This window comes from Bradyrhizobium barranii subsp. barranii, assembly GCF_017565645.3.
In the GTDB taxonomy this organism is placed as follows: domain Bacteria; phylum Pseudomonadota; class Alphaproteobacteria; order Rhizobiales; family Xanthobacteraceae; genus Bradyrhizobium; species Bradyrhizobium barranii.
Window position 1 is genome coordinate 5,202,373 of record NZ_CP086136.1, and the last position, 54,533, is coordinate 5,256,905.

The following is a 54,533-nucleotide window of genomic DNA, read 5'->3' on the forward strand; positions in this document are numbered from 1 at the left end:
AAGTGCAGCCGTCTCACGTGCTGTCGGCAATGGGGTATGATGCCACCGTCGCCCAGGGAGCGGTGCGTCTCAGTCTGGGCTGGTCCACGGAACCAGATGACATCAACAGGGCGTTAGAGGCTTGGCGAAAGCTTGGTAATACCCTACTTAGAGCCTAAGCGACGAAACACGGCTTGAACGGTTCTAAGCACGTGCTTTCTGCCGAAAAACATCGTAATACTCGTCCAAGTTTGTGATCCACCGCGGTCCTTGAAACCGCGAGCGGAGGATAGAATGCCAGCCGTGCAAGAGACGGTCGAGCGCGTGAAGCGCATCGACGTCGATCAGTATCGTTATGGGTTTGAAACCCTGATCGAGTCCGACAAGGCCCCCAAGGGACTGTCGGAAGAGACCGTCAAGTTCATCTCCGAGAAGAAGAACGAACCCGCCTGGATGCTCCAGTGGCGGCTCGAGGCCTATCGGCGCTGGCTGACCATGACTGAGCCGACCTGGGCGCGCGTCGACTATCCCAAGATCGACTTCCAGGACCTCTATTATTACGCGGCGCCGAAGCCGAAGAAGACGGTCACCTCGCTCGACGAGATCGACCCCGAAATTCTGAAGACCTACGAGAAGCTCGGCATTCCCCTGCGGGAAGTCGCGATGCTCGAGGGCGTCGAGCCGAAGCCCGGCGATCAGGATCCGGCCCGGCGCAAGATCGCGGTCGACGCGGTGTTCGATTCGGTCTCGGTTGCGACGACCTTCAAGGCCGAGCTGAAGAAGGCCGGCGTGATCTTCATGCCGATCTCGGAGGCGATCCGCGAGCATCCCGAGCTGGTGCAGAAATATCTGGGATCGGTGGTTCCGACCTCGGACAATTTCTACGCGACGCTGAACTCGGCCGTGTTCTCCGATGGCTCGTTCGTCTACGTGCCGCCGGGCGTGCGCTGCCCGATGGAGCTGTCGACCTATTTCCGCATCAACGAGCGCAACACCGGCCAGTTTGAGCGCACGCTGATCATCGCCGACAAGGGCTCCTACGTCTCCTATCTCGAAGGCTGCACCGCGCCGCAGCGCGACGAGAACCAGCTGCACGCCGCCGTGGTCGAGCTCGTTGCGCACGATGATGCCGAGATCAAATACTCGACGGTGCAGAACTGGTATCCCGGCAATTCGGAAGGCAAGGGCGGCATCTACAATTTCGTCACCAAGCGTGGCGACTGCCGTGGCGATCGGTCCAAGATTTCCTGGACCCAGGTCGAGACCGGCTCCGCCATCACCTGGAAGTACCCGAGCTGCATCCTGCGTGGCGACAATTCCAGCGGTGAGTTCTACTCGATCGCGATCTCGAACGGTTTCCAGCAGGTCGATTCGGGCACCAAGATGATCCACCTCGGCAAGAACACGTCGAGCCGGATCATCTCGAAGGGCATCGCCGCCGGCAAGTCGCAGAACACCTATCGCGGGCTCGTCACCGCGCACCGGAAAGCGACCGGCGCGCGCAACTTCACGGCGTGCGATTCCCTGTTGATCGGTGACAAATGCGGCGCGCACACCGTGCCGTATATCGAGGCCAAAAACTCCTCGGCGACGTTCGAGCACGAGGCGACGACCTCGAAGATCTCCGAGGACGTGCTGTTCTATTGCATCCAGCGCGGCCTCACCCAGGAAGAAGCCGTCGGCCTCGTCGTCAACGGTTTCGTCAAGGACGTGCTTCAGCAGCTGCCGATGGAATTCGCGGTGGAAGCGCAGAAGCTGATCTCGATCTCGCTCGAAGGGTCGGTCGGCTAATCGCCGACCCTCGCGGTGCGCTACGGCGCTCCATGCATCATTTGAATAGACTGGACACCAAGATGGCTTTGCTTGAAGTGAAGGATTTGAAGGTTCGTGTCGAGGAGCGTGAGATCCTCCACGGGCTGACGCTGACCGTGAACGAGGGCGAGGTTCACGCGATCATGGGGCCGAACGGCTCCGGCAAATCGACGCTCTCCCACGTCATCGCCGGCAAGCCCGGCTACGAGGTCACCGACGGCCAGATCCTGTTCAAGGGCGAGGACCTGCTGGAGATGGATCCCAACGAGCGCGCCGCGAAGGGCGTGTTCCTGGCGTTCCAGTATCCGGTCGAGATTCCCGGCGTCGCCACCATGACCTTCCTGCGCACCGCACTGAACGCGCAGCGCAAGGCGCGCGGCGAAAGCGAATATTCGACCCCGGACTTCCTGAGGAAGGTCCGCGAGGTCTCGAAGTCGCTGAACATCCCGCAGGACATGCTCAAGCGCGGCGTCAATGTCGGCTTCTCCGGCGGTGAGAAGAAGCGCAACGAGGTGCTGCAGATGGCGCTGTTCGAGCCGAGCCTGTGCATCCTCGACGAGATGGATTCCGGCCTCGACATCGACGCGCTGCGCATTGCGGCCGACGGCGTCAACGCGCTGCGCTCGCCCAAGCGCGCGATGGTCGTCATCACCCATTATCAGCGGCTGCTGAACTACATCGTGCCCGACGTCGTGCACGTGATGTCGAAGGGCCGTGTCGTGAAGAGCGGCGGCAAGGACTTGGCGCTGGAGCTGGAAGCGTCCGGCTACGCCCAGTTCGAGGATGCCGCGTAAGGAATTTTAGGATGAACGTTGCTGTGGCAAAGACCGGAAACGGCCGCGCGGTGAGCGATCTCTTCGCCAGCGCCGAAGGCCGCCTGCCGGGTCCGCCTTCTGTGATCGCGGTACGCCGCGAGGCGTTCGAGACCTATGAGCGTCTCGGCCTGCCGCATCGCCGGATCGAGGAATGGAAATACACCGACCTGCGTGCGCTGGTCGGCGAGGTGCTGCCGCTTGCGACTAGCCCCGATGCGGCCGCGCTGAAGCGTGCCGCGGATGCCGTCAAGGCGCATGCGATCGAAGGCGCCCGCAAGCTGGTGCTGGTCGACGGCGTGTTCGCGGCCGATCTCTCCGACGTCAAGGCGCTTGCCTCTGAGGTGGGCCTCGAGACGCTGCGGGAAGCGCTGGAGAAGGACGCAGGTCTCCTGAAGACCGCGGCCACCGATGCCGTGATCGCGCTGAATGCGGCGCTGGCAACCGACGGCGTCGTGTTGTCGATCGCCGACGGTGCGCAGCTGTCCGCGCCGATCCAGATCATCCACATCGCGACCGCTTCGTCCGCGTCGGCTTTCAGCCGTTCGCGGATCGCGGTCGGGAACGGCGCTCGCGCCACCATCATCGAGAGCTTTGTTGCGGCCGGTGCCAAGGCCTACCAGGTCTACGACGCCGTCATCCTCTCGGTCGGCGACAATGCCGACGTCGCGCATATCCGCCTGTTGGACGATGCACCCGACGCAGTGAACGTGACCTCGCAGTTCGTCACGGTCGGCGCGAACACGAAGCTCAATTTCTTCAACATGACGACTGGCGCTGCCGTCAGCCGCCTCCAGGGCTTCATCACGATGGCGGGCGAGGGCAGCGACCTCTCCGTCAACGGCGTGAAACTGCTCCAGAAGACCGAGCACGGCGACACCACGCTGGTGGTCGATCATGCCGTGCCGAACTGCGTCAGCCGCGAGGTCTTCCGCGCGGTGATCGACGATCGCGCCCATTCGGTGTTCCAGGGCCGCATCATCGTCCGTCCCGACGCGCAGAAGACCGACGGCAAGATGATGACCCGCGCGCTGCTGCTTTCGGACGAAGCCGAGGCCGACAACAAGCCGGAGCTCGAGATCTTCGCCGATGACGTCTCCTGCGGCCACGGCGCCACTGCCGGCGCGCTCGACGACAGCCTGCTGTTCTACCTGAAGGCGCGCGGCCTCCCGGAGAAGCAGGCCCAGGCGCTGCTGATCCAGGCTTTCGTGGGTGAGGCGATCGAGCAGATCGCCGATGACGGTTTGCGCGAGCACGTGATCGGTATCGCCGAGCGCTGGCTGGAGCGGCGCCAATGAGCACGCATCCCGCAGTCAAGAACGGTGCCTACGACGTCGCACGCGTGCGCCAGGATTTTCCGGCGCTCGCCATGCAGGTCTACGGCAAGCCGCTGGTCTATCTCGACAACGCCGCCTCGGCGCAGAAGCCGAGCGCCGTGCTCGACCGCATGACGCAGGCCTATACGTCCGAATACGCCAACGTGCATCGCGGCCTGCATTACCTCGCCAATGCCGCCACCGAGGCCTATGAGGGCGGTCGCAGCAAGGTTGCGCAGTTCATCAACGCGCCGCGGACCGAAGAGGTCATCTTCACCCGCAACGCGACGGAGGCGATCAACCTCGTCGCGTCGTCCTGGGGCGAACCGAACATCAAAGAGGGCGACGAGATCGTCATCTCGATCATGGAGCACCACTCCAACATCGTGCCGTGGCATTTCCTCAGGGAACGCCATGGCGCCGTGATCAAGTGGGCGCCGGTCGACGACGAGGGTAACTTCCTCATCGACGAGTTCGAGAAGCTGCTGACGTCGAAGACCAAGCTGGTCGCGATCACGCAGATGTCGAACGCGCTTGGCACCATTGTGCCGATCAAGGACGTCGTGAAAATCGCCCACGCCCGCGGCATTCCCGTGCTCGTCGACGGCAGCCAGGGCGCAGTGCATCTGCCTGTCGACGTCCAGGATCTCGGCTGCGATTTCTATGTCTTTACCGGCCACAAGGTCTATGGGCCGACCGGCATCGGCATCCTCTGGGCCAAGTACGACCACCTCGTCGCGATGCGTCCCTATAACGGCGGCGGCGAGATGATCCGCGAGGTCTCGCGCGACATCGTCACCTATGGCGATCCCCCGCACAAGTTCGAGGCCGGCACGCCCGCGATCGTCGAGGCCGTGGGCCTCGGCGCGGCCATCGACTACGTCAATTCGATCGGCAAGGAGCGCATCGCCGCCCACGAGCACGATCTCACCACCTATGCCCAGGACCGGCTGCGCGAGATCAATTCGCTGCGGCTGATCGGCACCGCCCGGGGCAAGGGCCCGGTGATCTCCTTCGAGCTCAAGGGCGCACACGCCCACGACGTCGCCACCGTGATCGACCGCCAGGGCATCGCGGTGCGCGCCGGCACCCATTGCGTGATGCCGCTTTTAGAGCGGTTCAACGTGACGGCCACATGCCGGGCGTCGTTCGGCATGTATAATACGCGGGAAGAAGTCGATCATCTGGCTCAGGCGCTTTTGAAGGCGCGGGATTTGTTCTCATGAGTGACACGGCCGAAATCAAAACCAATCCGATGGAGACCCATTCGGCGTTGCCGCCGGAGGAGACCGAGCGTCTCACCACCGAGATCATCGCTGGCCTAAAAACTGTGTTCGACCCGGAAATCCCGGCCGACATCTATGAGCTCGGCCTGATCTACAATGTCGAGATCAAGGACGACCGTTCCGTCGACGTCCAGATGACGCTGACGACGCCGAACTGCCCGGCCGCCGGCGAGCTACCGACCATGGTCGAGAACGCGGTCGCCAGCGTCCCCGGCGTCGGCGTGGTCGACGTCAAGGTGATCTGGGAGCCGGCATGGACGCCGGAACGCATGAGCGACGAGGCCCGTCTCGTCCTCAATATGTGGTGACGCGTAACTCTGGCATTGAATTCGCTCAGCAACGGACCACATCACTGACATGACACAGATATCGTCCGGCCCAACACCAGCATCCACTCCGAAACCGCGGCGCCCGCGTCCGCAGGTGATGCGGCTGACCGATGCCGCCGCCCAGCGCATCAGCGAGCTGACGAGCCGCGCCGATTCCGAGATCGTGGGCCTGCGCGTCGGCGTGAAGAACGGCGGCTGTGCCGGCCAGTCCTATACGGTCGAATACGCCCATGATGTCCGCCCGACCGACGAGGTCGTCGAGGACAAGGGCGTCAAGATCCTGGTCGATCCCAAGGCCGTGCTGTTCCTGCTCGGCACCGAGATGGACTACAAGGCCGACAAGATGCAGGCCCAGTTCGTCTTCAACAACCCCAACCAGGTCTCCGCCTGCGGCTGCGGCGAATCGGTCGAGCTGCGGCCCGCGAAGATCGACGGGTAAGTCGCTGTCGTCCCCGCGAACGCGGGGACCCATACCGCGTGATCTGGAGATGACGCTCGGTATCAGTACCAAGCTTTCCTGGCTGGTAGTCTTCGCTAAACTCCTCCCTGTGGTTATGGGTCCCCGCGTTCGCGGGGACGACCGTGGGGAGACAGCTTGGCCATGGACCGCGAATTCCTGAGCGACCTGTTCGCCGATTTCGGCCCCGTCACCATCCGAAAAATGTTCTCCGGCTACGGCATCTCCGCCGACGGCATCAACTTCGCGCTCGCCTTGCGCGCGGGCCTGTTCTTCCGCGCCGACGAGGTCACCATCCCGGGCTTCGAAGCGGAAGGCTCGAAGCCGTTCCAGTACTCGACCCGCGCCAAAACCGTGCTGGTGAATTCCTATTGGGAACTGCCGGCGCGCCTGTTCGACGATTCCGAGGAGCTTGCGCAATGGGCGAGGGCAGCGCTAGCCGCCGCCCAGCGCGCCAAGGTGAAGAAGCGGCCGAAGGGGAAGAAGGCGGTGGCGCCGAAGAAGGTCGTGAAGAAGCCGCCGGCGAAGAAACAGGCAGCCAAGAAGGCGGTTCGTAGGGTGGGCAAAGCGACTCGTCCGCCGTAGCTCGTAGAGCGAAGGCGGAAGCGTGCCCACCGTTCAGGATAAAGGTGCTGGAGAGATGGTGGGCACGGCGCTTGCGCGCCTTTGCCCACCCTACGAGACCTCAGTCCACCGCCTTGGTCAGTCCGACCCTCATGTCCTTGGCCATGAAGACACCGACACCGTCGGCCAGCACGCGACCGTCGGCAATTCCGAGCACCAGCTTGCCGCGCCGGACCATGCGCATGGCGACCTCGTAGCGCACGCGTCGCGTCTCCGGTGCGACCAATCCCGTAGCCTCGACCTCGCCGACGCCGATGGCGCGGCCCTTGCCCGGTGAGCCCGACCAGCCAAGCCAGTAGCCGATCATCTGCCACATCGCATCCAGGCCGAGGCTTCCCGGCATCATCGCGTCACCGCGATAGTGGCAATCGAAGAACCAGTGGCCGGGCACAATATCGAGCTCGCCGACGATGTGGCCCTTGCCGAACTCGCCGCCGTCCAGGCTGATCTCAGTGATGCGATCCATCATGAGCATCGGCGGGGCCGGCAATTGCGCGTTGCCCGGGCCGAAATAGCCGCCGTCGCTCGATCTCAGCAGTTCATCCCTGGTGTACGACGGCTGCGGTGTGTGAAAGTCATGGGGATTGGGCAAGACGACAAGTCCTCTCGACGCTCGCAGTCGGGCGGCGGGGAAGATGTCGTTCGGCGGGTTGGAATGTCAAGCGCCGGCCGTCTCTTCGGCGCGCTGCTTCGGCGTCAGGCCACCCGGCTGTGCGACTCGATCGCGAATTCCGGATCGGCCTCGCAGATCACCGGTTGCGCCCGTTGCGCTTGGCGGCATAGAGGCAGGCATCCGCACGCTCGATCAACGCGTCGGGGTCGTCGCCCTGCTTGAGCATGGAGACGCCGACGGAGATGGTGACGCGGCCGAGGATCTCGCCGGTCGATTTTTTCTTCAATTCCTTCGCCATCACGGCGCGGCGGATGTGATCTGCAACGGTGAGGGCCTGGCGCAGCGCCGTGTTGGGCAGCAGGACCGCGAATTCCTCGCCGCCATAGCGCGCGGTGATGTCCTGTCCCTTGATGGTCTGCTTCATGGACAGGCCGACCAGCCGCAACACTTGGTCGCCGGTGAGATGGCCGTAGGAATCGTTGAACGATTTGAAATGATCGATGTCGAACAGCAGCAGCGACAGCGGCTCGCCCGAGGCGAGCGCGCTCTGCACGGCCATGCCGATCATGCGATCGAAATATTTGCGATTGCCCAACCCCGTCAGCGGATCGGTCAGGCTCTCGGCGCGGATCGCCTCCAGGCTCTGCTGGAGATTGCTGATCTCGTTCTTGGACAGGGTCAGCCGGTCTTCCAGCGCCTTGTTGGTCTCGCGCATCTCGCTGGTCGAACGCAGCAGCGTCTCGACGACCGACTTGATCTGGTCGCGGCTCTTGGCCGACGACAGTTGCTCGGTCGCGCCCGACAGGCTGGCATCGTAGGAGCCGGTCATCCCGAGCGCTTCGCTCAGCACCGTCATCACGTCGTCGATCTCGCCGATGACGCGTGCGCCGACCTTGTTGATGCGGTCGGTGGTCTTGATGTGGGAAAGATAGGTCTCGTAGATCTGCTCGAGATCGCCTTCGGTCAGCTTGCCGTGGCGCGCCAGCGTCTCGTTGATGATCTTGTTGAGCGGAGCGTTATAGCCGGTGGCGTAGACGTACCAGATCTCGTAATTGCGGGGAATTGCAGTCTGTCGAAGCGAGCGGATCTGACCGAGAGCCACTTCGGCGAACGCCATCGTGCGTTCGTGTCGTCGAGCACCTTGACCACTGAACATACCCCACAGCGGTCGGTGCGCCATCGACCGCAGCAATACTTAAATTATGTTCGCAGGCTAACGGACGATCGTGAACGCTCTGTAAACAGACGTTCGCGAATGCATCAGAATAAGTGTGAAGCGGCTCTGCTCAACCGAACCTGAATCGCGCCGGCGCGTCAAGCGCCGGCGGGAGAACGCACTGGCCGGAGCAGAAACGCCGGAAGGTGCGAGTGATCGCCGGGCTCGGTATCGGCCTCGCGCTGGCGGCGCGGCTCGGGGCGGCCGATCGACGGCACATGCGATGGATTGGCTTGCTGGCGCGATCCACCGCGCGGCTCGGATGATTGCTTCGCTTCACGCGGAGGCCTCGCCTCCCGTGCGGGCCTCGGCTCACGTGCAGGTCTCGCTTCAGGAGCGGGCTGTGTCTCTGCGGAAGGCCTCGCCTCGCCGCGCGGTTCGCGGGGCTCGTGGCTGCGCTCACGATCGCGGCCACGCTGCGGCTTGCCGCGTCCGCCGCGGGAACGTTCACGGTCGCGCCCGCGCGGTTCGCGCGAACGTGCGCTCTGCTCGCCTGCGTCCGCGGGCACTTCGAAATCGCCCTCGGCGCGCGGAATGCTCTGGCCGATCAGCTTCTCGATTGCCACCATCGACTTCTGGTCGAGCGGCGTCACGAGCGAGATCGCCATGCCGGCGCGGCCGGCGCGGCCGGTGCGGCCGACGCGGTGAACATAGTCGTCGGGGTGGTGGGGGACGTCGAAATTGAAGACGTGGCTGACCTCAGGGATGTCGAGGCCGCGGGCGGCAACATCGGAGGCGACCAGCAGCGGCAGTTCGCCCTTGCGGAACTGTTCGAGCGCCGCCGTGCGGGCCGACTGGTCCATGTCGCCATGCAGGGCGCCGACGCTGAAACCATGCTTTTGCAGTGATTTGTGAACGACGGCGACCTCGCGCTTGCGATTGCAGAAGATGATCGCGTTCTGGAGATCCTTGGCCTCGCGCAGCAGGCGTCGCAGCAATTCACGCTTCTCATGCGCCTCGCGCCCGGCCGGGACCTGACACTGCGTGACGGTCACGGCGGTGGTGGCGGGCTTGGAGACCTCGACCTTCTGCGGATTATGCAGGAAGGTCTCGGTGATGCGCCGGATTTCCGGCGGCATGGTCGCGGTGAAGAACAGGGTTTGCCGCGTGAACGGGACGAGCTTGCAGACGCGCTCGATGTCAGGAATGAAGCCCATGTCCAGCATGCGGTCGGCTTCGTCGATGACGAGCAGCTCCACGCCGGTGAGCAGGAGCCCGCCGCGCTCGGTGTGGTCGAGCAGGCGGCCGGGGGTGGCGATCAGCACGTCGACGCCGCGCGTCAGCTTGGCATCCTGGTCGCCGAAGGAAACGCCGCCGATCAGCAGGGCGACGTTGAGCTTCTGGCCGGCGCCGTAGCGGTCGAAGTTTTCCTTCACCTGCGCCGCGAGTTCGCGGGTAGGCTCCAGGATCAGCGTGCGCGGCATGCGCGCGCGGGCGCGACCCTTTTCGAGGATGGTGAGCATCGGCAGCACGAAGGCCGCGGTCTTGCCGGTGCCGGTCTGGGCGATGCCGAGCACATCCTTGCGTGCGAGGACGTGGGGGATCGCCTGTTCCTGAATGGGGGTGGGGGTGGTGTAACCGGTGGCCGCCACTGCGGCGAGGACTTTTTCGGACAGTCCGAGATTTGAAAAGGACATTGAGCCTCTGGTCGAAACCGCCGTTCGGAATCGAGGGTAATTAAGGCTGTCGCGTTCCACCCCGAAACGGCGCGCTCTCAAAGAAGCTGGGGGTGCTGACTCACGCGAACAAAGCGCAAGGCTCAAGAATCGGTCTTCGATCTGAGCCGCGTCGCCCCGGAACATAGGCGGGAATCGGCCAAAGTCAATGGAGCGGGCGCGGGAAGACCCTAAAAAACCTGAGGTTTTTGCTCAAATAGCGGGCCCGGTTGGGCTTTTCCGCCTCCACCGTTAACCGGGCGATAGCTGCCGGAGGGACGGCTAACGCCCTTCCGGGCCCCGGGCCCGGAAATCGCCGGGGGCCATTCCGTAGGCGGCGTTGAAGACCCGGTAATAGGTCGCCAGGCTCTCGAAGCCGCAGGAGGTCGCGATATCAGCGATCAGCCGGTCCGGCGCCTCGCGCATCAGGCGGCGGCTCTGTTTCAGGCGTTCGTCCGTCACGGTCTGCGAAAAGCTCTTCGCCGCGGCTTCGAACAGCATGTGCAGGTGACGCACGGACACGCCGAGCTGGTCGGCCACCATCGTCGGCGCCAGACCGGGGTCTTGCAGATGGCGCGCGATCAGGCGCCGCGCCTGCGAGAGCCGGGCGGTCCGTAGCGCGGCCTGCCCACGGCGGCTGCCGGGCCGCACGATGCCGCGCTCGATCAGCGCCAGATGGGCCAAGGCCTGGACGAGCGAGGCTTGATCCAAGGAGGCCTGATCCAAGGAGGTCTGGGCGACTGAGGTCGCATCAGTGGCGCCGTTATCGCCTGCGGCGGCCTCATCGAGGTCGGCGAAGCAGGCGCCGAGCAGGGGCGCCAGGCCGGGATCGCTGAAGGTCCGGGGCGCAAGCTCGCGCATGCGCCTGTCCTGCGTGGAGAGCCTGCTCACGGGGATCTTCAGGATGCGCAGGTGGAAGCCGCCTGCGCCGAGCGGCGCGGTGCGATAAGGCTGGTCGGTATGGCTGGTGGCAAAGCTGCCGTTGGCGATCGCAAAGTCACCGGTGCGCATGCCGCCGAACCAGCCGCCGCTGCCGAGCTGCTGATAGACGCAGATGCTGTCGCCGGGCGCGTAGGCGATGTCGGAGTTGCTGCGCTCGACCGTGTAGTGCGACGCCTTCAGCTCGACGAGGCCACCGCCGCCGAGCTGGCGCAGCGAGAATTCGCCGTAGAAGTCCGCGCGGCGTTCGCGCTCGAGTTCAGCGGTGACGCCGAACAGGCCCTTGGACCGGACCTCGCGCCAATAGTCGAACCGGTCATGCGGCTCGACCTCGTCAGTACACCATCGATACACGGCAGCCCCCGCTTGCAGCGCGCAGCTGCCTAGAAAAAGCAGATTCCGGAGGAATCTGCCATAGTCCTGATGACGGAACCCGTGGGCTCTGCGCGTTGAACCGTCGATATGGCTGGACCGACTATCATCAACGGCAGAGGGTTCCAATGAATCGCTGTTCGAGGGGGCCGGCGGAGCGCCGTTCCGCAACGGGAATTTTACGATGACGCGTCGGGTTTTCAGAATTCTGGCGGCCCTTGGCCTTGCGGTGAGCCTGAGCGGCTTCGCGCTGCCCGCACAAGCCGAGAAACGCGTTGCGCTCGTCGTCGGCAACAACGACTACAGGAACGTCCCCAAGCTCCTCAAGGCGGTCAACGACGCCCGCACCATGGGCGATACGCTGAAGCAGCTCGGCTTCTCGGTGATGGTCGCCGAGAACCAGAGCCGGCAGCAATTCTCCGAGACGCTGCTCGCCTTCGACAGGACGATCGAGCCCGGCGACACCGCATTCTTCTTCTACGCCGGCCACGGCTTCGAGATCGCGGGCCAGAACTACCTGCTGCCGACTGACGTACCGGCGGCGACCGAAGGGCAGGAAGAGCTGGTGCGCGACGCTTCCATCCTGGCCGACCGCATCGTCGAGCGCCTTCAGAACAAGAAGGCGCGGACGTCGATCCTCGTGTTCGACGCCTGCCGCAACAACCCGTTCGAGCGCAAAGGCACCCGCGCGGTCGCCGGCGGCGGCGGCCTCGCGCCGATGGTGCAGCTGCCCGAAGGCGTGTTCTCTGTGTTCTCCGCGGGTCCCCGCCAGACCGCGCTCGATCGTCTCTCCAACGACGACGCCAATCCCAATTCGGTGTTCACACGCACCTTCGCCAAGGAGCTTCTCCAGCCCGGCGAGAACCTGGTGCAGGTGGCGCAGCGGACCCGCCGTCTCGTCAGCGAGATGGCCGACACCGTCAAGCACAGACAGGTGCCGGTCTATTTCGACCAGATGGTCGACGACGTCTTCCTCAGCGGCGTTGCCAAGGACGCCACCGCCGCTGCGCGCCCGGCCGATCCGCCGCCGCAGAAGCTCGCGGCTCTCCCGCCGGTGTCGGTACCGCGCGTGCCGAAGGAAGAAACCACCAACGCGCCGATCGCCAGCTTCTCGCGGCACAATGGCGGCTGGAGCGTGGTGTTCTCCTTCGCCGACCCGACGCTCGGCATTTCCTGGCGCATGGCCGGCAATGGCGATTTCCGCGAGACCGGCTTCATCGACACGCTCGATCCGCGCACGCGCAAGCGGATGCCGAACCCGTCGATCGAATTGCCGCCGGATGCGCAGGCCGGCACCATCGAGGTCCGCTATGTCGATCAGTCCGGCGACATGCAGGGGCCATTCCCGATCAGGTTCGATCCCGAGGCCGCGCTGATCCGCGACCAGCGCAAGATTCTCGACATGACCGCGACGAGCTGGCTGTCGTTCCGCGAGTTCAACGGGCTGCTCGTCTATTACACGCACCTCGTGTCCTACCGTTGCGCCATCCGCGAGGTGCGCATCGGCATCGACACCGCCGTTCCGAACCAGGTGTTGAAGATGCCGGGCTGCGACATGCGCGATCCCAGCGCGATCAGCGCCGGCATGCCGCTCTACATGAAGCTTGCCCCGGCGACGCAGTTCGTCTCGGTGGAACTGACCTACCGCGACGGCAGCGTGTCGGAAATCAAGAGTTTTCGGGCCGCGAACCGCAACAACAACTGAGCGGTCTGCGGTTCCATTGTTGGGCGGCGAGCGCAGTTGGCGCGGGAAACTAGCCGCGACGCTTCCCGATGTAGCGCTTGATGGCGTCGATCGCTTCCATCAAGGGCGGCGCAAGCGAGAAGAACGTCCCCATGGCGATCGAGATGACGACATGGCGAAGCAGGACCTTCTCCTGTTCCTCGAACGGATAGCCGTTCTGGTCGATCCGTGCCGGCGCGAGCGTGCCCGCCTCCTGAGGATCCGGCTTCCGCGGCTTGCGCGGCGGCAGCATGATCACGACGAAAAGCACGTTGATCAGCAGCCAGATGCCAAGCACTATCAGTATGGTGCGCAACGCGGGATCTTCCTGAAATCAATCGAAATTATCAGCAACGCTACCGGCCATTCGGCATTGCGGCAAACCAATTCCGGCTTGTTGCACCGCACAGAATACTAAAGTTGTAAGCGAGGAGTTGATGACGGAATCTGATACCCCAGAGCACACCGTGCGTCACTCCGTGAGAGCCCGATGTTGCATCGTCGGCGGCGGGCCGGCCGGCATGATGCTCGGCTATCTCCTGGGACGCGCCGGCATCGATGTCGTGGTGCTGGAGAAGCATGCGGATTTCTTCCGCGACTTTCGCGGCGACACCGTGCATCCCTCGACGCTCCAGGTGATGGACGAGCTCGGCCTGATCGATGGGTTCCTGAAGCTGCCGCACCAGCGCCTGCAGATGATGGACGGCCTGTTTGGCGGGACGCCCGTGCGGATTGCCGATCTCCGCCGGCTGCGCACCAAGTACCCGTTCATTGCCTTCATGCCGCAATGGGACTTCCTGAATTTCCTGCGCGAGGCCGGCCAGCGCTTCGCCTCGCTCAAGATGATGATGAATACGGAAGCCGTCGATCTGATCCGCCGCGGCGAGACCGTCGCCGGCGTGCGTGCGATGACGCCGGATGGGCCGATCGACATCGAAGCCGATCTCACCGTTGCCTGCGATGGCCGGCATTCGACGGTGCGCGAGCGTGCGGGGCTCCGCGTCGAGGAGATCGGCGCGCCGATGGACGTGCTGTGGTTCCGCGTCGGCCGCAAGGCGGACGAGACCGAGAACCTGTTCGCGCGCGTCGAGCCCGGAAAGATGATGGTCACGTTCGACCGCGGCGACTATTGGCAGTGCGCCTATGTCATCGCGAAGGGGCAATACGAGGCGGTGAAGGTGAGGGGATTGCAGGCGCTGCTCGACGACGTCGTGCGCATGGCGCCGATCCTTCGATCCGGCATCGCCGATGTGAAGAGCTTTGACGACGTCAAGCTGCTCACCGTCGCGATCAACCGCCTGGCGCGCTGGACGCGGCCGGGCCTGCTTCTCATCGGCGATGCCGCGCATGCGATGTCGCCGGTCGGCGGCGTCGGCGTCAATCTCGCCGTGCAGGACGCAGTTGCGACCGCCAATTTGCTGGCCGACAAGCTTCGGCAGGGCTGCCCAACCGAGAATGAACTCGATGCCGTGCGCCGGCGCCGCGAATTCCCGGTGAGGATGACGCAGCGCATGCAGATGATCGTGCAGAACAACATCATCAGCGGCGCCCTGCAGGGCAGTGATCGGCCGCTGAAGGTGCCACTGGTCGTGCGCCTGATCACTGCGCTGCCATGGCTCCAGGGTCTTCCGGCGCGCCTGATTGCGCTCGGCGTGCGGCCCGAGCACGTGCAGTCTAAGGCCGCGCCTGCATCGTAGCGCAGGAGGTCGGTAGGGATAACGCGGCGTTAAATCGCGCACCGCGCGTTGCGTGCGTGCAACAGCGCAAACGGATTCACGTCGCGCCGCTTGCCAATCCGGCATCTTAACTTTCTTGATTCAAATTTGAGTAAGACCTGCGTGTGACCGTGCATCCATCAAAGGACACGGGGTGTACCATGCGTAACAAATTGATTGCCGCCTTCGCCTGCACGACCGCTCTGGTTTCGACCGGCGCTGCTTCAGCCGCCGATCTCGGTGCACGCTACATGAAGGCGCCCGCCTATGCGGAGCCGCTGTTCAACTGGACCGGTTTCTATGTCGGCGGCCATATCGGTGGCGCATGGACCAACGAGCAGTTCATCAATAACGGGACCGGCGCGCCGTTCGGCGATCTCGTTCCGGGCCAGGGCTATCGTCAGCGTGGCGCCGGCATCATGGGCGGCGCCCAGATCGGCTACAACTGGCAGGCCAACAACTACGTGTTCGGCATGGAAGGCACGATCTCCGGCCTCGACAACAAGGGTACGGTCGTCAACACCGCCTTCGGCGCCGCTGACGACATCTTCACCTGGCGTGCCAACGTGCTCGCGACCGTCGTCGGCCGCGCGGGCTTCGCCGTGCAGAACAATTTGTTCTACATCAAGGGCGGCTATGCCGGCGTGAACAACCGTCTCAACGTCAGCGACACCGTTGCGCCCTCGACGGGATCGGGCGGTCAGACCCATTGGGCCAACGGCTGGACCGTGGGCGCCGGCTGGGAATACGGCATCACCCGCAATTGGATCGTCGGCCTCGAATACAACTACGCGGCCTTCGGCAGCCAGACCTATCAGCTCGGCGGCACCTCGGGTAACTACACCTTCGATGCCAAGCCGCGCGACATCCAGTGGGCCGTCGTGCGCGCGAGCTACAAGTTCGACGCACCGGTCATCGGGCGCTACTGAGCACGTCAACGAACGACCGAAGCTAAAAAAGTACTGCCAACAACTGAAAGCCCCGGCTCCGTCCGGGGCTTTTTTCTGCCGATTCGCGTGTAGGTGCCGCCACGGGCGGGTCGGCCTGGCGGATGATCATCTCTGGAAACTGGCCGTGACGGTGCAATAGGGTGCAGTTGGTAAATAGCGCTTGCCTATTTCTGCCGCCGCGGACTCCGCGACGTATCGTTTCAGCCATGTCGTTGATGCGGTGCGCGTCGGTGTGAACTACCGCTTCGGTCCCTCGGCGGTTGTCGCAAAATAATGATCTCTTCGAACGTGAAAGCTTTCAAAGCCCCGGCATCTGCCGGGGCTTTTTCGTCGGCCACGGCCGAGCTTACGCCATCACGGAGAATCCACCGTCGACGGGGATCGCAGTGCCCGTGACGAAGTTCGAGGCGGACGAGGCGAGGAACACGGCGATGCCGGCGAAGTCGTCGATATCGCCCCAGCGTCCCGCGGGCGTGCGCGCCAGCACGCGCTCATGCAGTCCCGAGACCTGCTGCCGCGCGCCGCGCGTCAGGTCCGTGTCGATCCAACCCGGCAGGATGGCGTTGACCTGGATGTTGTCGGGCGCCCACGCATTGGCGCACGCGCGCGTGTACTGCACGATGCCGCCCTTGCTTGCCGCATAGGCGGTGGCGAAGCTCGCGCCGAAGATCGACATCATCGAGCCGATATTGATCACCTTGCCGTTGCCCGACGCCTTCAGCGCCGGATAGGCCAGCTTCGAGCACACGAAGGCGCTGGTGAGGTTGGTGTCGATCACCTTGTTCCACTCGTCGAGCTCGAGCTCGTGCGGCGGCTTGCGGATGCTCATGCCGGCATTGTTGATGAGGATGTCGATCCGGCCGAGCTCCTTGACGACGCGGTCGATCATGGCCGCGACCGCCGCCTTGTCGGTGACGTCGGTGGTGACGGCAATCGCCTTCACGCCGCGCTCTCTGAGATCGGCAACGGCAGCGGCCGACTTGGTTTCGTTACGTGCGACCACGGCGATATCGGCGCCGGCGTCGGCGAGTCCGTGGGCGAGGCCAAGACCGATGCCGCCATTGCCCCCTGTGACGATCGCGACTTTGCCGCGGAGATCGAACCGGTTGGATGTCATATTTGTATTCCCTGGTTTCTTCTATTGGTTGCTCTGCCAGATCAGGACCAGTCCGAAGCCGGCCATGGCTGCGCCATAGCCGGCCCATTGCAACTGGTTGACCATGAAGCTCGACCGCGGCCAGGCGACGGTGCCCGTTCCCTGTCCGATCCAGAGCAGCCCGACGGCGAGGGCAAACAGGCCTGCGATCAGCAGAAATCTGCGCATGCATTCCTCCCCGTTGGTTTGCTTCTGTCGTGGCCTACGGCATCAACGATCGCCGCTTGTCACGAAAACTTCCCGCCAGACTAGCCGTAGCTTCGGTTTGGATACAATGGCTGCGGATGCAGGGCCGCTGGGAGGATCCATGTCCGTGCGGAAGATGATCCTTGGTAGCACCCTTGGCATCGCTGCTGCGGCCGCACTGGTGGCGGCCTATGCCGTCATTCCGCGACCTGCGGATCTGCGGGCGTTCGATCCGGCCGAGATGGCGCGGCTCGAGACCGCGATGTGGCGCGACTATTACGACAAGCGCCATGCCGCGCTGTTCTATCATCTCTACGAATCGACGCGGACGCAGTTCGGCTTTTCGCCGCTAAGAAGCTTGCAGATCGCGCTCGGCGCCGCCGGGGCCGCCAGGACGTTCCAGCCGACGCGGTCACGCCGGGAGGCCGATGCGGCCCTGCCAGCGCTCGTTGGATACTACCGGGATTTTGCATCGGCGACGCGCACGAGGCCGCCCGTCTCGAGCTTGACTGGTGGCAGGCGCGGCGCGAGGCGGCGGACCCGCGCGACTATGGCCTCACCATCGCACGCGTGGCGGCGCTGACCTACGGCAAGAGCGCGGACGATTCTGGCATCAGGCAGTTCGGCATTGCGCGGGCGGAGGCCATGCCGTTTCGCGATGCGCGGGGCGAGGCGATCACCGAGGCCGACTGGGCGGGGATCGAGAACCGGCTTGGAGAGGCGTACCGATCTCTGAAGGCGAGCGTCAGCCGCTGACAATCCGACAACGAAAAAGCCCCGGACGATGCCGGGGGCTTTGACGTATGATATCCAGGCTGGATCAGGACTTGTTCAGGAGTTGGGGCGCTTCAGTTGAAGCGGTAGACCAGCGACGTGCTGATGGTCTGGACCCAGGGCTTGAAGGTAATTGCGGTGCCCGTCAGACCCACTGCCGGCGCGCCGAAATTATTACCCGGAGCAAACGTCGTGGGCCGGGAAATGCGGTCATAGTACGCCGAACGGTATTCGGTTTTCATGAACCAGCCGGGCGCAGCAATTCCGAAAATGTCGAGGTTGTTCTCGACGCCACCGCCAACGAAAAAGCCATCGCGGTGGAAGGAGCCAGTGGTCGTCTGCGTCGCGGTACTGGCGCCCGGTCCCACACCCAGAAACGTCTGAGACGTGCCTGACCATTCCGAACCCGAGTAACCGGCGTTGACGTAGGACAGGACATTGGGCGCAACGAGATAGCCTAACCGCGCGCCGGCCGTGTAGCTGGTGCGGAGCTTTTGGCGGCCTTCAGTTTGCCAGAAGGCGGGGTCGGTCAGCGAGCCACTGATGTCACCGAACTGTCCGTCAGCAAAGACGCCGGCCACCCAGCGGCCGTTGAATTGCCAATCGTAACCGGCGCCGACGGTTCCAAACCAGCCGCTGCCGCCCAGGCGCGTATCGCGGGTTATCGCAGTGCCAGCAGGTCCGAAGGCACCGAACCCTCCAGCAACACCAGTGCTCTGGATGTTGCTGTCAGCGGACCACAGACCGCCGCCGCCGCCGCCGAAGATGTAGAAGCCGGTCCAGCTTTGGACGGGCGCGGGCGCCAGAGCCTTCACATAGGGGCGGGCCCCAAGGTCAGCCGCCGCGGCCGAACCGGTCATCGCCGCCAATGCCGTCAGAGCGAGCAAAAACTTCTTCATGATTAAATCCCAACCTTGGTCTGTTCGGCGCGCGCGCTGAACTTCGAGTCATCGGATGACCAAGCTATAGGCGGTTCCAGCCAAAAAGCTGTTGCCGGTCAGGTACATATGAATTGGGAACGCAGAGCTTGAGGCGACGCCTCCGGACTGGCACGACCCGCTGGGGCACCGCGCACCGGAGCTCTCGATGTTCGAGCCTTGAACTCCGCAAAACAGAAGCCGCAACGAAAAAGCCCCGGACAATGCCGGGGCTTTGACGTCTGAATTTCAGATCAGATCAGTACTTCGCGACGACCGGACCGGTCCAGTTGAAGCGGTAGACCAGCGAGGTCGAGATCGTCTGGTTCCAGCTGTTGGCGCGGATGCTGTTGCCGGTCGGGAGGTTGGTGCCGTCGATCAGTTCGTCCTGGGTCTTGGCGTTGTAGAAGGCCGAACGATATTCGGTCTTCATGAACCAGCCGGGCGAAGAGATGCCGAAGATGTTCAGGCTGTTCTCGACGCCGCCGCCAACGAACCAACCATTGCGGTTGTAGCTGTTGAGGTGGGCACCAGCGGGAACGCCGGCCAGCGTCAGGAAGTTGGTCTGGCCGAAGTGAGCGCCGGAATAACCGCCGTTGACGTAGGAGAGAACGTTCGGAGCAACCAGATAGCCGAGGCGCACACCAGCGGCCCAGGAGTCTTCCAGCTTCTGCGAGCCGGTGATGCCGAAGAAGGGATCCTGAACCGTGCCACGGATGCTGCCGAACTGACCGTCAGCGAACACGCCGGCGACCCAAGTGCTGTTGAACTGCCAGTCGTAGCCGAGACCGACGGTGCCGAACCAGCCCGAGCCACCCTGGCGCTGGCCGATCGTCAGCGGAACCGCGCCGACCGTGGTCTGGACGGACTGATCGGAGTTCGAGAGGCCACCACCACCACCGCCGAAGATGTAGAAGCCGGTCCAGTTGGCGACGGGCGCCGGAAGCGGGGCCTTCACGTAGGGACGGGCAGCCAGATCGGCCGCCGACGCCGAGCCGGTCATCGCGGCAACCGCGGTGAGTGCGAGCAAAATCTTCTTCATCTTAAAATCCCCAAGCTTTGGTCTGTCCGGCAGGCGCGAGCGCACTGAAGTCCGAGTGATCTGATGCCCGGACTATAGCCGCTTTCCACCGAAATGCTGTTGCCGGACAGGCACAGTCGCCGGGAAACGCCGCTCGGCGAGGATTCCGGGCGTGATCGCCGAAATCAAAAATAGCTCTATTATTACAATGTGTTGCGTCGTTTTCCGAAGATCGAATTCCGGTAACTTCTCGTTAGCAAATCCGGCTCTGTCCGAAATGGTAGCAATCCTGCCTCAGCCTTGGCGCCGGTGAGTCGTTGGCCGAGTCGTTCCGCCCAAAGATGAGTCGGGTAGCGGACGCGGTCTGGTCGGGCGCCTCCGCGAGCAGCCGCAAACAAAAAAGCCCCGGCCGAGGCCGGGACTTTGTGCGTGACGTCGGAAGACTGCCTCAGACGTCGAGCAGCTCCTCGCTCGCAAACTCCGCCTTGTCCGAGATGAACGCGAAGCGCGCCTCGGCCTTGGTGCCCATCAGGCGCTCCACCGAATCCGCCGTGGTGTCGCGGTCGTCGGCGAGCAGCACCACCTTGAGTAGCGTCCGCTTGCGCGGATCCATGGTGGTTTCCTTGAGCTGCGCCGGCATCATCTCACCGAGACCTTTGAAGCGGTTCACCTCGACCTTGGCGTTGGCGTTGAACTCGCTCTTGAGCAGCGTCTCCTTGTGCTTGTCGTCGCGCGCGTAGACGGACTTCGAGCCATGGGTCAGCTTGTAGAGCGGCGGCACCGCGAGGAAGAGGTGGCCCTCGTCGATCAGCCGCGGCATCTGCCGGTAGAAGAAGGTGATCAGGAGCGAGGCGATGTGGGCGCCGTCGACGTCGGCGTCGGTCATGATGATGATGCGCTGATAGCGCAGATCCTCTTCGCGATATTGCAAAAGCTGGCCGCAGCCGATCGCTTGCACGAGGTCGGAGATCTGCGCGTTCGCCGTCAGCTTGTCCTTGCCGGCCGAGGCGACGTTGAGGATCTTGCCGCGCAGCGGCAGCACCGCTTGCGTCTTGCGATCACGGGCCTGCTTGGCGCTGCCGCCTGCCGAGTCACCCTCGACGATGAAGAGCTCGGAGCCCTCGGTGCCGGCATCGGTGCAGTCGGCGAGCTTGCCGGGCAGGCGCAGCTTCTTGCCGGCGGTCTTGCGTGCCGTTTCCTTTTCCTGGCGGCGGCGCAGCCGCTCCTCGGCGCGGTCGATCACGAAGTCGAGCAGTCGGTTGGCCATGTTCGGATTACCCGATAGCCAGTGGTCGAACGGATCCTTCATCGCCTGTTCGACGATGCGCTGCGCTTCGGCGGTGGCGAGACGATCCTTGGTCTGGCCCTGGAATTCAGGCTCGCGCACGAACACCGACAGCATCACGGCCGCGCCCACCATGACGTCTTCCGACGTAATGGATGACGCGCGCTTGCCCTGACCGACGCGCTCGGCGTGATCCTTCAGGCCGCGCAGCAGCGCGCTGCGCAGGCCGGATTCGTGCGTGCCGCCATCGGGCGTCGGCACGGTGTTGGTGTAGGACGACAGGAAGCCGTCGGCATCCGCGGTCCAGGCGACAGCCCATTCGCAGGCGCCATGCGCGCCGTTGCGGCCCGATTTGCCCGAGAAGATGTCGGGATGCACCAAGGTGTCGGCGTGGATCGCAGCGGCGAGGTAATCCTTGAGGCCGCCGGGGAAGTGGAAGGTCGCTTCCGCCGGCACATCCTCGACGCCCTTCAAGAGCTCGGGTGCGCAATTCCAGCGGATCTCGACGCCGCCGAACAGATACGCCTTCGAGCGCGTCATCTTGAACAGGCGCTGCGGCTTGAATGCGGCCTTGGCGCCGAAGATGTCGGTGTCGGGCTTGAAGCGCACGCGGGTGCCGCGGCGGTTGTTGATCTTGCCGAGATCCTCGAGCTTACCCTTCGGGTGCCCGCGCTCGAATGTCATGCGGTAGAGTTTCTGGCTGCGTGCGACCTCGACCTCGAGCAGCGAGGAGAGGGCGTTCACCACGGAGATGCCGACACCGTGCAGACCGCCGGAAGTCTCGTAGACCTTGGAGTCGAATTTGCCACCCGAGTGCAGCGTGCACATGATGACTTCGAGCGCCGACTTCTTCGGGAACTTCGGATGCGGATCGATCGGGATGCCGCGGCCGTTGTCGGTGACGGTCAGGAACCCGTCGGCGCTGAGCTCGACTCCGATGAAGGTCGCGTGCCCGGCCAGCGCCTCGTCCATCGAGTTGTCGATGACTTCGGCGAAGAGGTGATGCAGCGCCTTCTCGTCGGTGCCGCCGATATACATGCCGGGCCGGCGGCGCACCGGTTCCAGGCCTTCGAGCACCTCGATATCGGCCGCAGTGTAGTCGGCTTCGCCGCCGGTCCCGCGCGAGGCCGCCTTGGCGGGCGCGCGCGACTTCGGCTCATCGCCGCCGAAAAAATCGTCTTTTGCTTTTGGCTTCAACTGCTTGGACATATATTTTGATGCACTTTGATGGCCGCGATGGCGGCGAATCGGTTGGGCCGACTATGCCACGGCTGGCCTGCAAAGGTCACCGCAGGTCCGCCCGGCGGGTGTGGGTGGGAGCCAATCCCGGCGATTTTACGCCGCAGGCCCCACCAATTCCCGGCAATTTGACACCTGGGCCCGGCTCAGGCCCGGCTTTGTGACTTGATGTCACACAAGTCCTTGGCTTACCAGTCCTTTTATCTGACAGGACCGTGACGGGGCGGGAAGGCAATCTGGAATGGAGCAGTACGCGCACGCGCTGGCCGATTTCGTGCGCGCTCACCAGGCTTGGGCGGCCCCGATCGTGTTCCTGCTCGCCTTCGGGGAGTCGCTGGCCTTCATCTCGCTGCTGATCCCGGCCTGGGGGGCGCTGGTTGCGATCGGCGCGCTGATCGGGGCCAGCGGCATCAGCTTCTATCCGGTCTGGATCGCCGGCGGCATCGGTGCTGCGCTCGGCGACTGGGTCTCCTACTGGTTCGGCTATCGCTACAAGGAGCAGGTCGCGCAGATGTGGCCGCTCTCGCGCTATCCGGAGCTGCTGCCCAGGGGCGAAGCCTTCGTGCGGAGCTGGGGCGTGCCCAGCATCTTCATCGGCCGCTTCTTCGGCCCCTTGCGCGCCTCGGTGCCGCTCGCAGCCGGCATTTTCGAGATGCCCTATTGGAGTTTTCAGGCCGCCAATTTCATCTCGGCACTGGTCTGGTCCGCGGCGCTGTTGCTGTTCGGCGACGTGATCGCGAAGATCATGGAATGGATCTGGCGCGTGATCTGACCGGGCAGCTCGGCCGCCCGGTCAGCGCATACGGCAGAGCCTAGAGCGAGGCGTTCCAGATCGACGGAATCCAGCGATAGCCCGAACCATCCTTCTCCTTCTCGACGCGGACGAGACCTGGGAAGGCGGCATGGAAGGCCTGGATCGGCATCTTCTCGGCAATCGCCATGTCGTAGAGCTTGCGCCGCGTCTGTTGCGCCAGCGGTTTGTCGACGTCGGAGGCGATGTTCCATTCGGGGTGCTTCACGAACAGGAACGCTGCGCCTGCGGTGATGTCGACCTGTACAAGTACCTTTTCCGCGCCGGACGCGACGATGAAGGAGTTGTGTCCCGGCGTGTGGCCCGGGCTCGCCACCGAGGTGATGCCTGGCGCGACTTCCTTGCCGGACTCGTATTGCGTGACCTTGCGACCGAGCGCATCGAACACGCGGCGGATGTTCTTGAAGTTGCTTTCGAGGATCGGATTGCCGGTCCCCTTGCTCATCTCGCCGTCGTCCATCCAGAACTTCCATTCCACTGCCGGAACCATGATCTCGGCGTTGGGGAAGGCCGGCTTGTTCTCGGCCGCGAGCAGGCCGTTGATGTGGTCGCCGTGGAAGTGCGAGATGATGACGGCGTCGACTGCCGCGCGGTCGATGCTGGCCGCCGCAAGGTTGTTGTGGAACTGGCCGACCTTGCCCTTGGTCTGCGTGAACTGGTCGGGCCCGAGACCGGTATCGATCACGACGAGCTTCGGCCCGGTGTTGACGACGACCGGATTGAAGGTGTGGGTGACCTTGTCGGTCGGCAGATGGTTCTCGGCGAAGATCTTGTTGATGTCGTCCTTGCTGGCGCCGGCCGCGTAATTGTCCGTCAGGTTGACGGTCGCGACGCCGTCGCAGACCACGGTGATCTGGTGGGTGCCGACATTGTAGCGGTAGAAGCTCGCATTCTGGGTCGCGGCCGGGGGCGCGGCGGCGCTCGCGGGCGAGGTCTTCACGAAGGGCAGGAGCGCCGAGGCGGCGGCGCCGGCTAGCGTTGCGCGACGGGTGATCTCGGTCATGGCGATGTCCTGGGGCTGGGTTGCGAACGAAAGGCGCGGACCGGCGGGGTTGTGGCGCCTTTCTTTCTCGGGAACCCCCAAGCTTAGGAGAAATTCCGCTGCGACCCGATGACACCCGTGCGGCATCCTGCCGTCACGGGGGCGGCATCCTGCCGTCACGTGGTGCGGCAGCCGTCGCGCCCCATCGATTTGGACTTGACCCTGGAACCCGCTGGCCTTATAGCCGCGCGCCATGATCAACGCCGCGACCATCCTGTTCGCCCGTCGCCGCCGCCGCTCTTTAGCGGTTTGGGCGGTCGATCGCGTTTGAGATCATCGTCTTTGCCGCTGGATCCGATCCGCGGCATTCTCTCTCCTGTCAGCGCGATCTGATCCGGCGGCCCCCCCGAGGAGGCCCAGCAGGAGACCACGATGTACACGCCACCCTTTTTCAAGCAGGACCGCGCCGCGAGCCTGAAATTCGCCGAGGAGCGCGGCTTCGGCACGATGTGCGCCTTCGACGGCCACAAGCCGGTCGCCTCGCCGCTGCCGTTCTACCTGACTTACGCCGCTGACGGCACGCCGCAGGCCGCCTTTCATGTCGCCCGTCACAATCCGCTGCTAAAGCTGGCGGACGGCGCGACCTCCTGGCTGCTCGCGGTCAACGGCCCCGATGCCTATGTATCGCCCGACTGGTACGTCTCGCCGGATCAGGTGCCGACCTGGCTCTACCAGTCGGTGCATCTGAGCGGGCCGGTGCGCCTCTTGTCGGACGATCAGCTGGCGGTGCAGATCGACACGCTGAGCGACAAGTTCGAGAGCTGGCTGTTGCCGAAAGCGCCGTGGACATCGGCGAAGATGACGGCAGGCCGGCTGGAAGCGTTGAAGAAGGGGATCGTGGGTCTGGTCATGACGGTTGAAGAGGTCGAAGGCAGCTTCAAGCTCAACCAGCACAAATCGGACGCCGACTACACCGCGATCGCCAACGCGCTCGGTGCGCAACCCGAAGCCGACGCCAGAGAGATTGCACAATTGATGCAGGACGTGAGGCCGGAGGCCTTCGCGAACGAAACCAACATGCTCGAAAGGAGCGCGCCATGAGCCTCACCGAAACCACCAAGGCCCCGACCACCGGCGCGGCCAAGAAGCCCGCCACCGTCTTCGTCGACGGCGGCTCCGGCACCACCGGGCTCGGCATCAACGAGCGGCTGAAGCTCCAGAGCGACGTCACCGTGAAGACGATTTCCGACGACAAACGCAAGGATCCCGCGGCCAAGAAGGCGCTGATGGAGGAGGTGGATCTCGTCATCCTCTGCCTGCCTGACGATGCCGCGAAGGAAACAGTGGCGCTGGTCGACAGCATGGGCACCGCAGGGCCGAAGGTGCTGGACGCTTCCACCGCCTACCGGGTCGCGCCCGACTGGGCCTACGGCTTTCCGGAGCTGACGCCGGACCAGGCCGGCAAGATCAAGGCCGCGAAGAAGGTCTCCAATCCCGGTTGCTATCCGACCGGTGCGATCGCGCTGCTGCGGCCGATCGTCGATGCCGGTCTGTTGCCGCCCGATTATCCCGTCGCCGTCAACGCGGTGAGCGGCTATTCCGGCGGCGGCAAGTCGATGATCGCGAGCTTCGAAGACGGCAGCGCGCCGTCCTTCGAGCTCTACGGCCTCGGCTTCGAGCACAAGCATCTGCCGGAGATGCAGCTCTATTCGAAACTGACGCGGCGGCCGATCTTCATTCCCTCGGTCGCCAACTACCGGCAGGGCATGCTGGTCTCGGTGCCGCTCCAGCTCGACGCGCTGCCCGGCAAGCCCAGCGGTGCGGACCTTCAGGCCGCGCTGGCCAAGCGTTACGCCGGCTCGAAATATGTCTCGGTGATGCCGCTCCAGAACGAGGCGACCAAGGGCGGCAAGCTCGAGCCGGAGGCGCTCAACGAGACCAACACGCTCGAGCTCCACGTCTTCGCCAGCGACAAATATCACCAGGCGGTACTGGTCGCCCGGCTCGACAATCTCGGCAAGGGCGCCTCGGGTGCGGCCGTGCAGAACATGCGGCTGATGTTGGGCCTTGCCGACAATAGCTGATCGAACGTTGCTCGGGAGGCCAGCCCGGTGGACGAAGCGACGATGCGACTTTCGACCCCGGCAAGACGATCAAATGACGCCTGAAAGGTACGCGTGATGAGCTCGAAGAAGATCGGCATTCTCGGCGCCTCCGGTTACACCGGGGCCGATGCGGTGCGCCTGTTGGCCCGGCATCCGAATGCCGAGATCGTCGCGCTCACCGCCAACACCCATGCCGGCAAGTCGATGGGCGACGTGTTTCCGCATTTTTTCATGCTGGACCTGCCGAAACTCGTGGAATGGGAAAAGGTCGACTGGAGCAAGCTCGATGCGGTGTTCTGCGGACTGCCGCACGGCACCACGCAGGAAATCATCGCCGCGGTCCTCAAGGCAAATCCCAAAATCAAGGTCCTCGACATGTCCGCCGATTTCAGGCTGCGGGACAAGAGCACCTATGCGCAGTGGTACGGCCATGAGCACCGGGCGCTCGAACTGCAGGGCGAAGCGGTCTACGGTCTCACCGAATTCTATCGCGAGAAGATCACGTCGGCGCGGCTGGTCGCCTGTCCCGGCTGCTATCCCACGGCGGCGCTGCTCGCGCTGGTGCCGCTTGCGAAAGCCAAGCTGATCGACGTCGACGACATCGTCATCGACGCGAAATCGGGCGTCACCGGCGCCGGCCGCGGGCTGAAACAGAACACGTTGTTCAGCGAGGCGGGCGAGGGGCTGTCGCCCTATTCGGTCGGCACCCACCGGCACGCGCCCGAGATCGAGCAGGAGATCGGCGTCGCCGCCGGTTCCGCAGTGACGATCAACTTCACGCCGCATCTTATTCCGATGGCGCGCGGCGAACTCTGCACCTCCTACGTCAAGCTCAACGGCGCGACGCCGGACGATCTGCGAAGCGCGCTGGAGCAGGCTTATGCCAACGAGCCCTTCGTGCATGTCGCCAGGAAGGGCGTGCTGCCGCAGACCCAGAATGTGCGCGGCTCCAATTATGTGCAGATCGGCGTCGTCGCCGACCGCATCAAGAACCGGGCGATCGTGATTTCCACGCTCGACAATCTGGTGAAGGGTTCGGCCGGGCAAGCGATCCAGAACATGAACCTGATGTTCGGGCTGCCCGAGACGGCGGGGTTGGAGCAGATCGCGCTGTTTCCATGACACGAGGTACTGCGGTGGACGAAGCGACCTTGCAATTCTACCGGCAGAACGCCGAGGTCTATGCCGGCTGGGCGAAGGCCGCATCGACGCGGTTGCGGGGCTTTCTCGCCCTGCAGCCGCCGGGAGGCGCGATCCTCGAGCTCGGTTGCGGTGCCGGCAATCATTCCGCAGTGATGCTCGCCGAAGGTTTTTCAGTGCGTGCGACCGATGGCTCGCCCGAAATGGCCGAGATCGCCTCGCGCCGGCTTGGTCATCCCGTCGAGGCGATGCGGTTCGACCAGCTGGATGCGCACGAGGCCTATGACGGCGTCTGGGCGAGCGCCTGTCTGCTGCATGTGCCACGCGACGAACTCGCCGGCATCCTTGGAAAGATCCACCGTGCGCTCAAGCCATCAGGCGTGTTCTACGCCAGCTACAAGATGGGTGAGGACGATGGCCGCGACAGCCTCGGGCGCTACTACAGCTACGTCTCGCGGGAGTGGCTCGAGATGACTTACGCCAGCGCAGGTTCGTGGATCACGCTGTCGTCGGACACCAACGTGATCCAGAGTTTCGACGAGACGCCAGCCAACATGCTGAACCTCGTCGTACGCAGGGCCTGATCCCTAAGAGACCCGATTTCTAGAGCACCTTGAAGATTGCCAGCGCAAGCACGGCCTGGGCGAGGAAGCCGACGGTGAAGGCGAGAGTCCGGAACACCGGGATTCCGAGCGCATAGACGATCAGATGCGCGACACGCGACCAGAAATAGACCGCGCAGGCGAGCACGGTCCATTTCGAGGAATAGTCGATCGCGTTCAGGATCAGCACCAGTGGCGCGAAGAGCACGAGGTTCTCGACCGCGTTGTCATGCGCGAACATCAGGCGGTTCGCCCACTCCGCCTGCGGCTTGTCGGCGCGCGAGGGATTGGCCAGCGCGCCACTGAGACCTCGAACCTGGCAGCGGTTGATGGTGTAGGGAATCCAGAGGATCCCGGTCAGGATCACAGTCAGTGTCAGCCAGAACAATTCGCGCGTCATAACCCGGTCCCCTCTGTCGTCGCTGTGTTGAACGCGAGATTATACAAGCGCGCAGGATTGCGCCATGCGCAAAGAAATCCCGCTAGGCGCGAACCCTGACATAGCTGCCGGGCGCGTCCTCGATCGCGGGCAGGGCCTCGCTGCCGACCACGCGCGCCGGGACTTCCTCGGGATCGAGCCCGCCCAGCCATTCGCGCCAGTCCGGCCACCACGAGCCCTTGTGCTCCACCGCGCCCTTCATCCACTCGGCGACGTTGACGTCCTTGACGTTGTCGTTGGTCCAGTACTGGTACTTGTTCGAGGCGGGCGGGTTGACCACGCCGGCGATGTGGCCCGAGCCGGACAGGACGTATTTTACCGGGCCGCCGAAGAACTGCGAGCCGTACAGCACCGATTCGGCCGGCGCGATGTGGTCCTCGCGGGTGGCGAGGTTGTAGACCGGCACCTTGACCTTGGAGAGGTCGAGCAGCGTGTTGTCGAGCACCATGGTGCCGGTGGAGAGCCGGTTCTCCAGGTAGCAATTGCGCAGGTAATAGGAATGGTTCGACGCGGTCATGCGCGTCGCATCCGAATTCCAGTGCAAGAGGTCGAACGCGCTCGGCTGCTGGCCCTTCAGATAGTTGCTGACGACATAGGACCAGATCAGATCGTTGGAGCGCAGCATGTTGAAGGCCATCGCCATCTTCGAGCCTTCGAGCACGCCGGCCGCCTTCATGTCCTGCTCGAGGGCCGCGATCTGGTCCTCGTCGACGAACACGAGGAGATCGCCGGCATGGGTGAAGTCGACCTGCGCGGCGAAGAACGTCGCCGACGCCACGCGCTGGCGGCGCTTCTCGGCGAGCCAGGCCAGCGTGGTCGCGAGCATGGTGCCGCCGACGCAATAGCCGGCGGTGTGCACCTTCAACTCGCCGGTGACCTTCTCGATCACGTCCATCGCCGTGAGCGGGCCTTCCTTCATGTAGTCTTCCCAGCTCTTGTTGCCGAGCCGCTTGTCGGGATTGACCCATGAGATCACGAACACGGTGATGCCCTGGTCGACGCACCACTTGATGTAGGATTTCTCCGGCTTGAGATCGAGGATGTAGAACTTGTTGATCCAGGGCGGCACGATCAGGAGCGGCGTGCGCAGCACGTTCTCCGTGGTCGGCGAATACTGGATCAGCTGCATCATCTCGTTCTGGTAGATCACCTTGCCCGGCGTCGTCGCCATGTTGACGCCGACGACGAGATTGTCCGGATTGGACTGGCGGATCTTCAGCATGCCCTTGCCGGCCGCGATGTCCTCGGCCAGCATCTTCAGGCCGCGCGCCAGGTTCTCGCCGCTGCTCGCCACCGTCTCGCGCAGCACTTCCGGATTGGTCAGCACGAAGTTCGACGGCGAGATCGCATTGGTGACCTGCTGGACGTAGAACTCCGCCTTGCGGCGGGTCTGCGGATCGAGCTCGGCGTCGTGCACCAGCTCCTGCGCCCATTTGGTCGTGAGCAGATAGAGCTGCATCATGAAATCAAAGAACTGGTTCGACTTCCATTCCGGATCGGCAAAGCGCTTGTCGCGCGGCGAGGGCGCGATCGCGGGTGAAGCGTCCTGGCCGGCCATGCGGCGCGCCGCCGAGCCCCAGAGGTCGAGATAATCCTTGGCGAGCTTGGTCTGCAGATCGGACGCGCGGGATGTATCTGACATCCAGTATTGGGCGACCGACGTGAAGGCCTTGACCACTTCCGTAAGCTCGGCCGGCGGGCGATCCTGCACGTCGCCGCTCTCGCGTGGTTTCAGATACGCGGCGAGCGCCTTGCCGCCGCTCTCCATCGCCCGCGCGACATTCATCGCGAAGGCTTCCGCATCGAACTTCGTCTCGGGTTTGGGCGTGTCGGTCGTGGCGGTACTCATGAGCAGAACAGTAACGATTCATTCTGTATTCGTCACCGCGAAGCTCGCATGTTTGGCGTTAAACAAGCTCCAACATGTGCTGCACTGCGACAAAGCCCCTTGGTTTTGTCACAATCAGCGTGCACCTCTTCCGCAGTGGGCCTTGGAAGTATTCTCGCTCGTACCATTTGTGGGCAGCAATGGTTTGAGCTTGGGCAGGTTGTCGGGTTAAGTTCCGGCAGCCTTGCGTTGGGACGAGTAGGGGATTTCCCAAGTGTTGGCGTTGAGGGACCTGCAAAAGTCGCTGCCGATCTGTGGCGCTCTGCTGATGGCGGCGCTTGCCTTGGGCGGCTGCTCGAGTCAGCTGGCTGACTATACCCCTACTGATGCGCAGGCCCATCCCAGGGAGCCCGGCTCGTACCTTCCGGTGCACGATCTGCCACCGGATCGTGATCAGGCAATCATCCCGCCGGACCAGCGCGCCAAGATCGAAGCCGAGCTGGCCGCCGCGCGCGAGCGCCAATCCGTTGCCGCAAAAGACGCCAAGTAACGCGGCGTAATCGCTGGCGCCCCCGCCATGCCGTGCTAAAAGACCTCAGTTCAGCCGAGAGTCAGGGCGAACAACTTCAGCTCCTGCCGTCGAATATTGCTCTAAGCGTTTGATTTTGAGCGATTTTCGCGAGGGGGCGAGAGCTTTCCCGAGCGGCTGTCATGGCCGGTCGATTCTGTCCTGACCGGTTGCCCGGAGCCCAGAGAGCCATGGAAGAGTTTTACCGCATCCGCCGCCTTCCGCCTTACGTGTTCGAGCAGGTCAACCGGGCCAAGGCGGCCGCGCGGAATGCCGGCGCCGACATCATCGACCTCGGCATGGGCAATCCGGACCTGCCGGCGCCTGCACATGTGCTGGAGAAGCTGAAGGAGACGCTGGGCAAGCCGCGCACCGACCGCTACTCGGCCTCCCGCGGCATCCCCGGGTTGCGCCGGGCCCAGGCCGCTTATTACGCCCGCCGCTTCGGCGTGAAGCTCAACCCCGACACCCAGGTCGTCGCGACACTCGGTTCGAAGGAGGGCTTTGCCAATGTGGCGCAGGCGATCACCGCGCCCGGCGACGTCATCCTCTGCCCGAACCCGAGCTACCCGATTCACGCCTTCGGCTTCCTGATGGCGGGCGGCGTGATCCGTTCGGTGCCCTCGGAGCCGACGCCGCAATTCTTCGAGGCGGTGGAACGGGCGATCGTGCATTCGATCCCGAAGCCGCTCGCGCTCGTCGTCTGCTACCCTTCGAACCCGACCGCCTATGTCGCGAGCCTCGACTTCTACAAGGACCTCGTCGCGTTCGCGAAGAAGCACGAGATCCTGATCCTGTCCGATCTCGCCTATGCCGAAGTCTATTTCGACGAGAACAACCCGCCGCCCTCGGTGCTCCAGGTGCCCGGCGCGATCGACGTCACCGTCGAGTTCACCTCGATGTCGAAGACCTATTCGATGGCCGGCTGGCGCATGGGCTTTGCGGTCGGCAACGACCGCGTGATCGCCGCGCTCGCCCGCGTCAAATCCTACCTCGACTACGGCGCCTTCACGCCGGTGCAGGTCGCCGCGACCGCCGCGCTGAACGGCCCCGACGATTGCATCAAGGAGATGCGCGACACCTACCGCAAGCGCCGCGACGCGCTGGTGGAATCGTTCGGCCGCGCCGGCTGGGAGATCCCGCCGCCGGAAGCCTCGATGTTCGCCTGGGTGCCGCTGCCGGAGGCCTTCCGCAGCGTCGGCAGCATGCAGTTCGCAACCCTGATGGTGGAGAAATCCGGCGTCGCGGTCTCGCCCGGTGTCGGCTTCGGCGAGCACGGTGAAGGATATGTCCGCATCGCCATGGTGGAAAACGAGCAACGGATCAGGCAGGCCGCGCGCGGCGTGCGCCGCTTCCTTGAAAGCGGCATCGAAACGTTGCACAACGTCGTTCCGCTCGCCAATCGGCGTTAAGTTTCTCTTCGGCAGGTTTTCTAAAGCATCATGGTTGCACCCCTGAAAGTGGGCATAGCGGGGCTCGGCACCGTGGGCGCCGAAGTTGTCCGTTTGATCGAGACCCAGGCCCGCGTGCTCGCGGGCCGCAGCGGCCGCGGCATTCGCGTCGTCGCCGTCACCGCGCGCTCGAAGGCGAAGAAGCGCGGCGTCGATCTGCGCGGCATCGAATGGGTCAGGGACCCCATGGCACTGGCCACGCATCCCGGCATCGACTGCTTCGTCGAGCTGATGGGCGGCGCCGGTGATCCCGCTCTCTCTGCGGTCGAAGCGGCACTGAATGCGGGCAAGTCGGTCGTCACCGCCAACAAGGCGCTGCTCGCCAAGCACGGCCTGAAGCTTGCCAAGGCCGCCGAAAAGCACGGCGGCGCGCTGAATTTCGAGGCAGCGGTCGGCGCCGCGATCCCTGTCATCAAAACGTTACGCGAAGGGCTTGCCGGAACCGGCGTCACCCGCGTCTACGGCATCCTCAACGGCACCTGCAATTACATCCTGACGCGGATGGAGCAGGAGGGACTGTCCTTCGCCGAATGCCTCAAGGATGCGCAGCGGCTCGGCTACGCCGAGGCCAATCCGTCCTTCGACGTCGATGGCCACGACACCGCGCAAAAACTTGCCATTCTCGCCAGCCTCGCTTTCGGCACGAAAGTTGCTCAAAGCGCTGTGTATGTCGAAGGTATCTCATCCATCGCGCCGGAAGATCTGCGCGCGGCCGACGATCTCGGTTACCGGCTCAAGCTGCTCGGTGTTGCCGTCCGTACCGCCAAGGGCATCGAGCAGCGCGTGCACCCGACCATGGTTCCAAAATCCTCCTCGATCGCGCAGGTGATGGGTGTCACCAATGCGGTCACGATCGATGGCGAGGGCATTCCTCCGATCACGCTGGTCGGCCCCGGTGCCGGCGGTGCTGCGACCGCATCCGCCGTCGTCGCCGACATCGCCGACGTTGCGCGCGGCATCCGCGCCAATCCGTTCGGCCGGCCGATCTCGCATCTGCGCGACACCAAGAAGGCGCCGATGGAGCGGCACGAGGGCGGCTACTATATCCGCCTGCTGGCGCGGGATTTCCCGGGCACTGCGGCCGCGATCGCGACCCGGCTCGCGGAGCAGAAGATTTCGATCGAGTCGATCGTGCAGCGTCATCCCAATGGCGGCGCTGCGCCGGCGAACGGCAAGGCGGTGCCCGTGCCCGTCATCCTGATCACCTATGCGACGCATGAGGACGCCGTGCGACGCGCGCTCGCGGCCGTGCAGAAGGACAAGGTGATCAGCGGACGGCCACAGGTGATCCGGATCGAGAAGAACTGAGCATGACCCGGAAAAGTGTGAAGAGGTTTTCCGGAAAGGTCATGCTCAAACAATAGGACACGGTTCGAACGAACTGTGGGTGTTACGAGTTGATGCGGACGGAGATCTCCGTCCAAAACTGTTCCGAAGGAGTTAGCCGATGTCGACCCATATTTCAGTCCCGCCGCACGCGTTGCTCGAGCGCATCCTCACGCTGGAGATCGTGCGGGTGACGGAGCGGGCGGCGGTGTCTTCGGCGCGGCTGCGCGGGCACGGCAACGAGAAGGCGGCCGACCAGGCCGCGGTGGACGCCATGCGGCGCGAGCTCAACAAGCTGCCGATCGAGGGCACCATCGTGATCGGCGAGGGCGAGCGCGACGAGGCGCCGATGCTGTTCATCGGCGAGAAGGTTGGCATGAACGCCGGCCCGCAGGTCGACATCGCGGTCGACCCGCTCGAGGGCACCACGCTGTGCGCCAAGAACATGCCGGGCTCGATTGCCACCATGGCGATGGCCGACGGCGGCACGCTGCTGCACGCTCCTGACGTCTACATGGAGAAGCTCGCGATCGGTCCCGGCTACGACAAGGGTGTTGTCGAAATTGATGCCTCGCCCGCCGACAACGTCCGCCGCCTCGCCAAGGCCAAGGGTGTCCAGCCGGAAGGCATCACCGTTCTCGTGCTCGACCGCCCGCGCCATGCCAGCATCATCGAGAGCGTGCGCTCGACCGGCGCCGCCGTCCGCCTCATCACCGACGGCGACGTGGCCGGCGTGATCCACTGCGCCGATCCTGATAACACCGGCGTCGACATGTATCTCGGCACCGGCGGCGCGCCGGAAGGCGTGCTCGCGGCCGTGGCGCTGCGCTGCATCGGTGGCCAGATGCAGTGCCGCCTGATCCTGGATTCCGACGAGAAGCGCGAGCGCGCCGCCAAGATGGGCGTCAACGATCCCAAGATGATCTACGGCATCGAGGACATGGCGCGCGGCGACTGCCTGTTCGCCGCCACCGGCGTTACCACCGGCTCGCTGCTGTCGGGCGTCAAGTTCCGCAAGGACGGCGTGATCGAGACCGAGACGGTCGTGATGCGCTCCGTCACCGGCACCGTGCGTTACATCAAGGCCGAGCACCGGCAGTTGGAGAAGTTTTACCTGGGCTGACGCGCTTCGTCATTCCGGGGCGACGGGACCGCGCAAAGCGCGCGGCCCGGAGAAACCGGAATCTCGCGCCATAACTTCTGGATTCCGGGTTGGTGCTGACGCGCCCCCCGGAATGACAAGAACAACAAAAGAGGAAGCGCACATGTCCGATCTCTCCTCCGTCAAAGCCCTGGTCTTCGACGTGTTCGGCACCGTCGTGGACTGGCGCACCAGCCTGATCACCGACCTCATGTGGTGGGGTAAGGGCCGCGGCATCTCCGCCGACTGGACCGCTTTGGTCGACGGCTGGCGCGGCATGTACACGGCCGCCATGGATGACGTGCGCAAGCACCCCGAACGTGGCTATGTCATCCTCGACGTCCTGCACCGCCGCTCGCTGGACAAGCTGGTCGAGAAGTTCGCGATCAAGGGTTTGACCGAGGCCGACCTCGACTACATCACCAAGGGCTGGCACCGCCTCAATCCCTGGCCTGACAGTGTCGCCGGCCTGACCCGGCTGAAGTCGAAATTCGTGATCTCGCCGCTGTCGAACGGCAACGTCGCGCTGCTCACCAACATGGCCAAGTTCGCCGGCCTGCCGTGGGACCTCATCATGTCGGCCGAGCTGTTCGAGCACTACAAGCCCGATCCCGAGACCTATCTCGGGGCCGCGCGCCTGCTCGGCCTCAAGCCGGAGCAGGTGATGATGGTCGCCGCCCACAACGGCGATCTCGCCGCCGCCCAGAAGAACGGGCTGAAGACCGCGTTCGTGGCGCGGCCAACGGAATACGGTCCGCTCCAGAAGGTCGATTTCGAGGCGACCGGCAATTGGGACATCGTCGCGAAGGATTTTGGCGGGGTCGCCGACAAGCTCGGCTGCTAAGCGGCACTGCTTCAGTTTGACATCCTTCACGACAGCGCCTTTCATATCGACGATGTCGATGTGTGAGGTGCGCCCTTGGATACCGAGCTCGCGCGGACATTTCTGACCGTGGTCGCGACCGGCAATTTCATCACCGCCGCCGACCGGCTTCACGTCAGCCAGTCCACCGTCAGCACGCGGATCCACTCGCTCGAGGAGCTGCTCGGCTGCACGCTGTTCGTGCGCAACAAGGCGGGCGCGACGCTTACGGTGGCGGGACGGCAATTTCAGCGCCATGCCTCGACGCTTGTTCGCACCGTCGAGCAGGCCCGCCACGACGTCGGCCTCCCCAAGGGCTTTAACGGGGCGCTGGTGGTCGGCGGCCGCATCGGCCTGTGGGAGGAGTTCCTGCTGCTTTGGGTGCCGCGCATGCAGGAGGCCAATCCTCAGATCTCCATCCGGGCCGAGAGCGCCCTTGAGCCCGAGTTGATGCAGGGGCTGGTCGAGGGACGCATCGACATCGGCGTGATGTACACCCCGCAAAGCCGCCCCGCCTCAAGGTCGAGTTGCTGATCGAGGAGCAGCTTGTGCTGGTGTCGACCAATCCCAGGAGCGATCCGGAGCCGCAGGATGGCTACGTCTATGTCGACTGGGGGCCCGAATTCTACGCCCGCCACAGCGCCGTCTTTCCCAATTTCGCGGGGCCTGTGCTGACCGCCAACATCGGCTGGCTCGGGCTGCAGCACGTCCTCGCCAACGGCGGCTCCGGCTATTTTGCGCACCGGATCGTCGAGCCGCTGCTGAAGGCACGGCGGCTTCACCTGGTGGTGGGAGCGCCGAAATTCTCGATGCCTGCCTATGTCGTCTATTCGGTCGACCAGCCCGACGACCACGTGCAGAGCGCGATAGCGATCATGCGCGACCTCGCCGCCGAGCAGACCCGGCGGGTGACGGAAACGCCGGCGCGTGGTGCGCGCAAGCGCCGCTGACGGCTCGTTTGATTGGATCTATCCGCGCCGGTGCAGGCGGGTCTCGGCGAGCGCCGTCACCGCGCCAAGTGCGAGCGTCGCGACGACGATGTCCGCAGTCGCGTCAAAGCCGACTGCGAGAACCGCAGCGGCGATCACCGCGGCCAGCACGGTGATGGTGAAGCCTTCGTCGGTTACCAACCGTCGCGCGCCGCCGAGAAGCGCTGCACGCTTGTTCGTGGGACGCATTCGCCGCCTACTGAAACAGCTTCATGGCGTTGAGCAAAGTCTGGATCACGCCCGCGAGCAGGGGGATGCCCGCAAAGCTCCAGGCCAGCGCCAATTGCAGCGGGGTGGTCTTTGCCGTCTGAGCGGTCTGCATGATGTCAGGCCCCCGAGGGATTGTTGCTCGCCGCGGCTGCGGCCGCGATCTCGGTGGCACGATGCACCGGCCGCATCGCCGCCATCGTCCGGGATACCCGCCAGGCGATCCAGCTCAGCAGCGATTGGGAGAATGACGCTTCGCTCCGTGATGTCGTGGTCATGGTCGCCTCCTTGTGTTCGTCCGAACGTCAGGCAGCACGCGCCGCCTCGAGACCTGAATTGTCCTCGTCCTGCATGTGATGACGCTTGTCGACGGCACGGACGCAGAGGTTGGCGAGGAAGCCGACCACGAGCAGTCCGGCCATGATGTACATGGTCGTGTTGTAGGCCTGCGCCTTCGGCACACCATGCGTGACGTTGTATTCGCGGATGTAGTTGATCAGCACAGGCCCGGCGATTCCGGCCATCGACCAGGCCGTCAGCAGGATGCCGTGGATGGCGCCGACATAGCGCGTGCCGAACATGTCGCGCAGATAGGCCGGCACGGTGGAAAAGCCGCCGCCATACATGCTGACGATGATCAGGAAGCACAGCACGAACAGCACGACATTGCCGCTCGCGCCGGCATAGGGCACGGTCACGTAGAGGGCGATTCCGAGCACCATGTAGACGAAATAGGTGCTCTTGCGTCCGATGAAGTCGGATAGCGAGGCCCAGCTGAAACGTCCGCCCATGTTGAACAGGCTCATCAGGCCGACGAGACCTGCGGCCGCCACCGCGGTGATGTGGGCGGGGAACATCTCCTGGCTCATCGCCGAGGCCTGGCCGAGCACGCCGATGCCGGCGGTGGTGTTGCAGAACAGCACGATCCAGATCAGCCAGAACTGCGGCGTCTTGACCGCCTGGTAGACGAACACGTCGTTCCTGGTCATCAGCTTGGTGGCGGCCGCAGGCGGCACATAACCCTCCGGCTTCCAGCCCTGCGCCGGCACGCGCACGATGGCGGAGCCGACCATCATGAAGACGAAGTAGACACAGCCGAGCGTGATGAAGGCGCCGAGCACGCCGACGTCGCTCGTGGTCGCAAACTTGCTCATCAGCCATACGGAGAGGGGGGAAGCGATCAGCGCGCCGCCGCCAAAGCCCATGATCGCCATGCCGGTAGCCATCCCCGGCCGGTCGGGAAACCACTTCATGAGCGTCGAAACCGGGGAGATGTAGCCGATGCCGAGCGCGCAGCCGCCGATCACGCCGTAGCCGAGATAGATGATCCAGAGATTGTGGAGATAGACGCCGAGGGCCGAGATCAGGAATGCGCTCGCCCAGGCAACGCCGGCAGTGAACATCGCCTTGCGCGGGCCGCCTTCCTCGACCCAGCGTCCGAACACTGCGGCCGACAGTCCGAGGAAAACCATCGCGATGGAGAAAATCCAGCCGAGCTCGGTGAGCTTCCAGTCGCCGGATGCCGATTGGGTGACGCCGATCAGCTTGGTCATCGGCAGGTTGAAGACGCTGAAGGCGTAGGCCTGTCCGATGCACAAATGCACGCAAAGCGCCGCGGGCGGCACCATCCATCGGCTGTAGCCCGGCCTTGCGATCGTGTGCTCGCGATCAAGGAAGGGCAGCAGCGAACGTGCAGGCATTCCCGATGCGTCGAGCGTCGTCGTCATCCAATCCTCCGGTGCCTCGCTGTTCTCGGGGGCGGCCTTTACGGGCAGCCGGGCGATGGCGCGGGATCAGGCTACGCAGAAGGATGATTTTGACAAACGAATAATATGCGCTGTTACAATCGGATTAATCGATATTAGAAAAAGCAGAAATCGGCATGGCGTTTTCGCGATAGACAAAAGGTCCGGGCGGTCTCGCGCCGCCCGGACCTGATCTGAAGAATGACAACGTCATCTGCATTGGTTTGGTACGGTATGTCAGCCGATGCTACTTCGCTGTGACCGCATTCGCAGCCTTCCGGATCACATCCAGCACCACATCCGGCTTCGACAGCATGGGGACGTGGGACGAAGGCACTTCGGTCACGGTGGCGTTCATGCGCTTCGAGACGAAGTGTTGCAGATCGGGGTGAACCGTCTGGTCCTTGCTGGCGAGGATGTACCAGCTCGGCTTCGAGGTCCACGCTGTGCCATCGACCTTCTGGGTCAGGAGATCCGCAACCGGCGCCCCTTGCGTTGCGTAGACCAGCTTTTGCTCGGCTTCGGGCAGGTCGCCGGCAAAGTACGTCAGGCCGCTTGGCTTGAGCCAGACACGGCCCGCCGGCGCGTCGATGTGGCCGAACACCTGCGTCGTCGGAAATTTTGCAATCTGGCTCTGCGAAGTTTCGTCGGCAGCGGGCGCGAGCGCGGCGATGTAGACCAGCGCGGCGACCCGCGGATCGGTTCCGGCATGCGTGATCAGTGTGCCGCCATAGGAGTGGCCGACGAGGACCACGGGTCCAGGAACACGGCCAAAGCACGCCGTCACGCAGGCGACGTCGGTTGCGAGTGAATCGAGCCCGTGCTGGCTCGCCAGGACCTCGTGGCCTTCGGCTTGCAGCGCCGGGATCAGCTTGCCGAAGCACGATCCGTCAGCCCAGAGGCCGTGCGCGAAAACGATGCTTGGTTTGGTCATGAGATGGTCTCCGTTGGCTGCGCAACGGCGAGCCGAGGTGCTCGCGGAGCGTGAAGCGGGGGAGCTTCACGTCTAACGCGCGACCACGTCAGCTGACAGAGGGGCGCAAGGATAATCGGGCGAATGCGAAATTGAGCAAGTTCGGCTCGTGAGCCGAATGCAGCATACGCCCCACACGACAGAGAGCGTGCATCAGTTCAATGGTCCGGGCAGCGTGCACCGTCGCGATAGTGTCTCCTGATAGCGCGATGCGGCAGGACTGGACGAATCTTTGCGTCAGGATGGCGTGCGCATGCCGAGGCGTTCGACGAAGCGCACGAGGTAACCGTCCGGATCCTGGACGAGGAATTCACGCTGGCCGAATTCCTGGTCGCCGACCCGATACCAGGCTTCGTTCGGCTGCTCGTAGAGCGGCCATTTGGCATCGCGGAGAGCGCTCAGCATGGGATCAATGCGATCGACGACCATCTGGAAATTGACGCCGCGTCCGAATGGCCGCTGCATCTCGGCCGTCTCCCAGCGTCCATTCAATTCGCAGAGCATGACCTGCAAACGCCCCCTGACGAGATACGCAAATCGCGCATTGGGGCGATCATAAGCGAGCTCGAAGCCGAGCAAGTCGCGCCAGAACGGCAGGCTGGCTTGAATGCTGGAAACGCCGAGTTCGGGAACGAGATCGGCAAAGCCGCCTCGCGGCGTGCTTCCCGTGCTGTCGGAGGTCGCACGCGCGGCGGGGTCTGAGGGCAGCGGTTTGTTCATTGCGGCGTCGCCTGATCTTATGACCGATCTTCGGGGCGGTTATCGCAGCGAAGCGGCGCGAAGGCCAGACGCGGAATGGGGCGAACGAGTGCTCGCCGGGCACGGCCGCCTCACGCGATCCGCAGCGCGAGGTCGTTTCCTTCCGTCTCGGCAAAGCCCGCCTGCAACACCTCTTCGCGCTTGTGGCGCAGATGCGCACGCAGGATGTGGGAGAGGCCGGCGCCATCGCGCCGCTGCAGCGCGTTCAAGATCGCCTCGTGCTCCTTCACGGCGAACGCCCAGCGCTGCGGTGTCATCGGCGCACGCCCGCGCACGGCACCGCCTACGACATCGCAGGGCAAGGCATCGCGTCGATCGGCGCCAGCCGCGCCGCGTTGCTGCTGGCCGCTGAGATGGCCGCGCGCCGCGCTGCGTGACGAGGCGGCGCTACTTCGTGATCGGCGTGACCAGCTCCTTGTCTGCCGAATCCACGACGAAGACGGCCAGCAGCTTCGCAGGTTCGGTATCGCTGGCATTCGCGCTTATGGCGTGACGGTCGCCGGGCTTTTCGAAGAAATTCTCTCCTTTGCGATAGACCTTGGCGGGCTCGTCATTGACCCGACTGCGGATCGCTCCTTCCAGGATGGTCGCATAGATGAATGCGGAGCGCGGATGCATGTGGGCCGGCGAGGAGCCTCCGGGACCATACTCGACCAGCACGCCCTTCATGCTCTTGCCCGGGACGTTCGGCAGCGCCTGGTCGAACACGACCGTCACTTTGGCCAGAGGTGCCGGTTCGGCCGCATAAGCCGTCAGGATTGATGCGGCATAAACCGCCGTTGCGATCAGCAATCTGCGCATGGGATTTCCTTCATTGCCGTGGGTGTCGTGATTGAAGCTCTTGCGGCCCCTCAGAGTCTTGCGAGCCACGTTGCGAGCGGCGTTTTTCCAAGCCGCGCTTCGCCGAGCGGGTTCAGTGATGTGTCGTCAATGGGGGCGCCGTAGTACGGTGCCTTCGGGTCTCCCACCACCGGTCGGGCGTCGCCGGATGCCTTGAGGCGCCGCGCAATGAATTCATTGAAGGGGGCCTTCTCGGGTCCTGCGATATCTATGGTGCCGTTGAGCGGCCGGCCCATGGCGACCTCCGCGAGGCGATCGGCAACGTCTTCGGCGGCGATCGGCTGAAACAGTGCGGACGGGACGACGATCTTTCCTTCGACCACAGCCGTTTCGGCAATGGCGCCCAGGAATTCGAAGAACTGGGTGGCACGAACGATGGAGTAGGGGACCGACGTGGATTTGATGATGGTCTCCTGGGCGAGCTTGGCCCGAAAATAGGAATTGTCGGGCGACCGTTCGGTCCCCACGATCGACAGCGCCACGTGATGCTTCACGCCCGCGGCCGCCTCTGCCGCGACGAGGTTTGTGCTCGAGCGCTGGAAGAAATCGAGCACGGCGGCGGGCTCCCAGGACGGTGCGTTGGCAACGTCGACGACGACATCCGCGCCAGCCAGCGCTGCTGCGAGGCCTTCCCCGGTCACGGCGTTCACGCCTGATTTCGGCGAGGCTGCAACGGCCTCGTGGCCGTGTTGTTTCAACTTTGTCACGAGCTTGGATCCGATCAATCCGGTCCCGCCGATCACGACGATCTTCATGGCATGTCTCCTCGGCATGTGACGAGCGTGAGTGATCCCAATCCGTGAGCCGATCACGTCACGTCGCCCAACGTGATGCGAAGCGCAGCGTAGCCGAGCAATGCGGCGGGCTCTTGCCTGTAACCGGCCTGCTTTGCCGGAAAATGCTTCAGAAGACTCGTTGCGACGGGGTGGGCGCCGCGCCCGCCGTGGTCGGATCGAAGCCCAACGCAAGAAATTTGCTGCATGTGCTCTGCTCGTGCGAAGGCGGCAAAATTGCTCCGAGGTCAATGTTCTTATTGTACTGAGTAGTGTACCGGTTCATATTGCGCCGCATCGCCCCTCAAATGCACCGAGAGGTGGTCGCGCCCGACAAAGCGGAGCAACAGAATGAGCGTGAGTTATCTTGATGTGTTTCTGGCATTCCTCGGAATGACCTTTGGCCTGCCTTCAGTGCTGCCCGGTCTCTTTTTCCAGCCGAAGGCCGAGCAGCCTCGAACCTCGCAAGCGACGTCGACCGACGCCGGCCCAACAGCAACCGATGACGACGTCACGGCGACCTGAGCCAAGTCTCGCCCGCGATGTTTCGGCGTGACGCGAGCCGAGGCGCGAGCGTGACGGTCATGGAGATGCGCAGATGGATTTGACGGTCGCCACGGTGATCATCGCCTTTTCCGGCGTCTTCCTGATCTGCTTCATGAAGGGCGCATTCGGCGGCGGCTTCTCCATCGTCGGCATTCCGTTGCTGTCGTGCGTGATGGATCCGGTCACGGCGGGCGGCCTGCTCGCGCCGCTCTTCATCGCCATGGACCTGTTCGCGTTGCGCTACTGGAAGCCCTCGACATGGTCGAAGCCGGACCTGGTGCTGCTGTTGCCCGGGCTCGTCATCGGCATTGCCCTCGGCTATCTCTTGTTCCGTGTATTGGACCATCGCGCCGTCGCGATCGTGATGGCGGTCGTGACGTTGAGCTTCGTTGGCGTATGGCTCGTGAGTGACCCGAAGGTGGTCATTCGTCCGCGCTCCTCGCCGAAGGCGGTTGCTGCCGGTCTTGCCTCGGGTGTCACGACCATGGTCGCGCATTCCGGCGGACCGCCGCTGGCGATGTACCTCCTGCCGCTTGGCCTCAGCAAGGAGGTCTACGCGGGAACGACGAGCCTGTTCTTCACCGTCGGCAACGCCATCAAGGCGGTACCTTGGCTGTTGGTGGTGCGGCCGGCGGGCAACGTCTGGATCGTGATGGCGGCGTGCCTCTTTGCCATTCCCAGCGGCGTCTGGCTCGGCTGGCGGCTCCACGGAAAGCTGGACCAGCGGCAGATCTACCGGGCGTGCCATGGCTTGCTGGCCGTGACGGCGTTGAAGCTGTTGTGGGACGGAGTGTCTGGCTATCTCGGATAGGCTGCAAGTCGCGCCGCATCATGGCGCGACCATCGTTAGACGGTCAGCTGCCCCGCTCACGGATATCGCGATGATGTCGTCACGCTCCGCAGACGATCACGCCGTACCAGCCGAGGCCGCGATAGGTCTCGTAACCTGGCGTCGCATGGAACGCGACCAGCGCGCCCGTGCGGTCGTGGTAGAAGCCGGAGCGCTGGCCGTTCAGCGAGATCGAGATGCGCTCGCTCAAAATACCCTGGCCGTCGGAAGCTGCGATCACACGCAGATTGGAGTCGACCAGCAGCACGCGCGCCTTGTCGCTGTCGCCGACGCGCACGCCCTGCACGATGGCGCGGGCCTGCGCCTCCCAGTCGAAATGGATGGCGAGCACGCCGATCGGCGCGCCGTTGGCCTGGCCGCCGGCGCGGACGCTGGCACAATAGGTCGCGACCTGGGCATTGCCGAGCAGCGGCTGGTTCTCGACGTCACCGGCGACATAGTCGTCGCCGGAGCGCAAGGTTCGCGCCTCGCGAAACCACTTTGTGTGGGCGACGTTCTGGCCGACGACGCGAAAGCGGTCGGCGCGGCCATTGGCGATGACGTTGCCGTCGAGGTCGCAGAGCCAGAGGTCGAGATAGACGGTGTAGGCGCCGAGAATCACGCCGAGGCGCTGCGAGGCATGGGAGACGGCTGCAGCGTTGGGCGAGGCCGCGCAATCGACCACGGCGGAATCGGTCGCCCACCAGCGCACGTCGCAGGTGCGTTCATAGAGGTTGCGATCGATCAGCCGATGGCGTTGAGCGACAGGTCGACCATCCGCTCGCCGCGCGAGCGCTGGCTCATGCGGTCGATCGAGGTGACGAGATCGCCGGTGCGCTTCGTCAGCTGGGTTTCGAGCTCGCGCGCGATGGTTTCGACCTGCTGGCCGACGCCGCGCACCTCCTGCGCCACCACCGCGAAGCCGGCGCCTTGCGCGCCGGCGCGCGAGCTCTCGATCAGCGCGTTCAGCGCCAGCATCTTCATCTGGTTGGTGATCTGCTGGATCGCCTTGGTCTTGTCGACTGCGATCTGGTTGACCTCCGCGGTCAGGCGATTGATCAGTGCGGAGATATCGGAATCGTCATCAGCGGGTTCGGTGGCGATTGGCTTGGCTTTCAGACCCAGCGCAGCAGACATCGGGGAGCTTCCCTTGGCAATGAGGCCTGATCTGCAACGAACCCGGAACAACTAATTACAGATCGAATACGAGTCTTTTTCGAAGATTCCGCCTAACGCCCGCTTAATTTGCTGTTCCACGGAATGCCCAAATGATAGTCAGTCCGCGCAGCAAAGCGGCAATCCACCGCTTTGTGCGGCGTGGACATTGCAAATCCCGGGGGATTCCAGGTCAATCGTCATTGTCGGCCGATCGCCGCAACGCCCGGTTCGATTCCCCGGGTTCCTCAAGCCAGTCTCGACTCATGACGCCGCCCGCAACCGCCTTGCCCGTCGAAGTGCCCCAGGCGTTTCTGGGCGTCGCGCGCTCGCTCACCGACAAGCTCTGGCTCGACCGGCTGGATGCGCGCGGGGCTGCCAAGGCGCTCGCCATCGTGCAGCGGCACCAGCTGCCGGAGTTACTGGCACGGGTGCTGGCGGGCCGCGGCATCGACATCGATGGTGTCAGCGACTTCCTGGATCCGACCATCCGCAAGCTGTTGCCGGACCCGTACACTGTGACCGAGATGGAAGCCGCCGCGAAGCGGATCGCGGACGCAGCGATGCGCGGCGAGAAGGTCGCGATCTTCGGCGACTACGACGTCGACGGCGCCACCTCGGCAGCGCTGCTCGCCTGGCATCTGCGCCATTGCGGGCTCGATCCGCTGATCCATATTCCCGACCGGATTTTCGAAGGCTACGGCCCGAACACCGAAGCGATCCGCGCGCTGGCCGCCAAGGGCGCCACGCTGCTCGTCACCGTCGATTGCGGCACCACCAGCATCGAGCCGCTCGCGGAAGCCAAGCGCCTCGGCATGTCCGTGGTCGTGATCGATCATCACCAGGCCGGTACGGAGCTGCCGGAGGTAGATGCGCTGGTCAATCCGAACCGGCTCGACGATCTCTCGGGCCTCGGCCATCTCGCCGCCGTCGGTCTCGTGCTGGTGACGCTGGTCGCGGTCAACCGCGAGCTGCGCCAGCGCGGATTCTGGACCAGCGAGATGCCCGAGCCCGACCTGCTCGGCATGCTGCATCACGTCGCGCTCGGCACGGTTGCGGATGTCGCGCCGCTGATCGGGCTCAATCGTGCTTTCGTCGCAAAAGGCCTGATCGCGATGCGGCGGCGCGACCATGTCGGCCACACCGCGCTGATGGACGTGGCGCGGCTCAACGGCCCGCCGGAGGCCTGGCATCTCGGCTTCATGCTGGGGCCGCGCGTCAATGCCGGCGGCCGGATCGGCCGGGCCGATCTCGGCGTGCGGCTCTTGCTCGAAGGCGACAGCGTCGAGGCGGCGCGGATTGCGGCCGAGCTCGATCGCCTCAACAGTGAGCGCCGCGTCATCGAGCAGGCGGCGGAAGCGCAGGCCGAAGCCGAGGCGCTGGCCTCGATCGGGCTCGAGGACAAGATTGGCGTGATCGTCACGGCCTCCGAAGGCTGGCATCCCGGCGTGGTCGGCCTCGTCGCGTCCCGCCTGAAGGAGAAGTTTTCACGGCCGGCCTTTGCGATTGCGCTGGAGCCCGGCGGCATCGGCACCGGCTCGGGCCGCTCCATCGCAGGCGTCGATCTCGGCAAGGCGGTGCGGCAGGCGGTGACCGACGGTATCTTGCTGAAGGGCGGCGGCCACGCGATGGCCGCGGGCGTGACGCTGCGGAAAGAGAAGCTCGCCGAATTCCGCGCCTATCTCGAAAATGCGCTGGCGCAAGACGTTGCCGAGGCGCGCCATGTCAACGAGCTCTATGTCGACGGCGCGGTGTCCGCGCGCGCCGTGACGACGGAGCTTGCGACCACGCTCAACCGCGCCGGTCCCTTCGGCAGCGGCAATCCGGAAGTCGTGCTGGCGCTGCCATCGCATCAGCTCGTCTATGCCGATGAGGTCGGACAGGCGCATTTGAGGCTACGCTTCAAGTCTGGCGACGGCTCGATCGTCAACGGCATTGCGTTCCGTTCGGTCGGCCAGAAGCTCGGCAACGCGCTGCTCGCCAATCGCGGTCAGCAATTGCATGTCGCGGGATCGTTGTCGGTCGACCGGTACCAGGGCGCCGAGCGCGTGCAATTCCGCGTCGTCGACGTCGCGCTACCGGACCAGGGGCCATCCGTGATTAGATAACGCAAGATCCCTCGCGACAAACGCGGTACGCGTTTGCGCGGAGATCATGCGTCAAAAATAAGCCGCTCAAACAACAAAAAAGGGAGTGAACATGGCAGGGCAGGTTGAGGGCAAGGTCGCGCTGGTGACGGGCGGCGCCTCGGGCATTGGCGAAGCCATCGTCGAGCTGTTCGCCCGCGAAGGCGCCACCGTCGTCGTCACCGATATCGACGAGCTGCGCGGCCCCGAGCTCGCCAAGCGCGTGACCAAAGGCGGCGGCAAGGCGATTTTCCTGGAGCAGGACGTCACCAGCGAGGAGCGCTGGATCGAGATCGTCGCCGAGATCGCCAAGCGCTATGGCCGGCTCGACATCATGGTCTCCAATGCCGGCATCGGCATTGCCGTGCCGTCGATCGTCGACATGACGCTCGCTGATTGGCACAAGCAGAACGCCATCAATCTCGACGGCGTGTTTCTCTCCGTGAAGCATTGCCTGCCGCTGATGCGCAAGACGGGCGGCAGCTCGATCGTGATGATGTCCTCGCTCGCGGGCTTGCGCGGTGCGCCCGGCCTCTCGGCCTATTCGCTGACCAAAGGCGGCGTGCGGCTGTTCGCCAAATCGATCGCGATGGAGTGCGCGGCCGCCGGCGACGGCATCCGCGTCAACTCCGTTCACCCCGGCATCATCGATACCCCGATCTGGGGCAAGATTCCGACGGGGGCAACGGGCGCCGGCCAGAACGCCCCGATCGACCCCGAGGAGCGAGCCAAGGTCGCAACCCCGCTCGGCCGCGCCGGGCAGGCCGCGGAGATCGCTTCCGGTGTGCTGTATCTGGCCTCCGATGCCTCGCGCTACGTCACCGGCAGCGAGCTCGTCATCGACGGCGGCATGAACGCCGGCGGCGTGCCGCGGCGGCAATAGGCCGCCGCGCGAGACGCGAAGGGCAGGGTGGCGCCCGCGGGGGCTGACGCAGAGGCGTCGGCCCTGTACAACGCGGGCCTCTTCCGACCGAAAGAGGTTTCCTTCGCCATGGCGCACAGCCTTCAATCTTCCTCATCCGCACCTGCGCCGTTCCGCTCGAACCGGCCTGATCTCGCCACCGACGCGATCCGCACCGCGCGCGAGGACCTCGCGGCCTGCTTCCGCATGGCCGCGCGCAATGGTTTTGAGGAGGGCATCTGCAACCATTTCTCGGCCGTGGTGCCCGGCCATGACGATCTCTTCCTGGTCAATCCATACGGCTACGCCTTCCGCGAGCTGACGGCGTCAAAGCTCCTGATCTGCGATTTCCGCGGCAACGTGCTCGACGGCGAGGGCGCGCCCGAGGCAACCGCGTTCTACATCCATGCAGAGATGCACAAGCGCCTGCCGCGCGCGAAGGTCGCCTTCCACACCCACATGCCCTACGCCACGGCGTTGTCGATGACCGAGGGCGATCCCCTGATCTGGGCTGGCCAGACCGCGCTGAAATTCTACGGCCGCACCGCAGTGGACCGCGACTATAACGGCCTCGCGCTCGACAACCGCGAAGGCGCGCATCGCCTCGGCCGTCGGTGATGCCGACATCGTCTTCATGAAGCATCATGGCGTGATGGTGCTGGCGCCGACCATCGCGGAGGCCTGGGACGATCTCTATTATCTCGAGCGCGCCGCCGAGGTGCAGGTGCTGGCGATGTCGACGGGACGAAAGGTGCTGCCGGTCGATCCCGCGATCGCGGCGGAAACCTACAGGCAGATGCGCGAAGGTGATTCCGAATCCGCGCGATTGCATCTCGCCGCGATCCGCCGCCAGCTGGACGCGGAAGAGCCGCAGTACCGGCACTGACCCCAACCGCCGTCATTACGGGCTCGCGCCAAGTGGCGCGCCCCGGAACGACAAAGTCAGAGAGCGGGCCCTACGATCCCTGCCGCAACTTCGCCAGCACCTTCAGCCCACCATAACCATCGGCGGGCGTGATCCCCGCGCGCTGCTGAAAATCCTTGATCGCCTTCATGGTGTCGTTGCCGACGCGGCCGTCGGTGCCGCCGGTGTCGAAACCGGCCTTGGTCAGGCGCGTCTGCATCTCCTGCACCTCGGCGAGCGTCAGCGCGCGCTCTGAGCCGGGGAAGGGCTGGATAAAGGGCGGCGCGCCGAGGCAGCGGTCGCCCAGATGGCAGATTGCGAGCGCATAGTTCATCGAGGGATTGTAGCTCTTCACCGAATAGAAATTCGGCCCCAGCAGGAATGTCGGCCCGCCCGCAACCGGCGTCCACATCTGCGCGGATGCATTCGGTTGCGGAAACGGCTGGCCATCGGCGCGGGTGACGCCGGCCGCCTGCCACGCCGCATAGGTCCGGTTGCCGCTCGCCTCGCCGGATGCGCGCACCTCGTAGCCCCAGTGCTCGCCGCGATGCCATTTGCCGCGATTGACGAGATACTTTGCCGTCGATCCCAGCGCGTCGTCGGGCTTGCCGAACGGCGAGACCTTGCCGTCGCCGTCATAGTCGATGCCGACATTGAGCCAGACTTCCGGCATCCATTGCGAATGCCCCATCGCGCCGGCCCAGGACCCCTGCATTTGCTCCGGCGTGCTCCAGCCCTTGTCGACGATGCGCAGCGCGTTGATCAGCTCGGTTTCCCAATAGGCTTTGCGGCGCGGCTCGTTCCAGGCGAGCGCGGCGAGCGAGGGGAATACCGGCGTCATGTGGTTTTGCTGCACCAGCGGATCGCCATAGGCGGACTCCACGCCCCACAGCGCCAGCAGCGTACCGCGCTCGACGCCGAAATCACGCTCGATGCGCGCGAGCAGCGCCTCGTTGTTTTTCAGCGCGATCTTGCCGTTGATGATGCGCCAGTCCGAGACGCGACGGTTGATGTATTGCCAGACCTGCTCGTGGAATTCGGGCTGGTTGCGCATCTGCTTGAACACGCTCATGTCGGGCTCGACCCGCGCCATCGCGCGCTGCCAGGTCGCGGCCGAAATGCCCTTCGCCATGGCGCGCGCACGAAAACCCTCGCGCCATTCGTCGAAGCCCGGAGGCGCGGCGAGAAGCTGCGTGGGGAATGTGATGAATGCGGCTGCGCCGAGCGTGGATCGAAGCAGGGCGCGGCGGCTGTGATTGGCCGAGGAATCAGCTTGTTTCATGGACCCATTCTAGCGGGAATCACGGCTGCTGTGGGCCGGTTCCTGGAACACCGGGAACAGGCTATCGCCCCGCGTTCCGCCGGAACAAAGTGTCGCAGTCCCGCATTCCCTCCGCATACATTGGAGGACGAAGATGAAGAGATATCTGTTTGCCGCCGCCATGGTCACGGCCATCGCCGCCCCTGCATTCGCCGACGAAGTCGGCGTTCACGTCGGCCCGGTCGGTGCCGGCGTGACGGTCGGACAGTCCCACGAATATCGTGAGCGGGACCGCGATCGCGACCGCACCACGGTCATCAGGGAGCGCGAGCCTGCCAACCGCACCACGGTGATCAAGAAGGAAGATGAATTCGGCAATCGCAGCAAGACCGTGATTCATCACGACAACTGACGGAGCAGGGCCCCGGCCGAGCGCCGGGGCCCGCCGTCTGCACGCAATCTGCTCATCGAGAATTCGGGGTGGAATGAAGATACGGGCACATGCGGAAAGCCATGTCGTCGAACTCGACGACGGATCGCAATGGCGGATCTATCCCGGCGATCTCGCGACCACGTTGAGCTGGAAGCCCGAAACCGATTTGCGTGTCGAGCCGAGCGGTGATCGGACGAGTTCGCATGTGCTGGTGAATGCCGCCGATCAGAGCCGCGTGCGCGTGAGCGCGGCGGGCGATGCGTGGCCCGACGGCGAGGTTAAGAAAGCGTTGAAGGGCGGCTGAGCGTCCTTAGGCTTGCCCGGATATCCCCAATTTCAAGCCTGTCGCTTTACGGTCGGTTTGCTTCCGTCTGCCCAGAATGCGCGCATGCGGGAGCTGTTCGACATCATCCGTTCCAATCCCTGGCCGTTCGGCGCCGGGCTGTTTGTCGTGATCCTGATGATCATCGCCGAGAACTTTGGTCGTGGCATCCAGGGCGACGGCGCCGTCAGCGATTTCTCGGATGCCGATGGAGGCGACGGCGGCTGCGGTGGTGACGGAGGCGGCGGCGACTAGAGCCGGTTAGTCCTCCTGCAAATCGGCGGCGATGCCGGCGAGCCAGCGCCGGATCGCGGTCTCCGCCTTGGCGTCCAGACTTGCGGCAAGGCGCTTCTCCAGCGCGATCACGCGCTCCCTGCAAGCCTTCAACAGCGTCGTTCCCCGCTGCGTCAGCGTCCATTGCTGGATCCGGCCGTGGACCGGATGAGGCGTCATCACGATCGCACCGTCGCGATCGAGGTTGCGAATGATCACGCCGACCGTCTGCGGGGTCAGGAACGTGAGCCGGGCGACGTCGGCGCCGGAGAGGCCGGGATAGGCGTTCAGCATGGTCAGCACGGCAAATTGCGGCGACGTCACGCCGAGGTCGGCGAGCGTCCGTTCCATCGTCAGGCGGACCGCGGCGTGGGCTTGTCGCAGCAGATAGCCGAGATAACCTTGCTCACCGCGCTTGCCTTCGCCGGGCGCGGGCACGCGAACGGCAGCGATTTCGGCAGGCGCGGTCGGCTTCCGCGAAGCCTTCGATTTCGTGATGGCAGCGGTCTTGCGTGTCATATAAGAGCTCTTATAAGATGTAAGCAGTCTTACAATACACGAGGTGAACGCTAGTGTCACACGCCCGCAGCGAGTACGAGGATTTCAAGAAGATCGCGCCCGACGCGTATGAGCTGGTGCTGGCGCTCGGCCAGGTGGCGGCCAAGGCGGGCCTCGACAAGCAGCTGCTCGAGCTGCTCAAGCTGCGCGCCTCGCAGATCAACGGCTGCGCCTTCTGCGTGCAGCACCACGTCCTTTTGTCGGAGCGGATCGGCGTGCCCGTGGACAAGCTCAATCTGGTCGCGGTCTGGCGCGAGGCGCCGGCCTTTTCGGCGCGCGAGCGGGCCGCGCTGGCCTGGGCGGAGGCGCTGACCTTCCTGCCCGATGGCGTCAGTGAAGAGGTCTATGCGGACGCTTCCGGCGAATTCTCCGAGGCCGAGCTGATGTACCTGACCTCGGCGGTCGCCTCGATCAACGTCTGGAACCGCTTTGGCGCCGCGTATCGCTGGACGCCGGCGAAGCGGCCGGTCGCAGCGAGCGCCGCGGCATCTTGAGTGGAACATCGAGAAAACAAGGGGAGGTTATCATGACTGCAATGAGTTTGACCCATGCGCAGCGTCCGGTGCCATCGCGCTCGATGGCGCTGGCCGTCGTCGGCGGGCTCGCCTGCGCGCTTGCGATCGGCAAGGCGTTGCCGGTGACGATGGACGCGGTATCCGGCGCGTTGGCGCCGCTCTGCGCGACCGCGGCGGAGAGCTCGCCGCTCGACAAGGTCGAACCGATCGGCTCCTACGCGCTGCCGAACGTCCCGGGCAAGCGCGTCACCATCGTGCGTGTGTTCTACGGTCCCGGCGGATTCTCGCGGCCGCATCGTCACGCGGGTTCGGTGACCGCCTACATCACCAAGGGTGAAATCCGTTCCCAGCTTGGCGGCGGTCCTGTCGAGACATTTGGTGTCGGCCAGTCCTTCTTCGAGCCGCCGGGATCGACGCATCTGGTCTCGGCCAATGCCAGCACGACCGAGCCGGCGGAATTGATCGCGGTGTTCGTGGCGGACGAGGGCGCGCAGCTGACGACGCTGTTGGAGTAGTCCATAGCGGCCGCATGAGCAGCCTGCCCCTTAATTCTCCTCGCCGCTCGATCCCTCGCGCAGGTCCGGCTTGATCACGTCCTCCGGCAACGCGTGCGCCACCGGCTGCGGCGTGCCGGCGATCTCGGGGCCGACTTCGCGGCCGCGGGCGTGGATCAGGCGTTCATAAGCCGAGACCAGCGTGACGTAGGGACTGACCCAGATCCAGCCGTCGCGAGTAAATACCTGCACGTCGAAATGCAAATGCATCGATGTGCCGGCGGGATGGTCGAGATAGTTGGAGACCACACCGATCTTCTCGCCTTCGGTGACGATGCGGCCGTTGAGCATGCCGTCGGCGGTTAGCGCCTGCGGGTTCATGTGCATATAGCGGAAGCGAATATGCTCGGTGCGGCTGTTGACCTCGAGCGTCGCGGCCTGATCCTTGGCGCCGCGGATCACGATGGCGTCGCGCACCGCGACGACGCCGCGCTGCTTGCGATCGCAGGGTTCGTGGCCTTCGCCGGGCGGTGGGCATTCGGCGGCGCGGATGTCCTCGCCCTGGTGGCCATAACCGCCGCCGCACTGCCAGACCTCGAAACTGCGGGACTCGCAGAAATTGTCGCGCCAGGGATAGGCCGTCGGGCCGTCGCTCTTGTCGCGCTTGCCGTAGGATTGCGAACGCACGAAGGCGGGCGCCTTTTCGAGCGGAAAACGGATCTGCGCATAGGCCATCACATCCGGATGGCCGGCCTTGTTGCGATAGCCGGTGTTCGGGATGATGTCGCCGCTCGGTCGGTAGGTGAAATCCGGCGACCGCGCTGAAGGACGATCGATGATGCTGGAGGCCATGTCCGTGAGCGGCCGCATGCGCTGGCCGCCGGCGATGCGGAGCCCTTTCAGGAAGCGCTCGGCAACCGGATAGGCTTCCTTGCAGGCGAGCCTCCGCGGCTTTGCGATGCTATCCAGGCACTGGATGGAGACGACATAGGCAACGCCGAAGCGGGTGAAGGCGTAGCGCACATAGCCTTCCCGGATGAACCTGCGCAGGTCCGGATAAGTTGCCGCAAGCGGCTTGACCTGCTCGCCCTTGCCGCCGGCGGGATCGGCGACGTCGTAAACGAGTGCCGAGCCCGTGATCTGCACCTCGACCGGCCTTGTGTAGACGCGGCTCGGCATGCCGTCGCCGGCACCGGGTTCGAGCGAGAAGCTGGCACTGTAACCTGAGGGGCCGGCATCGAACATGTCGACGGGATTGAAATCGGCCTGATAGTGCGAGAGCGCGAGTGTCCCCGGCGCGCGATTGCGCTGCGCCTCGAGATAGGCGGCAGCATCGAACGGCAGAAGCACGGGCACGGAGCTGCGGGCGATACCGGTAAAGAATTGCGATGAGACCGCGTTGAGCTGCACCAGCGCAGGCATCGCGCGCGGATCGTAGCGTGGCACCGAACGGCGGGGTGCGAAGATGAAGTCGCCCGCGATCGGGGGACGGCTGTTGACCTCGGTGCGGAACTGGTCGAGCGCTGCGCGCCAATCGACGCGCAGAGCCGTGAGCGAAGGGTTGCGGATTTCGTCCGCAGCGAGCGGAGTGGCGGTGAGGAGCGAAAGCGCCGCCAGAACCAGCGAGACGAAGCGGAAACTTTTCCCAACCACTGCCTCGGCCCCCGGCGGCACCTGCTCTGATTCCTCGCTTAGTCCTTGGCGCGCTCGGAGTAGGAGCCGTCTTCGGTCATCACCACGATACGGGTGCCGACGGCGATGTGCGGCGGCACGGTGGTGCGCAGGCCGTTGGAGAGCACCGCGGGCTTGTAGGAGGAGGAGGCGGTCTGGCCCTTGGTCACGGGCTCGGTCTCGACCACTTCCAGCGTCACGCGCTGCGGCAACGCGATCGACACCACGTTGACGTCATGCGTCGACAGCTTGACCGTCATACTCTCCTGGAGATAAGCGGCCGCATCGCCGATGACGTCCTTGGACACCTGGACCTGGTCATAGGTTTCCGGGTTCATGAAATGGAAGCCGTCGCCATCTTCATAGAGGAAGGTGAAGTTGCGCTCTTCGATCGTGGCCTTCTCGACCTGGTCGGTGGTCTTGTAGCGCTCGGAGATCTTTACCCCGTCCGAGATTCGGCGCATTTCGATCTGGCTGACCGGAGTGCCCTTGCCGGGATGGATGTTCTCGGCGGTCACAACGACATAAAGCTTGCCGTCTTGCTCGATCACGTTGCCCTTGCGAATAGAACTGGCGATGACTCTCAAAGCTATATTTCCTGCTTGCTTGGCCCGGCTCCGGCCAGGAC

At 64.3% G+C, this 54,533-nt stretch carries 57 protein-coding genes and 5 pseudogenes (1 of these 62 running past the window's edge); 35 read left to right on the top strand and 27 right to left on the bottom strand.

Annotated features, from left to right (window positions below; all coding sequences use genetic code 11):
* From J4G43_RS24825 to J4G43_RS24860, 8 genes are all read left to right on the top strand, one after another.
* A protein-coding gene (locus J4G43_RS24825; protein ID WP_208086620.1) for a cysteine desulfurase family protein crosses the window boundary here: on the top strand, positions 1–158 show its final stretch. The gene continues 982 nt to the left of window position 1, outside the view; the window shows 158 of its 1,140 coding nt (coding positions 983–1,140); its start codon lies beyond the left edge, outside the window; it ends in the stop codon at positions 156–158.
* A gap of 115 nt (positions 159–273) precedes the next feature.
* Positions 274–1,770: a Fe-S cluster assembly protein SufB gene (gene sufB, locus J4G43_RS24830; RefSeq protein WP_208071631.1), complete on the top strand. Its 1,497-nt coding sequence runs from the start codon at positions 274–276 to the stop codon at positions 1,768–1,770.
* Between the two features lie 62 nt (positions 1,771–1,832).
* Positions 1,833–2,585: a Fe-S cluster assembly ATPase SufC gene (gene sufC, locus J4G43_RS24835; protein ID WP_028161255.1), complete on the top strand. Its 753-nt coding sequence runs from the start codon at positions 1,833–1,835 to the stop codon at positions 2,583–2,585.
* Positions 2,586–2,596: 11 nt separating this feature from the next.
* The gene (gene sufD, locus J4G43_RS24840) at positions 2,597–3,901 is read left to right on the top strand and encodes a Fe-S cluster assembly protein SufD (RefSeq protein ID WP_208086621.1); all 1,305 of its coding nucleotides are present in this window, start codon (positions 2,597–2,599) and stop codon (positions 3,899–3,901) included.
* Positions 3,898–5,145 (top strand): cysteine desulfurase, encoded by a 1,248-nt coding sequence (locus J4G43_RS24845; RefSeq protein WP_208086622.1) that lies wholly within the window; start codon positions 3,898–3,900, stop codon positions 5,143–5,145. Before sufD ends, J4G43_RS24845 begins: the two co-directional genes overlap by 4 nt.
* Positions 5,142–5,513: an SUF system Fe-S cluster assembly protein gene (locus J4G43_RS24850; RefSeq protein WP_208086623.1), complete on the top strand. Its 372-nt coding sequence runs from the start codon at positions 5,142–5,144 to the stop codon at positions 5,511–5,513. The genes J4G43_RS24845 and J4G43_RS24850 overlap by 4 nt, the downstream gene beginning before the upstream one ends.
* 49 nt (positions 5,514–5,562) lie before the next feature.
* Complete coding sequence (locus J4G43_RS24855; protein WP_071914312.1) at positions 5,563–5,973, top strand: HesB/IscA family protein; 411 nt, start codon at positions 5,563–5,565, stop codon at positions 5,971–5,973.
* Positions 5,974–6,135: 162 nt separating this feature from the next.
* The gene (locus tag J4G43_RS24860; protein ID WP_208086624.1) at positions 6,136–6,576 is read left to right on the top strand and encodes a TfoX/Sxy family protein; all 441 of its coding nucleotides are present in this window, start codon (positions 6,136–6,138) and stop codon (positions 6,574–6,576) included.
* A gap of 100 nt (positions 6,577–6,676) precedes the next feature.
* On the opposite strand, the gene fabA is transcribed toward J4G43_RS24860, so the two are convergent.
* From fabA to J4G43_RS24880, 4 genes and pseudogenes are all read right to left on the bottom strand, one after another.
* Positions 6,677–7,207, bottom strand: a complete 531-nt coding sequence (fabA, locus tag J4G43_RS24865) for a bifunctional 3-hydroxydecanoyl-ACP dehydratase/trans-2-decenoyl-ACP isomerase (protein WP_208086625.1) — start codon at positions 7,205–7,207, stop codon at positions 6,677–6,679.
* Between the two features lie 104 nt (positions 7,208–7,311).
* A pseudogene (locus J4G43_RS24870) lies at positions 7,312–8,377 on the bottom strand (GGDEF domain-containing protein).
* 165 nt (positions 8,378–8,542) lie between these two features.
* Complete coding sequence (locus J4G43_RS24875; protein WP_208089407.1) at positions 8,543–10,081, bottom strand: DEAD/DEAH box helicase; 1,539 nt, start codon at positions 10,079–10,081, stop codon at positions 8,543–8,545.
* A 300-nt stretch (positions 10,082–10,381) separates the two neighbouring features.
* Complete coding sequence (locus J4G43_RS24880; RefSeq protein WP_208086626.1) at positions 10,382–11,392, bottom strand: helix-turn-helix domain-containing protein; 1,011 nt, start codon at positions 11,390–11,392, stop codon at positions 10,382–10,384.
* A gap of 202 nt (positions 11,393–11,594) precedes the next feature.
* On the opposite strand from J4G43_RS24880, the gene J4G43_RS24885 reads away from it, so the two are divergent.
* Positions 11,595–13,115: a caspase family protein gene (locus J4G43_RS24885; protein WP_208086627.1), complete on the top strand. Its 1,521-nt coding sequence runs from the start codon at positions 11,595–11,597 to the stop codon at positions 13,113–13,115.
* A 49-nt stretch (positions 13,116–13,164) separates the two neighbouring features.
* On the opposite strand, the gene J4G43_RS24890 is transcribed toward J4G43_RS24885, so the two are convergent.
* A complete protein-coding gene (locus J4G43_RS24890; protein ID WP_063983514.1) occupies positions 13,165–13,449 on the bottom strand; it encodes a hypothetical protein in 285 nt (94 codons plus the stop codon).
* Between the two features lie 121 nt (positions 13,450–13,570).
* Between J4G43_RS24890 and J4G43_RS24895 the strand changes: the two genes are divergently transcribed.
* The gene (locus tag J4G43_RS24895) at positions 13,571–14,830 is read left to right on the top strand and encodes an FAD-dependent oxidoreductase (protein WP_208086628.1); all 1,260 of its coding nucleotides are present in this window, start codon (positions 13,571–13,573) and stop codon (positions 14,828–14,830) included.
* Positions 14,831–15,009: 179 nt separating this feature from the next.
* Positions 15,010–15,777 (top strand): outer membrane protein, encoded by a 768-nt coding sequence (locus J4G43_RS24900; RefSeq protein WP_208086629.1) that lies wholly within the window; start codon positions 15,010–15,012, stop codon positions 15,775–15,777.
* Positions 15,778–16,144: 367 nt separating this feature from the next.
* Here J4G43_RS24900 and J4G43_RS24905 read toward each other — a convergent pair whose 3' ends face one another.
* Positions 16,145–16,915, bottom strand: coding sequence for an SDR family NAD(P)-dependent oxidoreductase (locus tag J4G43_RS24905; protein ID WP_208086630.1), 771 nt, complete (start codon positions 16,913–16,915; stop codon positions 16,145–16,147).
* Positions 16,916–16,936: 21 nt separating this feature from the next.
* Positions 16,937–17,122, bottom strand: coding sequence for a hypothetical protein (locus J4G43_RS24910; RefSeq protein WP_007609848.1), 186 nt, complete (start codon positions 17,120–17,122; stop codon positions 16,937–16,939).
* Between the two features lie 139 nt (positions 17,123–17,261).
* On the opposite strand from J4G43_RS24910, the gene J4G43_RS24915 reads away from it, so the two are divergent.
* Entirely contained in the window at positions 17,262–17,723 is a 462-nt protein-coding gene (locus tag J4G43_RS24915; protein ID WP_208086631.1) for a hypothetical protein, read from the top strand.
* Positions 17,711–17,896 (top strand): hypothetical protein, encoded by a 186-nt coding sequence (locus tag J4G43_RS24920; protein ID WP_208086632.1) that lies wholly within the window; start codon positions 17,711–17,713, stop codon positions 17,894–17,896. The genes J4G43_RS24915 and J4G43_RS24920 overlap by 13 nt, the downstream gene beginning before the upstream one ends.
* A 92-nt stretch (positions 17,897–17,988) precedes the next feature.
* Here J4G43_RS24920 and J4G43_RS24925 read toward each other — a convergent pair whose 3' ends face one another.
* The 3 genes from J4G43_RS24925 to parE form a co-directional block, all read right to left on the bottom strand.
* Entirely contained in the window at positions 17,989–18,813 is an 825-nt protein-coding gene (locus J4G43_RS24925) for an outer membrane protein (protein WP_063983510.1), read from the bottom strand.
* 277 nt (positions 18,814–19,090) lie between these two features.
* The gene (locus J4G43_RS24930; RefSeq protein ID WP_085401054.1) at positions 19,091–19,873 is read right to left on the bottom strand and encodes an outer membrane protein; all 783 of its coding nucleotides are present in this window, start codon (positions 19,871–19,873) and stop codon (positions 19,091–19,093) included.
* A gap of 427 nt (positions 19,874–20,300) precedes the next feature.
* Positions 20,301–22,346, bottom strand: coding sequence for a DNA topoisomerase IV subunit B (parE, locus tag J4G43_RS24935; protein ID WP_208086633.1), 2,046 nt, complete (start codon positions 22,344–22,346; stop codon positions 20,301–20,303).
* 271 nt (positions 22,347–22,617) lie between these two features.
* On the opposite strand from parE, the gene J4G43_RS24940 reads away from it, so the two are divergent.
* Entirely contained in the window at positions 22,618–23,148 is a 531-nt protein-coding gene (locus tag J4G43_RS24940) for a DedA family protein (RefSeq protein ID WP_063983507.1), read from the top strand.
* Positions 23,149–23,188: 40 nt separating this feature from the next.
* Here J4G43_RS24940 and J4G43_RS24945 read toward each other — a convergent pair whose 3' ends face one another.
* Complete coding sequence (locus J4G43_RS24945; RefSeq protein ID WP_208086634.1) at positions 23,189–24,190, bottom strand: MBL fold metallo-hydrolase; 1,002 nt, start codon at positions 24,188–24,190, stop codon at positions 23,189–23,191.
* A gap of 411 nt (positions 24,191–24,601) precedes the next feature.
* Here J4G43_RS24945 and J4G43_RS24950 point away from each other — a divergent pair, with 411 nt between their 5' ends.
* The 4 genes from J4G43_RS24950 to J4G43_RS24965 all read left to right on the top strand — a co-directional run bounded on the left by J4G43_RS24950 (position 24,602) and on the right by J4G43_RS24965 (position 27,998).
* Positions 24,602–25,270 (top strand): FMN-binding negative transcriptional regulator, encoded by a 669-nt coding sequence (locus J4G43_RS24950; protein WP_208086635.1) that lies wholly within the window; start codon positions 24,602–24,604, stop codon positions 25,268–25,270.
* Positions 25,267–26,253 (top strand): N-acetyl-gamma-glutamyl-phosphate reductase, encoded by a 987-nt coding sequence (argC, locus tag J4G43_RS24955; RefSeq protein WP_208086636.1) that lies wholly within the window; start codon positions 25,267–25,269, stop codon positions 26,251–26,253. The genes J4G43_RS24950 and argC (J4G43_RS24955) overlap by 4 nt, the downstream gene beginning before the upstream one ends.
* 96 nt (positions 26,254–26,349) lie before the next feature.
* Positions 26,350–27,396 (top strand): N-acetyl-gamma-glutamyl-phosphate reductase, encoded by a 1,047-nt coding sequence (argC, locus tag J4G43_RS24960; RefSeq protein WP_063983503.1) that lies wholly within the window; start codon positions 26,350–26,352, stop codon positions 27,394–27,396.
* Between the two features lie 14 nt (positions 27,397–27,410).
* Positions 27,411–27,998 (top strand): class I SAM-dependent methyltransferase, encoded by a 588-nt coding sequence (locus tag J4G43_RS24965; RefSeq protein WP_208086637.1) that lies wholly within the window; start codon positions 27,411–27,413, stop codon positions 27,996–27,998.
* Between the two features lie 19 nt (positions 27,999–28,017).
* On the opposite strand, the gene J4G43_RS24970 is transcribed toward J4G43_RS24965, so the two are convergent.
* Positions 28,018–28,416, bottom strand: a complete 399-nt coding sequence (locus J4G43_RS24970) for an MAPEG family protein (protein ID WP_063983501.1) — start codon at positions 28,414–28,416, stop codon at positions 28,018–28,020.
* 82 nt (positions 28,417–28,498) lie between these two features.
* Complete coding sequence (locus tag J4G43_RS24975; protein WP_208086638.1) at positions 28,499–30,304, bottom strand: PHA/PHB synthase family protein; 1,806 nt, start codon at positions 30,302–30,304, stop codon at positions 28,499–28,501.
* A 253-nt stretch (positions 30,305–30,557) separates the two neighbouring features.
* On the opposite strand from J4G43_RS24975, the gene J4G43_RS24980 reads away from it, so the two are divergent.
* The 6 genes and pseudogenes from J4G43_RS24980 to J4G43_RS25005 all read left to right on the top strand — a co-directional run bounded on the left by J4G43_RS24980 (position 30,558) and on the right by J4G43_RS25005 (position 36,581).
* A complete protein-coding gene (locus J4G43_RS24980) occupies positions 30,558–30,833 on the top strand; it encodes a hypothetical protein (RefSeq protein ID WP_135213523.1) in 276 nt (91 codons plus the stop codon).
* A gap of 209 nt (positions 30,834–31,042) precedes the next feature.
* Positions 31,043–32,263 carry an LL-diaminopimelate aminotransferase gene (locus J4G43_RS24985; RefSeq protein WP_014495524.1) on the top strand — a complete coding sequence of 407 codons (1,221 nt, stop codon included), beginning with the start codon at positions 31,043–31,045 and terminating at the stop codon, positions 32,261–32,263.
* Between the two features lie 30 nt (positions 32,264–32,293).
* Positions 32,294–33,610: a homoserine dehydrogenase gene (locus tag J4G43_RS24990; protein ID WP_085401211.1), complete on the top strand. Its 1,317-nt coding sequence runs from the start codon at positions 32,294–32,296 to the stop codon at positions 33,608–33,610.
* A gap of 139 nt (positions 33,611–33,749) precedes the next feature.
* Positions 33,750–34,751, top strand: a complete 1,002-nt coding sequence (glpX, locus tag J4G43_RS24995; protein ID WP_063983497.1) for a class II fructose-bisphosphatase — start codon at positions 33,750–33,752, stop codon at positions 34,749–34,751.
* Positions 34,752–34,893: 142 nt separating this feature from the next.
* The gene (locus J4G43_RS25000) at positions 34,894–35,613 is read left to right on the top strand and encodes a haloacid dehalogenase type II (protein ID WP_208086639.1); all 720 of its coding nucleotides are present in this window, start codon (positions 34,894–34,896) and stop codon (positions 35,611–35,613) included.
* A gap of 75 nt (positions 35,614–35,688) precedes the next feature.
* A pseudogene (locus J4G43_RS25005) lies at positions 35,689–36,581 on the top strand (LysR family transcriptional regulator).
* Positions 36,582–36,599: 18 nt separating this feature from the next.
* Here J4G43_RS25005 and J4G43_RS25010 read toward each other — a convergent pair.
* The 7 genes from J4G43_RS25010 to J4G43_RS25035 form a co-directional block, all read right to left on the bottom strand.
* Complete coding sequence (locus J4G43_RS25010; protein WP_208086640.1) at positions 36,600–36,809, bottom strand: hypothetical protein; 210 nt, start codon at positions 36,807–36,809, stop codon at positions 36,600–36,602.
* Positions 36,810–36,816: 7 nt separating this feature from the next.
* The gene (locus J4G43_RS55340; RefSeq protein WP_014495518.1) at positions 36,817–36,942 is read right to left on the bottom strand and encodes an MFS transporter small subunit; all 126 of its coding nucleotides are present in this window, start codon (positions 36,940–36,942) and stop codon (positions 36,817–36,819) included.
* 4 nt (positions 36,943–36,946) lie between these two features.
* Positions 36,947–37,105, bottom strand: coding sequence for a hypothetical protein (locus tag J4G43_RS25015; protein WP_157790313.1), 159 nt, complete (start codon positions 37,103–37,105; stop codon positions 36,947–36,949).
* Positions 37,106–37,132: 27 nt separating this feature from the next.
* The gene (locus J4G43_RS25020) at positions 37,133–38,554 is read right to left on the bottom strand and encodes an L-lactate MFS transporter (protein ID WP_208086641.1); all 1,422 of its coding nucleotides are present in this window, start codon (positions 38,552–38,554) and stop codon (positions 37,133–37,135) included.
* Between the two features lie 265 nt (positions 38,555–38,819).
* Entirely contained in the window at positions 38,820–39,506 is a 687-nt protein-coding gene (locus J4G43_RS25025) for an alpha/beta fold hydrolase (protein WP_208086642.1), read from the bottom strand.
* A 276-nt stretch (positions 39,507–39,782) separates the two neighbouring features.
* A complete protein-coding gene (locus J4G43_RS25030; protein ID WP_208086643.1) occupies positions 39,783–40,265 on the bottom strand; it encodes a bleomycin resistance protein in 483 nt (160 codons plus the stop codon).
* 110 nt (positions 40,266–40,375) lie between these two features.
* Positions 40,376–40,561 (bottom strand): FCD domain-containing protein, encoded by a 186-nt coding sequence (locus J4G43_RS25035; RefSeq protein ID WP_223153570.1) that lies wholly within the window; start codon positions 40,559–40,561, stop codon positions 40,376–40,378.
* On the opposite strand from J4G43_RS25035, the pseudogene J4G43_RS56040 reads away from it, so the two are divergent.
* Positions 40,478–40,681, top strand: a pseudogene (locus tag J4G43_RS56040) (4-hydroxythreonine-4-phosphate dehydrogenase PdxA); the annotation flags it as partial. The gene J4G43_RS25035 and the pseudogene J4G43_RS56040 overlap by 84 nt on opposite strands.
* Positions 40,682–40,691: 10 nt before the next feature.
* Here J4G43_RS56040 and J4G43_RS25045 read toward each other — a convergent pair.
* Positions 40,692–41,105 (bottom strand): cupin domain-containing protein, encoded by a 414-nt coding sequence (locus J4G43_RS25045; RefSeq protein ID WP_208086644.1) that lies wholly within the window; start codon positions 41,103–41,105, stop codon positions 40,692–40,694.
* Positions 41,106–41,155: 50 nt separating this feature from the next.
* Positions 41,156–41,899: an SDR family oxidoreductase gene (locus J4G43_RS25050; protein ID WP_208086645.1), complete on the bottom strand. Its 744-nt coding sequence runs from the start codon at positions 41,897–41,899 to the stop codon at positions 41,156–41,158.
* 369 nt (positions 41,900–42,268) lie between these two features.
* On the opposite strand from J4G43_RS25050, the gene J4G43_RS25055 reads away from it, so the two are divergent.
* The gene (locus J4G43_RS25055) at positions 42,269–42,442 is read left to right on the top strand and encodes a hypothetical protein (protein WP_208086646.1); all 174 of its coding nucleotides are present in this window, start codon (positions 42,269–42,271) and stop codon (positions 42,440–42,442) included.
* Between the two features lie 73 nt (positions 42,443–42,515).
* On the top strand, positions 42,516–43,274 hold the full coding sequence (locus tag J4G43_RS25060; protein ID WP_208086647.1) for a sulfite exporter TauE/SafE family protein: 759 nt from the start codon (positions 42,516–42,518) through the stop codon (positions 43,272–43,274).
* A 79-nt stretch (positions 43,275–43,353) separates the two neighbouring features.
* Here the strand turns inward: J4G43_RS25060 and J4G43_RS55645 are convergent.
* Positions 43,354–44,429, bottom strand: a pseudogene (locus tag J4G43_RS55645) (methyl-accepting chemotaxis protein).
* Between the two features lie 284 nt (positions 44,430–44,713).
* Between J4G43_RS55645 and recJ the strand changes: the two are divergent.
* The 3 genes and pseudogenes from recJ to J4G43_RS25085 all read left to right on the top strand — a co-directional run bounded on the left by recJ (position 44,714) and on the right by J4G43_RS25085 (position 48,360).
* A complete protein-coding gene (gene recJ / locus J4G43_RS25075) occupies positions 44,714–46,555 on the top strand; it encodes a single-stranded-DNA-specific exonuclease RecJ (protein WP_208086648.1) in 1,842 nt (613 codons plus the stop codon).
* 91 nt (positions 46,556–46,646) lie between these two features.
* Positions 46,647–47,456: an SDR family NAD(P)-dependent oxidoreductase gene (locus J4G43_RS25080; RefSeq protein WP_208086649.1), complete on the top strand. Its 810-nt coding sequence runs from the start codon at positions 46,647–46,649 to the stop codon at positions 47,454–47,456.
* Between the two features lie 108 nt (positions 47,457–47,564).
* Positions 47,565–48,360 (top strand): annotated as a pseudogene (locus tag J4G43_RS25085) (aldolase).
* Between the two features lie 70 nt (positions 48,361–48,430).
* Here J4G43_RS25085 and J4G43_RS25090 read toward each other — a convergent pair.
* On the bottom strand, positions 48,431–49,660 hold the full coding sequence (locus tag J4G43_RS25090) for a lytic murein transglycosylase (protein WP_208086650.1): 1,230 nt from the start codon (positions 49,658–49,660) through the stop codon (positions 48,431–48,433).
* Between the two features lie 133 nt (positions 49,661–49,793).
* Here J4G43_RS25090 and J4G43_RS25095 point away from each other — a divergent pair, with 133 nt between their 5' ends.
* The 3 genes from J4G43_RS25095 to J4G43_RS25105 all read left to right on the top strand — a co-directional run bounded on the left by J4G43_RS25095 (position 49,794) and on the right by J4G43_RS25105 (position 50,649).
* The gene (locus tag J4G43_RS25095; protein WP_208086651.1) at positions 49,794–50,051 is read left to right on the top strand and encodes a hypothetical protein; all 258 of its coding nucleotides are present in this window, start codon (positions 49,794–49,796) and stop codon (positions 50,049–50,051) included.
* A 73-nt stretch (positions 50,052–50,124) separates the two neighbouring features.
* Positions 50,125–50,376 (top strand): hypothetical protein, encoded by a 252-nt coding sequence (locus J4G43_RS25100; protein WP_208086652.1) that lies wholly within the window; start codon positions 50,125–50,127, stop codon positions 50,374–50,376.
* Positions 50,377–50,460: 84 nt separating this feature from the next.
* The gene (locus tag J4G43_RS25105) at positions 50,461–50,649 is read left to right on the top strand and encodes a hypothetical protein (protein ID WP_038936126.1); all 189 of its coding nucleotides are present in this window, start codon (positions 50,461–50,463) and stop codon (positions 50,647–50,649) included.
* A gap of 6 nt (positions 50,650–50,655) precedes the next feature.
* On the opposite strand, the gene J4G43_RS25110 is transcribed toward J4G43_RS25105, so the two are convergent.
* Entirely contained in the window at positions 50,656–51,186 is a 531-nt protein-coding gene (locus J4G43_RS25110) for a MarR family winged helix-turn-helix transcriptional regulator (RefSeq protein WP_208086653.1), read from the bottom strand.
* A 53-nt stretch (positions 51,187–51,239) separates the two neighbouring features.
* On the opposite strand from J4G43_RS25110, the gene J4G43_RS25115 reads away from it, so the two are divergent.
* Both J4G43_RS25115 and J4G43_RS25120 read left to right on the top strand, forming a co-directional pair.
* Positions 51,240–51,719, top strand: coding sequence for a carboxymuconolactone decarboxylase family protein (locus J4G43_RS25115; protein ID WP_208086654.1), 480 nt, complete (start codon positions 51,240–51,242; stop codon positions 51,717–51,719).
* A gap of 32 nt (positions 51,720–51,751) precedes the next feature.
* The gene (locus J4G43_RS25120; RefSeq protein ID WP_208086655.1) at positions 51,752–52,255 is read left to right on the top strand and encodes a cupin domain-containing protein; all 504 of its coding nucleotides are present in this window, start codon (positions 51,752–51,754) and stop codon (positions 52,253–52,255) included.
* A gap of 30 nt (positions 52,256–52,285) precedes the next feature.
* Here the strand turns inward: J4G43_RS25120 and J4G43_RS25125 are convergent, their stop codons facing one another.
* The gene (locus tag J4G43_RS25125; protein WP_208086656.1) at positions 52,286–53,908 is read right to left on the bottom strand and encodes a M23 family peptidase; all 1,623 of its coding nucleotides are present in this window, start codon (positions 53,906–53,908) and stop codon (positions 52,286–52,288) included.
* Positions 53,909–53,925: 17 nt separating this feature from the next.
* The gene (gene efp, locus J4G43_RS25130; protein ID WP_063983478.1) at positions 53,926–54,492 is read right to left on the bottom strand and encodes an elongation factor P; all 567 of its coding nucleotides are present in this window, start codon (positions 54,490–54,492) and stop codon (positions 53,926–53,928) included.
* Positions 54,493–54,533 lie beyond the last annotated feature (41 nt).

What these genes read in the sequence shown, in the direction of transcription:
- J4G43_RS24940 (WP_063983507.1), top strand. Translation starts at nt 22,618, where the DNA reads ATGGAGCAGTACGCGCACGCGCTGGCCGATTTCGTGCGCGCTCACCAG.
- J4G43_RS24975 (WP_208086638.1), bottom strand. Translation starts at nt 30,304, where the DNA reads ATGAGTACCGCCACGACCGACACGCCCAAACCCGAGACGAAGTTCGAT.
- J4G43_RS24970 (WP_063983501.1), bottom strand. Translation starts at nt 28,416, where the DNA reads ATGACGCGCGAATTGTTCTGGCTGACACTGACTGTGATCCTGACCGGG.
- parE (WP_208086633.1), bottom strand. Translation starts at nt 22,346, where the DNA reads ATGTCCAAGCAGTTGAAGCCAAAAGCAAAAGACGATTTTTTCGGCGGC.
- J4G43_RS24900 (WP_208086629.1), top strand. Translation starts at nt 15,010, where the DNA reads ATGCGTAACAAATTGATTGCCGCCTTCGCCTGCACGACCGCTCTGGTT.
- J4G43_RS25100 (WP_208086652.1), top strand. Translation starts at nt 50,125, where the DNA reads ATGAAGATACGGGCACATGCGGAAAGCCATGTCGTCGAACTCGACGAC.
- J4G43_RS24850 (WP_208086623.1), top strand. Translation starts at nt 5,142, where the DNA reads ATGAGTGACACGGCCGAAATCAAAACCAATCCGATGGAGACCCATTCG.
- J4G43_RS25090 (WP_208086650.1), bottom strand. Translation starts at nt 49,660, where the DNA reads ATGAAACAAGCTGATTCCTCGGCCAATCACAGCCGCCGCGCCCTGCTT.
- argC (WP_063983503.1), top strand. Translation starts at nt 26,350, where the DNA reads ATGAGCTCGAAGAAGATCGGCATTCTCGGCGCCTCCGGTTACACCGGG.
- J4G43_RS25015 (WP_157790313.1), bottom strand. Translation starts at nt 37,105, where the DNA reads ATGACCACGACATCACGGAGCGAAGCGTCATTCTCCCAATCGCTGCTG.
- J4G43_RS25110 (WP_208086653.1), bottom strand. Translation starts at nt 51,186, where the DNA reads ATGACACGCAAGACCGCTGCCATCACGAAATCGAAGGCTTCGCGGAAG.
- J4G43_RS24945 (WP_208086634.1), bottom strand. Translation starts at nt 24,190, where the DNA reads ATGACCGAGATCACCCGTCGCGCAACGCTAGCCGGCGCCGCCGCCTCG.
- J4G43_RS25025 (WP_208086642.1), bottom strand. Translation starts at nt 39,506, where the DNA reads ATGACCAAACCAAGCATCGTTTTCGCGCACGGCCTCTGGGCTGACGGA.
- J4G43_RS25050 (WP_208086645.1), bottom strand. Translation starts at nt 41,899, where the DNA reads ATGAAGATCGTCGTGATCGGCGGGACCGGATTGATCGGATCCAAGCTC.
- sufD (WP_208086621.1), top strand. Translation starts at nt 2,597, where the DNA reads ATGAACGTTGCTGTGGCAAAGACCGGAAACGGCCGCGCGGTGAGCGAT.
- J4G43_RS25010 (WP_208086640.1), bottom strand. Translation starts at nt 36,809, where the DNA reads ATGCGTCCCACGAACAAGCGTGCAGCGCTTCTCGGCGGCGCGCGACGG.
- J4G43_RS25020 (WP_208086641.1), bottom strand. Translation starts at nt 38,554, where the DNA reads ATGACGACGACGCTCGACGCATCGGGAATGCCTGCACGTTCGCTGCTG.
- J4G43_RS24930 (WP_085401054.1), bottom strand. Translation starts at nt 19,873, where the DNA reads ATGAAGAAGATTTTGCTCGCACTCACCGCGGTTGCCGCGATGACCGGC.
- J4G43_RS24860 (WP_208086624.1), top strand. Translation starts at nt 6,136, where the DNA reads ATGGACCGCGAATTCCTGAGCGACCTGTTCGCCGATTTCGGCCCCGTC.
- recJ (WP_208086648.1), top strand. Translation starts at nt 44,714, where the DNA reads ATGACGCCGCCCGCAACCGCCTTGCCCGTCGAAGTGCCCCAGGCGTTT.
- J4G43_RS25055 (WP_208086646.1), top strand. Translation starts at nt 42,269, where the DNA reads ATGAGCGTGAGTTATCTTGATGTGTTTCTGGCATTCCTCGGAATGACC.
- J4G43_RS25000 (WP_208086639.1), top strand. Translation starts at nt 34,894, where the DNA reads ATGTCCGATCTCTCCTCCGTCAAAGCCCTGGTCTTCGACGTGTTCGGC.
- J4G43_RS24990 (WP_085401211.1), top strand. Translation starts at nt 32,294, where the DNA reads ATGGTTGCACCCCTGAAAGTGGGCATAGCGGGGCTCGGCACCGTGGGC.
- J4G43_RS25105 (WP_038936126.1), top strand. Translation starts at nt 50,461, where the DNA reads ATGCGGGAGCTGTTCGACATCATCCGTTCCAATCCCTGGCCGTTCGGC.
- J4G43_RS24845 (WP_208086622.1), top strand. Translation starts at nt 3,898, where the DNA reads ATGAGCACGCATCCCGCAGTCAAGAACGGTGCCTACGACGTCGCACGC.
- J4G43_RS25035 (WP_223153570.1), bottom strand. Translation starts at nt 40,561, where the DNA reads ATGACACCGCAGCGCTGGGCGTTCGCCGTGAAGGAGCACGAGGCGATC.
- J4G43_RS25095 (WP_208086651.1), top strand. Translation starts at nt 49,794, where the DNA reads ATGAAGAGATATCTGTTTGCCGCCGCCATGGTCACGGCCATCGCCGCC.
- J4G43_RS24885 (WP_208086627.1), top strand. Translation starts at nt 11,595, where the DNA reads ATGACGCGTCGGGTTTTCAGAATTCTGGCGGCCCTTGGCCTTGCGGTG.
- J4G43_RS25030 (WP_208086643.1), bottom strand. Translation starts at nt 40,265, where the DNA reads ATGAACAAACCGCTGCCCTCAGACCCCGCCGCGCGTGCGACCTCCGAC.
- J4G43_RS24895 (WP_208086628.1), top strand. Translation starts at nt 13,571, where the DNA reads ATGACGGAATCTGATACCCCAGAGCACACCGTGCGTCACTCCGTGAGA.
- J4G43_RS24855 (WP_071914312.1), top strand. Translation starts at nt 5,563, where the DNA reads ATGACACAGATATCGTCCGGCCCAACACCAGCATCCACTCCGAAACCG.
- J4G43_RS24905 (WP_208086630.1), bottom strand. Translation starts at nt 16,915, where the DNA reads ATGACATCCAACCGGTTCGATCTCCGCGGCAAAGTCGCGATCGTCACA.
- J4G43_RS55340 (WP_014495518.1), bottom strand. Translation starts at nt 36,942, where the DNA reads ATGCAGACCGCTCAGACGGCAAAGACCACCCCGCTGCAATTGGCGCTG.
- sufC (WP_028161255.1), top strand. Translation starts at nt 1,833, where the DNA reads ATGGCTTTGCTTGAAGTGAAGGATTTGAAGGTTCGTGTCGAGGAGCGT.
- J4G43_RS24985 (WP_014495524.1), top strand. Translation starts at nt 31,043, where the DNA reads ATGGAAGAGTTTTACCGCATCCGCCGCCTTCCGCCTTACGTGTTCGAG.
- glpX (WP_063983497.1), top strand. Translation starts at nt 33,750, where the DNA reads ATGTCGACCCATATTTCAGTCCCGCCGCACGCGTTGCTCGAGCGCATC.
- J4G43_RS25045 (WP_208086644.1), bottom strand. Translation starts at nt 41,105, where the DNA reads ATGCGCAGATTGCTGATCGCAACGGCGGTTTATGCCGCATCAATCCTG.
- sufB (WP_208071631.1), top strand. Translation starts at nt 274, where the DNA reads ATGCCAGCCGTGCAAGAGACGGTCGAGCGCGTGAAGCGCATCGACGTC.
- J4G43_RS25120 (WP_208086655.1), top strand. Translation starts at nt 51,752, where the DNA reads ATGACTGCAATGAGTTTGACCCATGCGCAGCGTCCGGTGCCATCGCGC.
- J4G43_RS24925 (WP_063983510.1), bottom strand. Translation starts at nt 18,813, where the DNA reads ATGAAGAAGTTTTTGCTCGCTCTGACGGCATTGGCGGCGATGACCGGT.
- argC (WP_208086636.1), top strand. Translation starts at nt 25,267, where the DNA reads ATGAGCCTCACCGAAACCACCAAGGCCCCGACCACCGGCGCGGCCAAG.
- J4G43_RS24915 (WP_208086631.1), top strand. Translation starts at nt 17,262, where the DNA reads ATGTCCGTGCGGAAGATGATCCTTGGTAGCACCCTTGGCATCGCTGCT.
- J4G43_RS24950 (WP_208086635.1), top strand. Translation starts at nt 24,602, where the DNA reads ATGTACACGCCACCCTTTTTCAAGCAGGACCGCGCCGCGAGCCTGAAA.
- J4G43_RS25060 (WP_208086647.1), top strand. Translation starts at nt 42,516, where the DNA reads ATGGATTTGACGGTCGCCACGGTGATCATCGCCTTTTCCGGCGTCTTC.
- J4G43_RS24910 (WP_007609848.1), bottom strand. Translation starts at nt 17,122, where the DNA reads ATGCGCAGATTTCTGCTGATCGCAGGCCTGTTTGCCCTCGCCGTCGGG.
- J4G43_RS25080 (WP_208086649.1), top strand. Translation starts at nt 46,647, where the DNA reads ATGGCAGGGCAGGTTGAGGGCAAGGTCGCGCTGGTGACGGGCGGCGCC.
- J4G43_RS24875 (WP_208089407.1), bottom strand. Translation starts at nt 10,081, where the DNA reads ATGTCCTTTTCAAATCTCGGACTGTCCGAAAAAGTCCTCGCCGCAGTG.